This window comes from Borrelia sp. P9F1 (assembly GCF_030436115.1).
In the GTDB taxonomy this organism is placed as follows: domain Bacteria; phylum Spirochaetota; class Spirochaetia; order Borreliales; family Borreliaceae; genus Borrelia.
The window spans coordinates 341,346-399,016 of the sequence record NZ_CP129407.1 but is presented as its reverse complement, the minus strand read 5'-3'; the positions used below and the strand labels follow the sequence as shown (position 1 = coordinate 399,016).

Here is a 57,671-nt window from a genome sequence, read left to right as displayed (position 1 = left end):
AAGAGAAAATGTAAACGATGGGGTTTAGTTTGACAATAGGTTATATATTTGTTAGAATCTTGTTGGTTATAGGAAAGGGGAGTGGTGTCGGATGCCTACAATTAATCAACTAATAAGGAAGCCAAGGAAGAGTCAGGGGGATAAGACCGCGTCTCCTGCGCTCCAGAATTGTCCTCAGAGGAGGGGTATTTGTACTCGTGTGATGACGGTTACACCTAAGAAGCCTAATTCGGCTTTAAGAAAGGTGGCTCGTGTTAGACTTTCGAATGGGTTTGAGGTGACGGCTTATATCCCGGGCGTTGGGCATAATTTGCAGGAGCACTCGGTCGTCCTTATCAGGGGCGGAAGGGTTAAGGATTTGCCGGGTGTTAGATATCATATTATTAGAGGGGCCAAGGACACTTTGGGTGTTAGTAATCGTAAGAAAGGGCGCTCTAAATATGGGACTAAGAGGCCTAAGGCTTAGGGGAGTGTTTGGTTATGTCGAGAAAGAGTAGAAAAATTAAGAAAAAGGCTTTCGTGGATGCTAGATATGGTTCTAGGGTTGTTGCTAAATTTGTTAACAGGATGATGTATGACGGAAAGAAGTCAGTAAGTGAGGCTATAATTTATGGTTCTATTGACATGCTTGCAGAAAGACTTGAAGAGAGTGATAAGGTGGCTGCTTTTGTTAAGGCGTTGGATAATGTTAAGCCCTTAGTGGAAGTTAGAAGTAGGAGAGTTGGTGGGGCTACTTATCAGGTTCCTGTTGAGGTTCGGGAAGAGAGGCGTGAAGCTTTGGCGATGAAGTGGATAATTGCGTCTGCTAGGAAGTCTAGTGGTAGGTCGATGCAGGAGAAATTGGCTAGTGAGCTTGTGAATTCTCACAATTCTACGGGGTCTGCTTTTAAGAAGAAGGAAGATACTCATAGGATGGCGGAGGCAAATAGAGCTTTTACACATTATAGATGGTAAAACACCCTTTTTGGGGTGCTTTTTTTATTTTAATTGGCTGGAGGTTAATTTATGTTAAGAAAAGTTATTTTGCTTTTTTTGTGTTTAGGATGTTCAAGTCCGCAAGATGAAGCTGGGGGGGGGCCTAGTACTATTTCTGTGATAGTCGATGGTATTTTTGATGATAAAGGCTTTAATGAGAGTTCTTCTAAGGCAATGAAGCAACTTGAAAGAGAGTTTGGGGTAAATGTAATTGAAAAAGAATCTAAGGCTTCTGATTATCTGGGAGATATTGGAGGTTTGGAAGATGGTGGATCTAGTTTGATATGGGGACTTGGTTTTAAATTTACGGATGTCTTTTTACAGAAAGCTAGGGAAAATACCAATGTCAATTATGCAATCGTTGAAGGCTCGTATGCGGAAGATGTTGAGTTGCCTAAGAATTTAATGAATGTGAGTTTTAGACCAGAGGAAGGAGCCTTTTTGGTAGGCTATATTGCAGCTAAAACTACTAAGACAGGCAAGATTGGATTTTTAGGAGGAATTGAGGGAGAAGTAATTAATTCATTTAGGTTTGGGTATGATGCAGGAGCGAAATATGCAAATAATGAGATTAAGATAAATACACAATATGTTGGAACGTTCACTGATCTTTCATTAGGGCGCTCAATGGCAAGCAAAATGTATGGTGATGGGGTTGATATAGTATTTACAGCAGCAGGATTATCAGGACTAGGAGCGATTGAGGTAGCAAAGGAAATGGGAGAAGGATATTATGTAATTGGAGTTGACCAAGATCAGTCATCCCTTGCACCAGACAACATACTTCTATCGTATGTTAAAAGAGTTGATGTAGTAATATTTGATATGACAAGATCTTATTTGGATACTGGTAAGTGGAACGGAGGCGAAAGGTTAGAGTTTGGACTTAAGGATGGAGCCCTTGATTTAATCTTTAATAAATTGATAAGTCTGAATCTGGAAAAGGGATACGAGGGTTTATTGGAAGTTAAGAATAAAATAATTAATAATGAGATTAAGGTTCCCAGAAATGAGACAGAGTATGATACTTTTATATCAAAATTAGTTACATAAAAGATACTATAACCTAGATTGTAGTATCTAGATTTTGTATGGGAATAAATTCATACTTAATTCATACTTATTTATATTTGCCGGTTTGGGGTATGTGAGGTCGTTAGCCCCAAACCTGTTTAGTACACAAATTAGAAGTTTTCTTGAAGGATTGAATAATGACAAGCATTCGTCAAATCTCTAGCAGATATCAGCTTGAGATTTTTTGGCTTCCCATCGTTCAGTCTTTCCGGTAGGGCATCTTCATGAAAATGATCATTTAAATACTAAGACAGGGAAGATTGAATTTTAGGTGGAATCGAGTTGGCAGAGAAATATATTATCTATTATTTTAAAATAGATGCTACAATACCAAAGTTTTAGACATTAAAGTGGCCGGTGGTGATATTTATTCCAGTCAGTTTTGATGAATATTAAATGTTAATAGTTTTTAAGTATTTATAGTCTATAATTTATTGGATCAGATTGTTTTGGTTTTTGTTTTAGGAGAGGATTTTTTCTGTTGTTCGTATGTCTGTACGTTGTTTTGTTGGTGGTTTGTTAAAGAGTTTTGTATTAAATATTTAAAATACTAGATCTGTTTTATGAGGAGAGGTAAAGTTGTCTAAAGGTATGTGTTTTGTTTTTCTTTTGTTATTTGTGTCTTGTGTTAAATCAGAGGAATCTTCCTCTTTATCTTTTGGTGGAAAATTTACTATGGGAATTGTGGCCGATGCGGAATTTAAAGATAAGGGGTATCTACAAGGTGCTTTTGAGGGGACCATGAAGATAAGAGATGAGTTTGGAATAAATCTTATAACAAAGATTTTAACACCTTACCCTGTGAAGGGGAAGGAACTTATGACAAAAGCAGAGGCTGCGTTAGAAGATATATATTCTTTGCAAAAGGAGGGGGCTAATTTTATTTGGTTAATTGGTCCTCGTTATTCAGAGAATTTATTGAGATTGTCATATGAAAATCCTAATGTTTTTTATGGAATCGTAGATCCTATTGACTATGGTTCTCTTGGTATTAGGGTGCCTAGAAATGGTTTGGGTATTAAGTTTAGACATCAAGAGGGAGCGTTTTTAGCTGGTTATGTAGCTGCTAAGATGAGTAGGCGTGGTAAAGTTGGCTTCTTAAGTATGCCTTTTCTCGAGCATTTTGGGGATTTTTTGGTTGGATTTCAGGCAGGAGCTCTTTACGCAAACCCCAGGGTAAGGGTATTTGCAAAGAGGCTGTTCGAAACTAGCTTTTATGATAAAAGCTCCAGCAAGTTCATTGCCAAGCATATGTATGTTAATGATGGCGTTGATGTTATTTTCCCTGTGGCGGGGCTTGCTTCTCTTGGTGTTTTTGAAGCGGCAAAGGAGCTCGGACCTGGTCGCTATGCAATTGGGGTTGATAGAGATCAGTCATATCTTGCTCCTGAGAACATTATTACTTCTGTAATTAAAGACGTTGGAAAGGCGATATATGATCTTTCAGTAGATGCCATGAAGAACAAAAACTTTAGAGGAGGACGTGTTGTTGAGCAGGGATTGAAGGAAGGAGTTATTGATATTGTTAAAGATCCTAGTATCATTGGTGATAAGTTGGTTGAAGATCTTTTTAAACTTCAGAATGATATAATTGAAAGAGAACTTATTGTTCCTGCCACCAAATATGAGTTTGATTTATTTAAATCAAAATTATAGACTTTTAGTTAGATTTATTTTAGGGGGATATAATATGGGGGGGCTGTTTTTAATTTTACTTACTTTCTTTTTGTCATGCTCTGGTTCTAGGGATGCGGGAGGGACTTCTAAGGTCTCTATGTTAATTGATGGGAATTTTGATGATAAATCTTTTAATGAGAGTGCTTGGAAGGGTGCTATGAAGCTGAGTGAGGATTTTGGGATAGAGGTGGTGCCTAAGGAGTCTACTTCGAATTCTTATTTAGCTGATATTGAAGCATTAAGGGATAATGGTTCAAATTTTATATGGTTAGTTGGATATAAGCTTAGCAACGTTTCTATTAGTGTTGCTTTGGAAAATCCGGATGTAAGGTATGCGAACATTGATCCTGTTTATGAAGAAAATGTAATAGTTCCGGGGAACTTAGCAGCTATAACTTTCAGAACAGAGGAAGGAGCCTTTTTAGTGGGCTATATTGCAGCTAAAACTACTAAGACAGGCAAGATTGGGTTTTTAGGTGGAATTGAGGGTGCAATAGTTAATTCGTTTAGGTTTGGGTACGAAGCTGGTGCTAAGTATGCAAACAAAGATATTGTCATTCGTAGTGGATATGTAGGAAGTTTTGCTGATACGGAAACCGGACGTTCGATGGCAAGCAAGATGTATAGTGATGGGATTGATATTATTTATCATGCTGCGGGATTGGGTGGATTAGGAGCAATTGAGGTAGCAAGGGAGATGGGAGAAGGACATTATATCATTGGAGTTGATCAAGATCAGTCGTTCCTAGCCCCTGAGAATATTATCACTTCTTCAATCAAAGATATTGGACAAGTTGTATATATTTTGACTGCCAATTATTTAAAGACAAGTACTTTTGAGGGTGGTAAGGTGTTAAGTTATGGATTAAAGGAAGGTTTTGTAGGTTTTGTTAGAAATCCTAAGATGATTCCTTTTAAATTAGAAAAAGAATTAGATGATGTTTCTGACAAAATAATTAATGGGGAGATTACTGTTCCAAGGAGCGCTGGGGAATATAAGACTTTCCTTGATGGGATTCTTTGATATTATTCTATTGGGTATTTAACAATATGTTTGCATTGTTGAATGTTAGTTAGGCTTAGGTACTTGTTTTTCCTAAGCCTTTGCTTCTTGTTTTATGAGTAGACAAAAATGTTGAGGTTTAATCCATTTTAAGGCTTTGTGTTTATGAAGAAAGTAGCCTAAAACTAAAAATTTTATTAAGTCCCGTTTTGTCAATTTAATAATGATATAATGAGTAGGAGTCTATCTATATTTGTTTTCAGAGGTTTGAGTATTGAGTAAGAGAATATTTCCAAAAATATACTATTATGATCAGGATTTTATTGATATCTACAATAAAAGTCTGTCCTGGATACAGGACAAAATTGTTTTCCCTCAGACTTTAGAGAGAGGTAGGCGAGAAAAAAATTATTATTCTGAGAGTCTTGACTTCATAGACCAAATGCAGGCTTGTCTTTCAAGCTTTTTTCTTGTCTACAGTAATGGAGAGTATTCTCCTACATCTACCATTGATAAATTTTATCAACTTCAGGAAACATCAGGTGCGATTAGATCTCGTTATGACAAGAGCAATAAGGTTATTTATATAGAAGGAAATGATGAGAGCATTGGGATGCCGATTTTCGCCTGGGCAGAATATAACTTATACCATAAAACAGGCAATAAGAGACGCATTTCTGATGTTTTGCCAGTTCTTGACAAATATTATCGATGGATAGAGAAAAAGTTTTTAAAGAGTAATGGACTTTATTCAATTGACGTAAATAAGATCTTTTACAAGAATTCTCCTAGAGAAGATGTGTGTTATCCAATTGATTTCAACTCATTACAAGTACATAGTGCGTATTGTATTTCGAAATTGGCAGACATATTGAATGATAAAAATTTATCGCTTGAGTATAAGAAAAGGTTTTTTTCCCTTAAGGCCAAGATTAATTCGTTGATGTGGGATGAGGGTGATGGATTTTATTACGATCTTGACGCTAATGAGAACATTATTAGGTGTAAAACAATTGTGGGTTTCCTGCCCATGCTTTCTGAGATCCCAAGTGAAGATAGAATAGAGAGAATGGTTTTTTATTTAAAAAGTGATCAACACTTTGGTACTTTAAATCCCTTTCCTACTCTTTCTGTTAATGATTCTAAATTTAATTTAGATGGAAATGGGTACTATGGTTCTGTTTACACTTATATGAATTTTTTTATTATTAAAGGCCTTGAGTACTGTAGGCGTGCAAATATTGCAAGAGAGTTTACCATAAGGCATTTGTATTACGTGTTGGATACTCTGTTACCCGACGGTAAGGTTAAGGGGCATATTTGGGAGGCTTATAAGCCAATGAATGAGGGTCCAGCTTATTTTGATGTTGAGAAGAAAATTCTTCCAGAAAAGGATATTATTTGTTATCTTGCACTTTTTAGTATTAGCCTGATGATAGAAAATATTATTGGTCTTACAATTAGTTTACCGGATAAGACAGTCTATTGGAATATTCCTGCTCTTGAAGTTATGGGGATAGAACGCTTATCTCTTAGAAGAAATCAAACCACAATTATTTGCAATAAGGGCAAGAGGGGCTGGGAGATAAAGATGGAATCTGAAAAACTTTATTACTTTACAATAAATATATTAAATAAGAAAGAAAAGACCCTGCCTATACCTTCGGGTAGATGCTCTATGCTTTTAGATAAGTTATAGTTAATCGGTTTGTTTTTGTATTTATTGATAACTAAGATCTTGGGAGCATTGATATGATGGATGTTGTATTTTTAAAGACCTTACTTGAGGAGAAGAGATACTCTGAAATAAAAGAAGAGCTTTTAAAGTATGATGCTTTTGATATTAGTGAAACGATGAGGAGACTTAATGGTTCTGATTTGATTTTACTTTATAGGTTTCTGCCCAAGAAAGTTGCTGTTGAGGCTTTTTCTAATTTTGACCAAGTCACAAGAAATAAGTTAGCTAATTCTTTTACTAACAAAGAAATAAGTGAAATGATAGATGAGTTAAACCTTGACGATGTTATTGATCTTTTGGAAGAAGTGCCGGCAAATGTTGTGCAGAGATTTTTAGCAAGTTCTACTGAGGAAAATAGAGAAATTATTAATAAATTTTTGTCTTACAGCGATGATTCTGCTGGTTCAATTGTAAAGATAGAATACATTGAGCTTAAAGATTATTTTTCTGTTAGAGAAGCTCTTGACTACATTAGAAAGGTGGCAAAGACTAAGGAAGATGTCTATACTTACTATATTACAGATGAAGAGAAGAGATTAAGAGGAGTTGTCAAGATTGAAGATTTAATGTTGTCCAGGGATGATGTTGTCATTTCTTCAATAATGAGAACGAGTGGATTTTATATTGTAAAAGTTGGCGATGGAAAGGAAGATGTTGCTCTTCTTTTTCAAAATCATGATATCTTGAGTGTTCCTGTTGTTGATAATGAGGGAAGAATGATAGGAATTATTGTTATTGACGATATTCTTGAGGTTGTACAGAGTTTAAATACTGAAGATTTTCATATAATGGCCGCTGTTACTCCCTTAGGCGAATCTTACCTTGATACTTCTATTTTTGACATGACAAAAAATAGAATAGTCTGGCTCTTAATTCTTATGATATCTTCTACTTTAACAGCTACCATAATTACAAGTTATCAGAATTTGATTTTATCTTTGGTAATCTTAACTAGTTTTATTCCACTTTTGATGGATACATCAGGAAATGCTGGTTCCCAAGCTTCTGCATTAATTATTCGTGAGCTTGCTCTTGGAACTCTTAAGGTAAAGGATCTTTTTCGTGTCTTATTTAAGGAAGTGTGTGTCAGCGTATTAGTTGGCTCAATCCTTGCTGGTATTAACTTTTTAAGGGTCGTATTTTTTGTAATACCTGATAATGATGAGAGGTTTAGAATAGCCTTTGTTGTCTCTTCATGTTTGATGATAGGCCTGATGGTGGCAAAGGTATTAGGAGGTCTTTTGCCTATTTTTGCTAAGATTTTAAGAATTGATCCAGCCTTGATGGCGGGGCCTTTAATTACTACTATTGCTGATGTTATTACCTTGATTGCCTATTTTAATATAGCTAGATTGGTGCTGTATAATTATTTCTGAGGATATAATAAGTATTCAATATGGTTAAGTCGGAAGATTTGAGTGGTTGTGTTTTTTGCAAGATAATAAGGGGTGAGCTGTCTTCTTATAAGGTTTATGAGGATGATTTAGTGCTTGCCTTTCTTGACATTAATCCTTTAAATGTAGGGCATACGCTTGTTGTTCCCAAACAGCATAGCAATGATGCTTTAGTTATGGATGATACGCTTAATGGTAGGGTATTGGAAGTGTGTAAGAGAACAGCTCTTGCTTTGAAGAAGTTGAATTCAGGTATTTGTGGTGGAGTCAACATTTATACTGCAATTGGTTCTGAAGCTGGGCAAATTATTTTTCACACTCATTTTCATGTAGTTCCAAGATTCCAGGGAGATAAATTTGGGTTTATAAGAGGCTCTAATGTTAATCTAGTAGAAGATGAATTTTTGGATTTATCCAAAAGGATAGGTCGAAATATTTAATTTTTATTAGTTTAAAAGAGGTTGGTTTTATATGCGCAGATTTTTTTTGTGTTAATTTTTGTGATGAGTGTGTTTGATCTTTGTGCTTTCTCTTCGGGGGATACTAATGTTTACGCTGGAGCTGGTGTTGGTGTTGATAATTTCTCTCCGGATTTATACTTTTATGAAAGACTCAAATATCAGATCATGAGTGGTTTTGGGGTTGTTGTGTCAGATAGGCTAGCTTTTGGAGGAGAATTATCTGCGGATGCAAGATTGCTGTCAAGTTATACACCCTATACTAGGGAAGCTGTGCACATGTTAACAGGGGCGAATGATATAAAGGAGCTAATAAGATCTCCTGATAATTTCGATCTTCGTGATATTTCAGTATCAGCTAGAGTGTATCTTAATTATTTTTTTGTTCCCAACATGGCTATATTTAGTTTGACTGCTTTTTCGGGGCTTAAGGTGGGATATTTAGATTTCAGGAGTTATTCTTACGGTCATATAGATTACGTAGAAAGCATCAATCCTTTCATTGTAGGACTTGATGTTGGCACAAGAATCAATTTGGGATTTATTTTCTTAGAATACACAATTGCACCAATCTTTCATAATAAATCTTTGCTGTTTAATCAGATGCATAGAGTAACTGTAGGACTCATTTATCAAGAAAACATAGGATCCATTCGTTCTCTGGATTTTTGATCCATAGTGCTTCAGTTGTTTAAATGAGAAATATTAGGAGGGGTAGTTTAGGTTTTCATCTGTAGCATTCGTCAGTATTTTTAGATACTGACTGGACTCATATTTTGCCATGGTCAGATTGTGATCTTGGTAGTTTCCACATTCCTTTTCAGTTGTGCCCGCATCCTTGAGGTCTCCTTGGAAGTTTACTATCCCAGTGAAAAGCCAAGATATTAAATTAACAAGATCCCTGCTCTCGTGGTCTCCCAAAAGGACTAAATAAAATCCAGTTCTACAGCCCATTGGCCCGAAGTATAATGTTTTCAGACCCCAATCTTGATGATTCCTGATTAGCGAGGCACCTATGTGCTCAATTGTGTGCATTTCTGCGTTGTTTATTACAGGCTCTCTATTAGGGGCCTTCATTCTAATATCTACGGTAGTAAATGTTACATTTTCAAAAACATCTTTCCTTGAGATGTATATGCCGGGATTCAGTCTTGTGTGATCAATCGTAAAGCTTGATATTTTATTCATAATTTAAATTCCTCCTTAATTTTGTCTACAAAGTCTAACTTCTCCCATTCTAGTTCATTTTTTCCGAAGTGCCCGTATGTGGATGTTTTGGAGTAGATGGGCTCTCTTAATTTTAGCTTTTCAATTATACCATCTGGAGTTAGATTAAAATTATTTATGATAAAGTTTAATATCCTATTCTCGTATGCGTCGTCATTTATTCCTGAAGTTATCTTAATGGATACTGGGCTAGCAATGCCAATGGCATAAGCAAGTTGTATTTCAAATTCTCTAGAAATACCTGCCGCCACCATGTTCTTAGCAATATATCTCGCCATGTAAGCAGCCGAACGGTCAACTTTAGTGGCATCTTTCCCACTATAAGCGCCTCCTCCATGTCTTGCAAACCCACCGTAGCTGTCAGCGATAATCTTTCTTCCCGTAAGCCCCGTGTCTCCAGTTGGTCCTCCGATAACGAAATTCCCTGAAGGATTAATGTAGTATCTAATGTTAGGCTCAAACATTGATTTACTTTTAAGGGTGGGTTCTATGATCTCTTTGATTAGTGTCTGGCGTATGACTTCTTGAGAAACATCGGGATCGTGTTGATGAGAAACAACGATAGTGCTTATTCGAGTAGGATTTTTATCGGAATTGTATTCAATGGTGACTTGTGACTTAGCATCAGGTCGAAGCCACTTAATTGCCCCTGTTTTCCTAAGCTTACTGGCTTTTTGTAAAATTAAGTTAGATAGCTCGTATGCTATTGGCAAAAAATTTTCAGTTTCATTGCAAGCATAACCAAATATTATCCCCTGATCCCCCGCCCCAGTGGCCGTTGTGTCTTTTCTATTAACTGCATTTGCAATGTCTATTGATTGATATCCAATAGCATCGATTATTGTAACAGATTTATAGTCAAGTCCATATTCTATGTTTGTATATCCAATATTTTTTATTATGTGTCTAGCAATCTCCTTTATGTTTATGTCTTTCTTTGCTGTGCTGTTTATTTCTCCTGCTATGACCACTAAATTTTGTGAAACTAACGTTTCACATGCGACTTTAGCCATTTTGTCTTTTTTTAGCATCTCATCAAGGATTGCGTCAGAAATCTGGTCTGCAATCTTGTCGGGATGACCTTCGGATACAGCCTCAGACGTTGATATCTTATTTATCATGCTGATCCTCTTCTATGAGTCCAACAAGTTCCTTGACCATTCTAGCCGAATTTACGGATGCGATTTTTAGAAATTTATCGAAATCTATGTGGTTATCTTTAGTGTTTGGTAAGTCAGATATAGAACGCGTGATGATGAAAGGTATTCCAAATGTATGTGCAACTTGTGCAATAGCAGCCCCTTCCATTTCTACAGCTAAAGCATCTGGGAAGTTGCTCTTGATTGCCTCTAGCTGATTTTTGTCTCCAATAAATTGGTCTCCTGTAAGTATCAAACCAATATGAGCACTTACATCTTTGATTTTATCCTCTATAACCTTAACTGATTTTCTAAGCATTACTTCATCCGATTTGAATTTTTGAGGCAATCCAGGCACTTGTCCTATTTTATGCCCAAACTTAGTTAAATCAAAATCATGAAATGCTACCTCTGATGATACTACTATGTCTTTAATACTCAGATTAGAGTCTTCCCTTATCCCACCAGCGGTTCCCGAGTTGATTATGCGATTAATTTTATATTTTGATATAACATAACTAACCCAAGTAGCAGCATTTACCTTACCAATACCAGTAGTTAAAGAGATTACCTCATACCCCGAAATATTCCCCTTATGAATTTTTTTATTGCCCAGATAGCCGTCTAATGCAAGTTCCTGTCTATTCTCGATTATACTATTTACTTCTTCCGCCTCCGCATCCATTGCGGATATGATTAAAACCATACTTTCTCCTTTTATATTTCTTTTAAAGAGTATCTTTTTAAAAGAGATTCTATCTCGCTTTGTCCGAGTATTTTTTTAATTCCCGTTTTCGTTTTGGGTATTGACTTAATGTAATCTTGGCTTTCATTAGGAGGTACAACTTTGCCGTCTTTGATTATGTACTTTATGTATGGATAATTGAGGTTCTCTTCGTTGACTTTTACTATCTTAGCAACTGATTCATCGTTAAGTTCCACAATAAAACCCAGTGGGCATTGAGAGAGTACCTTAATGATTAGTTTTAAAACCCTTTTATCAAATTTTTTATCGGCGTCCTGTATTAATTCTATAAGAGATGCACCAGAGTTTAAGGATTTCTTGTATGTTTTATCCAAAATAATTGCACTATATGCACTAGCAGCTCCAATGATATTTGACTCAATGCTAATATTCTCACTTTTAAGTTTTTTGGGATAACCTGAGCCATCTAAATTTTCCTTATGATTTAGTAACGTTGTACAGATGGAATGTGAAAAATCAGTTGTAGATATAATCTTATAACTGAGTACAGGATATTTTTTAATCATGTCAAATTCTTCATCACTTAATTTCCCTTGTTTTTCGCTTATCTTTGAAGGTATAAACAGAAATCCTATTTTGTGAAGAAGAGCTACCGTGCACAATTCAACAGTCTTGTGATTATTTAAATTCATCTCGCTCCCAAGTGCTGCTGTTAGTATGGCAGTGTTTACTGAGTGTACAATATGGTAATCGGACAAAAAGTTAGGTATTTTAATATATTTAATAAATGTTTTTTGATTTTTCTTATAAAACTCTATCACCTTCTTAGCAGTTGGCAGGACGTCCTGATAATAAATCTTTTTATTTTTTTTACAAGTCTCATATACTTCTTCCAAATTGCTTACTAGTACGTGATAGCTTGAAATTGATTCCTTATCGCATTCCGCATGCATCGACATGCTTCCCTTATTCATCAGTGATTCATCAAAGAAGCAATCCTTTGTGTGAAGTTCCTCTTCCAATTTCCATTTTTCAATCAGTTCAACATTCTTTGGCTTTACAAGAGAATTCTCGGGCCAGACCAAAAAGTCTTTATCTATGACATAAGAAAAAGATTTTATGTCTTTTGCTAAATTACCAAGACCACCCATCTTTCCCCTTAAAATTTAAACTTGTTAATAAACATATATAACACATTATTTATCAATTGTCCATTATTTTTAGTATAATATTGGTTATACATTTCGATTGTGTAATTATATTAATTTTTAAAGAGACTTTGATGGTAGATAAAATACTTCTAATTTTTAATGTTATGTTTGTTGGATCTTTTGTTTGTTTGATTTTTTTTCTAGAAATTTTAAAATATTTGAGTGTGCTAGGTTTTATTCTTTTTCATTTTCATGTTATTTTAGGGTTTGTTTTGTTTGTGTTTGTTTTTAATCTTTTTTATTCCAGGTTTCTTTATTCAAGATTATATTTTGTATTCAATGGAGTAGAGAATACTTATACTTTTTTAAAGCTTAAAATAATTCGGAAGAGACTTAAGAGTGTGTTCGATATTTCTCTTTGTTTAAAGATGATTTTAATCAAACAGGACAAAAAAAGTCTCGATGAGATTTATTTTTATTTGAAGGATAGCAAGATTAGTAATAAAACAATAGTGGAACTTTATGCTGTGCTCATCAGTTTTAGAGAGAAAGAGAAGGCATCTAGTTTGATTTTAAAGTATGAAGGTAGCAGGAATAGGTGGGTAGAGTATTGCGTGGGTCTTAGCATGATTTCTTTTGAAGAATATGAAAAATTGGGTAAGGTATTAGATCTTTTAAGGAGGTATTTTTTAAGAGGACCAATTTTTACGATTTATTACTATTATGTGTTAAAGAGGGCGAATGTAGCCCCTTCCTTGATTGAAGCCAGTAAACTTGAGATTAGAAACAAATATTTTAAATACAAAGACAAATTGAATATTAAACATGCTAGACTTCTGCGCTCAAATTTATTTTTTGTAGTTTTTTATTATATTTATGATAGCTCTAAGAAGGATATTTTTTATTAAGAGAGGACAAGATTTTGAACGTAAGAGTTAGATATGCACCTTCTCCAACGGGGTTGCAGCATATTGGAGGAATTAGAACAGCTTTATTTAATTATTTCTTCGCCAAGTCATGTGGTGGGAAATTTTTACTCAGAATTGAGGATACGGATCAGACGAGATATTTCAAAGAAGCCGAAGATGACCTTTATCGAAGTTTAGAGTGGCTTGGTGTTGATTTTGATGAGGGACCCACTTGTGGTGGACCTTATGAACCTTACGTTCAGTCGAAGAGAACGGCAATATATGATGGGTATGCTAGGAGGTTAGTTGAATCGGGGGGTGCTTATTATTGTTATTGCACACCGGAGAGATTAGAAAGAATCAGAAAGATCCAGACTGTTAACAAGATGGCAACGGGGTATGATAGACATTGTAGAAATTTAAATGAGAGTGAGATTCAAGATGCTTTAAGTTTGGGAATAAAACCTGTTGTTAGGTTTAAAGTTCCCCTTGATGGAGAGACTAGTTTTAACGATATTTTGCTTGACAAAGTAACATGGTTGAATAAGGATATTAACCCTGATCCTATTATTCTTAAATCTGACGGACTTCCAACTTATCACCTTGCAAATGTTATTGATGATCATTTAATGAAAGTGACGCATGTCTTAAGGGCACAGGAGTGGGTGGCCTCAGGACCTTTGCATGTTCTTCTTTATAATGCTTTTGGATGGACTCCTCCTGTTTATTGTCACCTTCCGATGGTAATGGGTAGTGATGGACAAAAATTGAGTAAGAGGCATGGAGCTACGTCTTTAAGACAATTTATTGAGGATGGATATCTTCCAGAGGCTATTATTAATTACATTACCTTACTTGGATGGTCTTATGATGATAAGAAAGAATTTTTTACGAGTGATGAACTTCAAAAACTGTTCTGCATTAAGAAGATAAATAAATCTCCTGCTATTTTCGATTATCATAAATTAGATTTTTTTAATAGTCATTACATTAGAGAGAAGGAAGACGAAGAATTGGCTAAACTTTTACTTCCTTTGTTGCAAAAAGTATCCTATCTTAAAGAAGATATTGAGCATAAAGATAAGGAAACATTAATACTTTTAATACCTCTTATAAAGACAAGAATTAGAAAGCTTAATGAAGCTGTAAATATGCTTAAATTTTTTTACGAAGATATTAAAACGTGGAATTTAGGTGAGTTTTTGGGCAAAAAGAAGACAGTGGGTGACATTTATCTGATTTTAGACAAAATTAAGCCAATATTAGAAGGATTTCAAACAAGGACATCGGATGAGAACGAGAAAGTGTTTAATGATTTTGCTAGGGACAATAACCTAAAGATAGGGGAAGTTCTTCTTCCGGTTAGGATTGCAGTGCTTGGTAGCAAGGTATCACCTCCTCTTTTTGATTCTTTAAAACTACTTGGGAAAGATAAAGTTTTTGATAGAATAAACCTAGCACAAGAATTTTTGAAAAGACATGAATAATAAAAATAATACATTTTAAGGATATTGATATGATAAGGATGGAAGATATTATTGCACTCGCTAAGAGAAAGGGTTTTGTGTTTCAGTCTTCAGAAGTTTATGGAGGACTTTCAGGGGCATGGGATTATGGTCCTTTGGGTGTTGAGCTTAAAAATAATATACAGAGGGAATGGTGGAAGAGTATGGTTTACTTGCATGAGAATGTAGTAGGCCTAGACAGTGCTATTTTTATGAGACCTGAGGTTTGGGTGGCCTCTGGGCATGTTGATAGCTTTTCAGATTCACTGGTCGACTGTAGGAATTGCAAAAATAGATTTAGGGCTGATTTTGTTGATGTGTCTGGTAATTGTCCTAGTTGCAGTGAGGAGAGTTCCTTTACAGAACCCAAAAATTTTAATTTAATGTTTAAAACTAATATTGGAGCTACAAAAGAGGGCTCTAGTGAAATTTATTTAAGACCAGAGACGGCTCAGGGTATTTTTGTTAATTTTAGAAATGTATTGGACTCTACGAGACTTAAGGTACCTTTCGGCGTAGCCCAAGTTGGGAAAGCATTTAGGAATGAAATAATAACAAAAAATTTTATATTCAGAACTTGTGAGTTTGAACAAATGGAAATGCAATTTTTTGTACATCCTAATCAAATGGATGATTGGTATTACTATTGGAAGCAAAATAGAATGAGTTTTTTTGTGGAAACTCTTGGAATAAAATCGGGGAGTCTTAGGGTTAAAGAACATGAAGCAGACGAGCTTGCGCATTATGCTAAAGCTGCTGTTGACATTGAGTATGAATTTCCATTTGGTTTTAAGGAAATTGAGGGAATTCATAATAGGGGAAATTATGATTTGACACAGCATGCTAGGTTTTGTGAGAAGTCTAGGTTATTTGAATATCACGACTTAATAAGTGGTGAGAGATATATTCCTCATGTTATTGAGACGTCTCTTGGACTTACAAGGGGTGTTTTAATGGCTCTTTGCGATGCTTATGTAGAGGAGGAGCTTGAGGGAGGTGAAAAGCGAACAGTTTTAAGACTTCATCCTAAACTTGCTCCTTATAAGGTTGCCATACTTCCTCTTGTTAAAAAAGACGGGCTTGATGATCTTGCTAGGAGATTATTCATGGAGCTTAGCGATGATTTTTATATGTTTTATGATGACAGTGGCACAATTGGCAAGAGATACAGGCGACAAGATGAGATTGGAACTCCTTATTGTGTAACAATAGATTACGACACTATGGAGGATAGGACGGTTACCTTAAGAGAGAGGGATCGAATGACTCAGGTAAGGGTTTCGCTTGACGAGTTATACTCGTACATTAGAACTGAAATGTTAAATTATAGTGGGAGCTTCAAGTAGATGAATCTCGCCTTGGAGATTTTAAAGAGACGAGGATTCTTGAAGCAGTGCACAAAGTTAGAGGCTTTAAGTGAGTTGATGGATAGGGAGAGGATAGTTTTTTATGTGGGATTTGATGCTACCTTTAGTTCTCTTCATATTGGACATTTAGTTCCCCTTATGGCAATGATGCATCTTCAAAAGCAAGGGCATAGACCGATTGCTCTGGTTGGAGGAGGCACTACAAAGATAGGGGATCCTTCTGGCAAGAGCGAAATGAGAAGGATTTTATCAGAGGATAATATAGAAAGAAACGTTGTTGCAATAAAGAAACAGTTGTCACGAATAACAGGGCTTAGCAGTGATTGTATTTTTGACAACTCAGAATGGCTTAGTAGTCTTAATTATATTGAATTTTTAAGAGATATCGGAGTCCATTTTTCTGTTAATCGAATGTTGGGGTTTGAGACTTATAAAAGAAGACTAGACATTGGTCTTTCGTTTATTGAGTTTAATTATCAGCTTTTGCAATCTTATGATTTTTACATGCTCAATAAAATCAAAAATTGTAACCTTCAGATGGGAGGCGATGATCAGTGGGGTAATATTGTTTCTGGGGTTGAGTTAATAAGACGGAAACTGGGAGGAAAGGTTTTTGGTCTTACATGTCCTCTTATTACACGAAGCGATGGTAAGAAAATGGGAAAATCAGAAAAGGGTGCTGTTTATCTTGATTCAGATCTATACAGTGTCTATGATTTTTATCAATATTTTAGAAATGTTCCAGACTTAGATGTTAAGAAATTTTTGTATTTATTTACTTTTTTGGAAGAGGATGAGATTGGCAATGTTTCAAGTTTAGGGGGAAATTTACTAAACAAAGCAAAAGAAACTTTGGCTTTTGAAATAACAAGGATTGTGCATGGAGAGGAGGCTTCTTTAAGTGCAGCCGCAGCAGCCGCAGCAGCTTTTAAAGGGGTTGGAGATAGAGCCAGTATTCCTTTTTTTGAGTTGGGGCTAGCTGGTTTGGGAAAGGGAATTTTATTGGTTGATTTAATGATTCTTTCAAAAGTTGTATCTAGTAAATCGGAGGGTAGAAGATTAATTAACTCGGGTGGGGTTTATGTAGATAAAGTAAGGATAGGAGAACAAGGTTATTTTCTTACTAAGGATAATTTTACTAATGGTGAGCTTGAACTTAGAGTTGGTAAGAAAAAAGTTTTAAGAATTATTTTATAGTTGGTGTTTCGTGTACAACAGGAGAGCTTTAAATAATTTGTTTTTTAGGTCATTTCTGTTTTTTATGGAGCGGAAACATGGTGTCTTTACAGAAGAACATATTTTTCATAGTTTGATTAATGACAATAAGATTAAAGAGCTTCTTGAGTTATGCACTCTTGATTTTTACAGTCTTGATAAAATACTAGAGGAATTTTTTAATAAACTTCCCTCCAGGGAATCTAATATTTCAGAATATGCTTTCAAAATAGATGATTTATATCAGGAAATAATTGCCACTATTTTTTACTATAAAAAAACCTATAAGATACAAGAAAAAGATTTATTATGGGTATTAATTAGGAAGAGACAAAATACAATTTTAGATGCTCTACTAAAGTCGGGCTTTAATTTGGCTATCTTTGACAAGATGATTGAAGTTTATGAATACTTGGGTCCAGATTTGGATTTAGGATTAGTTGACAACAAAGGAACAGGCCCTACTCATGTTGTTAATAAAGAGGTAGATAAAAATGGTGGTTTTGATATTTTTGAGGAAGGGTGTTTTAAGTTGGAAAACAATAATGATCTATCGGGTGACAGTAGTTCTGTGGAGGACTTTCTAATAAATGTCATTGATAGTTTAGATCCAAATTTAGATCAAAATCCTTTAATAGGTCGAACTAAAGAATTGAACAAGTTGATTCAAGTAATGTTGCGTAAGCATAAAAGTAACCCAATTTTGCTTGGAGAACCTGGCGTTGGGAAGTCAATATTAATTCAAGGGCTTGCCTATATGATAAAAGTAGGTGAGGTGCCTCAGGGATTAATTGGGTATGAGGTATATTCGCTTGGCATTGGTAACCTTATGTCTGGTACTAGATACAGGGGAGATCTTGAAAATAGAGTAAATAAAGTGCTAGATTTTTTGTATTTTAAAAAAAAGGTAATTCTCTTCATAGATGAAGTTCATATGATCGTTGGAGCTGGTTCTACATCTTTTAGTAGCATAGATGTTTCAAATTTGTTAAAACCCATTTTGACTTTAGGGAAAGTTAAGTTTATAGGTGCTACTACGGAATATGAATACAAAAAGTTCTTCTTAAGAGATAAGGCGTTAGTAAGAAGGTTTCATAGCATAGAACTTAAGGAGCCGGGATTTGAAGATACTTATCTTATGTTAAAAGGAGCCAAGGGGCAGTATGAAAAACATCACAATGTAGAGTATACAGATGGGGCAATACGAGCCTTCATTTCCATGTCTTGTAAATATATTAAGGACAGATTTCTTCCTGACAAGGCTTTTGACTTGCTGGATGAACTTGGAGCCAAATTTAAGTTTGAGAATAACAATAGAAAAATAACAGAAGATGATGTTAAAGATTTTGTTAAATCTATGGTTGGCTCAAGTATTTTTAGTTTGGATGAACATGATGATAGTTTACTTGCAGGGCTGGAACACAAAATAAGGGAGAATATAACAATTGATGAAAATGTTTTATCTGATCTGATACTAAACATAAAGCTTTTAAAGGTTAAATTCCTCTTTGAAAGCAACACCCTTGGGATTTTTGTTTTTATGAGCCCTTCGGATCTTGATAAAGACAAACTTTTCCATATTTTATCAGAAGAACTTAAACTTGCTAAGTTTACTTTAGAGATGAGTGAGTACGGTGATTTTGATGCTATTAATAGATTAATAGGTCCCATATATGCTTCTGATTCTTATGATGAGCCTACTAAGTTTTTTAAATTTTTGAGTAAACCTTCAAGTTCGATTATTTTTCTATCAGATTTTGATAAAGCTCATAAAAGAGTCACAGATTTTTTTTTAAAAGGATTTAACACGGGTAAATTCTATGACAGTTTTGGCAGAAGTTTTAGTTTGTCGGATAGCATAATAATAATAGATATTAATGTGGAGAGCAGGGAATTTAGCAGTATTGGATTTAAAAATGAGACAACGAGTGGAAGGGGCTTGCTAGAGAAGAGATTTTCTTCTCAGTTTTTGGATTTGGTTGATCATATTTTTTTCTTCAGACCCGTAGATGAGATTGGCTTTGAAAAGGTTATTAAGGAAGAGATTAATAACTTTATTAGGATATTAAAGGATAAGGAGATTGATGTTTTTTTTGAAGAAGATATTTTCGGCTATCTTAAGAGCAAAACATATGGAAGTGGCTTTGGGATCAGAAGCGTAAGGAAGATTGTAATCAAGGAGATAGGAAGTTTTATAATTAATGAAATGGTTTTAAAAAAAATAAAGAAAAATGATAGAATTAGGATCTACTTAGAGGGTAGGGTGAGATATGAATTAATTTGATAATTTGGGGGTATATGTGTGAAAATAGCGATAATTGGGGCAGGGGCTTGGGGTACGGCTGTTGCTAAGGTGTTAGCAGATAAGGAAGAAGACAATGTCTTATTGTGGTCTTTTGAGGAATCTGTTAGGGATGATATTAATAATGAACATGAAAACATTAAATATCTGGAGGGAATTAAATTACCGGATAATTTAATTGCAACTTCTGATTTAAGTGATACTGTGGCCAGGTCTGACTATGTTTTTATTGCAACTCCTTCTCTTCATACTTTGGGAATCTTTAAAAGTTTAAGGAATATTATTACGGATAGGAAGCCTAATTTGGCAATACTTACTAAGGGGCTGATAACTGTTGATGGAAAGCCTCGTCCTATTTTAGAGGTAGCAGAGAATATTTTGGGTGAATATAGGGACAAGATTGTTTATATTGCAGGGCCAAGCCATGCCGAGGAAGTTGGGGTTGGCATAATTACTGGACTTGTGGCTACTGGAAAGAGCAGTGAGCATGTTTCTGCATTTATAAATTTATTTAATGGCACTTCCGTTTCTGTGTTTTATAGTGGTGATGTTTTAGGCGTTCAACTAGCAGCGGCTCTGAAAAATGTATTTGCGATTGCATTTGGCATTTTGGATGAGTATAAAGATAGGAATCCAAATTTGATAGGAAATAACACAGAGTCTTTTTTATTTTCGGTTTCTTTAAATGATATGAAAAACATTGCATTTAAGGTTGGTGATTGCAATAGGGATACATTTTTATTCATAGCAGGCTCTGGAGATTTGGATGTTACTTGCCGAAGCATTTTTGGGAGAAATAGGCGATTTGGACGTGAAATTGTGAGCAAAAATATTTTAAATGGTTTTGTAGGCATAGATGATTTAATAGGCAATATACATAAGATTGGCTATCTTCCAGAGGGGGTAACTGCTGCTAAGGAAGTATCTTTGCTTTTAGAGCATGACTTAGGTTCTCAAGGTTTAGCGGGCGTTGTTTATAGGATCTTAAATAAGGAAATAAGCCCTGAGGCCGTTATTGAGTATATAAAGAATTTTAAATATTGAGGAAAGGACCCAATAGGGGTCCTTTAATTTATGTGATTATTCATCATGTACAAAATATTATTATAGACATCTTCAATTATTTCAAAATTCATCACGACCTCTGTAAATTCATTTGATTTAATTGTTCCTATTATATTTTGATCCTCTGTTAAATTTTCTCTCTTAATTAGGGAGTTGCTGTCAACTAGTATTTTTATCCTAGTAACATCTTTGTCTATTTCTTTAATGTTTACAATACCTCCGAAACACTCTACGATATGTTCTGATGTTTTTATTGCATTTTCATTCATATTTCTTTATCCTTGAAAAAATGCCTTATATGCCATATAAGAGGTGTACACATCAAATTTAGAAGTTATTTCAAATGGTGAGTGCATGCTGATCACGCCAGGCCCCATATCTATTGTTCTTATGCCATAATGAGACAGGAACTTTGCAACAGTACCACCTCCCCCTTCATCTACTTTACCCAGAGTAGCCACCTGCCAAGCTATGTTATTTTTGTTTAGTAAATTTCTGATATAAAAGACAAGCTCAGCATCGGCGTCGCTTGCCATGTACTTCCCCCCATGTCCCGTATATTTCATGATAGGTATTCCATATCCTATCTTGGGTGCGTTTTGTTCATCATGTACAGAATGAAATAGGGGATTAATTGCACCACAAACGTCAGCGGATATGCTTTTTGAGTTCCACAAGGCCTTCTGAACCAAGAGATCGCCATACCTGGCACTTTCAAGTTTGAATAAGATGTCTGAGACAAAGAATTCAAGGTACCTTGAATTTAAGCCAGTGGATCCGGTTGACCCAATTTCTTCCTTGTCAACCAAGAAGCATACAGCAGTTTTGTTTGGAGTCTCTTCTAGGTTTAAAATAGCTTCTAGTGAGGTGTAGACACAAACCCTGTCGTCTTGACCATATCCACCAATCAATGCCCTGTCAAACCCCACATCTCTAGCAGGACCTGCTGGCACTATTTCTATTTCTGCTGAGACAAAATCTTCTTCTTCGATTTTATATTTTTTATTTATTAAATCAAGAATAGCAAGCTTTACTTTTTCTTTCTCTTTAGTTTCAATAGGTAGGCTTCCAATTATTATTTTTAAATTTTCACCTTCAATAATTTCTTCAGATTTTTTGTCTCTTTGTATTTTTTTGTCAAGATGTGGCAATATATCAGGAATTACAAATACGGGATCATTCTTGTCGTCCCCTATGTTAATCTCTATTTTGTCTTCGTTTTTCAAAAAGACTACTCCCCGTATTGATAGAGGGATAGATAACCATTGATACTTTTTAATTCCTCCGTAGTAATTTGTTTTAATTAATGCGAACTCATTCTCTTCTTTAATTGGTGATGGCTTTGCATCAAGTCTTGGTGAGTCTGTATGAGATACAATGAAATGCATTCCATTTTCAATGGGTTCTTTACCAACGAAAACAATTGCAATATTTTTTCCTCGGCATGTGTAATAAATTTTGTCTCCGGCTTTCAATTCTTTAGTTTCACATGAACAGGTGAAACCCTTCTCCTCAGCCTTTTGTGCAGCATAACGGACAGCCTCTCTTTCAGTTTTGATGGTGCTTAAAAAATTTTTATATTGTTCTGAAAATTCTAAAATTCTACTTTTTTCTTCTTCGTTTAAAGAAAGCCAAGGGTTTTGTTTTCTCATTAAAGTTCCTCCTTATTTGTTCATTATAACAGTTTAATGATTCATAAAATTTATATAAAGCAATTGATTTATCATTACCTTTTAAAGATAATGGTATAGCATAGGAGAGTATTTATGTACAGAGGTAATTTTTTAAAAGCTGTTTTATCGATGGCTGTGTTTGTCTTGCTTTTGGTGGGTTGTGAGTCTAGGGATACAACGGAAAGAAGTGAGGAGGGGGGTCATGTTCATATTGAGCCTTTAGGATCTATAGATGATCATACTTTAGGTCATGTATTGCATGCAATGGGAGTATCTGCTACTGGTGGGGAACGATTAAGTATAGGACAGGCGGTTAAAGTTATGTATTTTGCAGGGGATGGTAATGAGCTCAGAGAGGTAGGCTCAAGTTCTGACGCTAATGTAACTGTTTATTCTTACGAGAATGCATATGTGGCGGAGACAAATATTGATATTGTTGGGAGTGATCAAAGTTCTCATATTTTTGTGGGAGTAAGTTCAGATCTTAAGAAAATTATAGACATGAATTTGCATGGGGTTAAGAATGATCCTGCTAGGGATTTTGTAAAGACTTTTAAAGGACTTGATATTACAGACGGTAGAGTTGATATTTCCATTGATGAGAATGACGCAGATACCAGGAATATACTATCTACTGTGAATTTCATAATCAGTAGTCTTGGAAAGACTGTAGTATCGATGAATTAGATATTCAAACTATTTTGATTGGGTTTTAAGTTTAGGCCTTAGGTTGGTGGGGTCTAGACTTGGCTTTCATGCTACATTGGCTCTGGTATGTGCCATAGGAACCCCTGTCCGTAGTCTATTCCAATTTCATTGATTTTTTTAAGTATTTCTTCGTTTGACACAAACTCAGCTATTATTTTTATCCTTTTTGTATCAGCAATTTCCTTGATTGATTTTATTATCACAAGATCTGTTTGGCTGGAGTTTATTACTTTAATAAAAGAACCATCTATTTTTATTATATCTATGGGTAATATTTTAATGTATGAAAGCGAAGTGTGGCCGCTTCCAAAGTCATCAAGTGCTAGTTTAATACCAAAGCTTTTAAGTTCTTTAAAATAATTATTGACTAATTCAAAATTCTCTAAAATACCGGTTTCTGTTATCTCTAAGCATATGTTTTGAAGTGGAACGTGACTCGTAAGAAGTGTTTCTCTTAAAAACATTCTAAAATTTTTGGATTTAAGTGATTGTGGTGAAATGTTAATTGAGAAAATATGTATGCCATTTTTTGCCACAAAATTTGTATATTCTCTTAGTGCTTTATTAACGACTAGTTGATCCACTTCAACAGTTAGATTGTACTTTTCTATTAAATTAAATACTGTGGCATTCGGAATAGGGGTGCCCGTGTGGTTAAAAAGTCTTGTTAGTATTTCGATTTTGGGTTTTAAGTTCTTTTTAAGTGGAGTTATTTTCTGATAGTAGAGAGTAAAAAAATCATTTTTTATTGCTTTTACTATATATTCAAAGATTTTATTTTGGTTTTTAATAAGTATTGTTTCTGGGAGATCATCTTTGTACAAAATAGGGATAGAATCTTTATATTCGGCAGATATTTTAGTTGCTATTTTTAATTTCGAAATTGTTGTCTTTATGTCTTCTTGCAAATTAGTCTTTATTATCCCCATATTAAATTTAAACAGTATAAATCCTTGCTTTTTAAGTTCATTGGAGATCGTCTTTTTGATTTCTTCTGCAATTGCAATTATTCTTCTCTCTCCACCACTTGTGGAAACAATGACTATTAAATTATTATCCTTCACTTGAAATATGTATTCTGAGTAGAATGACATTATTCTAGAGGTGATTTTTTTAAGTATCTTTAAGTCCATACTTGACCTGTTTTCTTTATATTCATATTCTGTGTTTATGTGTAGGTCTAGGTCAAACAAATACGTATTCTTGTGGGAGGATTCAATTTGATTTATTAAAAGATGTTCAAGCTCTTTGATGTTATATAAATCTGTTTGGGTTGTTTGGGTGTCAATAATTTCAAGATTCCTAGCATAATTTTTGGGTTTTAGATTAGATATATCTTTTATTGTTATTAATTTATCAATGTTATTTTGACCAATTGTGCTAATAAATAGATCTACAATTAACCTTCTATTGTGTTTTGCAATTAAAAGGCAGTCAGTTATTAATATATTTTTGAGCTCAGGGATATCGTCTACACTATACCTTAAGTCTATTTTGTTTTCTTTTTCTAAATCTATTATGTTTATATCATTTATTTTATTTGTTTTGCCTCCAATCTTTATTGGAAGTTCAAGTTCTTTGCTACCTTTTTCATTGATGTAGATAATATCATTTTCAATGTTTGTAATTATTACGATTTCTTTAATAAGTTCAGATAAGTTTAAGAAAAAATCAAGGTTTGCATTTTCATTGTCATGAAAAAGCTTTTTTTGATATATGAGATTTTGATTAAGACTTAGTTCGTTTATATCGTTTAATATTTCTATATGGTTGAATTTATAATTTGTTTTTTCTACAGATCCACCATTTATTATAATGGAATAGACTTTGTTAATACTTTGTAAGTCATTCGCTATGTTGATTGAAAATTCTATTGGAGCTTTATTGTTGTAGATAATAGCGAACTTAATATCATTTTGTTTAATAAATTCCCTGGAAATGTCCTTCCTGGACAGTGATACGCGCAATAAGTTGAAAATAGCCTTAAGACTTGCAATCTCCTCGTCACTAATTTCTTCCCCAGATATCGCGATTGCATTCGGATACTCACTCTTCATCTTTAAATAAACTTATAGTGATTTTGTGATAAATCTATGTTTTTGTGATTTATTTATTTAATTTTTCTGCCCGTTTCCTAGCCCATGAGAGCCAAATCAATCCTGATAAAATTAAGATTAGTGAGAATACCTGTCCCATTGATATGTTTAAAAATGAGAAATCTAGCAGGCTTTCAGGTGTTCTATAGGTGAAGACAAACCCTATTTCCCTATCTGGTTCCCTTAAGTATTCAATTAAGAATCTAAAGAAACCATAAAGGATGATGTATATTCCAAAAATAAATCCATCATACTTTTTTATTTTCCTGAAAACAAACCACAATAATAAGAATGCCACAGGTCCTTCAAAAAACCCCTCTATGAGTTGTGATGGAATCCTTGGTAGATTAACAAACAAATCATGAGGTGACAGCTCAAGTCCAACTGATTCTGCAAATTCTTTGACCCCCTTGTAACTTGTGCTGAAGGGTTCTGCGTTTGGGAATATTACTCCTCCTCTCGTTGGCCTTCCATAAAGCTCTGCATTGGCAAAATTAGCAAGCCGTCCTAGTATGTATCCCGAGGAGAAAGCTATTGCCCCGTAGTCCGTTATCTTTATAAAGTATTTTCTCACATTTGTGTTCTTAAGCTTGGTATTAATCGTTATCAACAGTGCAATGATCACTCCAAAAAATCCTCCGTGTATCGCCATACCTCTAAAGCCTGTGAAGTTCCAGTGCTTGTCAAATGGCAAAAAAATTAACCAAGGGTGTGTGTAGTAGATTCCACTTTTATCATAAATTAAGGTAGAAGCCAGCCTACCGCCGATTATTGCTCCCATGACGAGCGAGAACATCACTGTTTCATAATCACTTCTCTTAATATCAATTCCGTCAGATTTTATTTGGTACCAAATGAATTTATAGCAAATCATAATTATTACTATGTAGGAAAGACTATACCATGTGATTGGAATGCCTTTAATTACTTCGGGATGCAACCAACTGGGATAATTTATGTAATTGGGCATTTTTTCTCCTTAATCTTCTCTTAATTGCCTAAATAACTTCTTCTTAAGCATCATGTTTTGTTTCCTCAATGTCGCAATCTCTCTTTGCTGGGATTTTATTATATCAATAATTTCATTATTGTCTACTGTTTTATCTAATAGCAATGATTCAAGATATTCAGATTTTTCCAAGTATTCATCTTGTGCTTCCTTTAATACAAAGTCATGACTTTCATACATGTCTTCCTCACTTAAGAGTTCCGCATCGTTTACTAGGGTCTCAAGCTCAATCAATTTGCTTGCTATTTTTTTAATACTCTTAGAAGTTAAACTGGTGGGTTTGTAGATCGTTATGGGTATTTTATGGTTTAGTGCTTTATCAATAATCTCATCCTTATAAATCGAGCCTATGCTTTGTAAATTTATGTTCAGATAATTTTTTGCGGATTTTAATATTTTTTCTGTTTTTTTGATGTCATCAGGTGTATTTAGCATATTAAAAACGATAAAAGGACTAAATCTTGAAAAGATTGACATAAGCTTCTCATAATTTTCAGGATCACAATTTTCTATTTTAAGTAGCAAGTTTGGAATATATATCTTTTGTAAGTCATTAGAATCCTTTTTTACTTCAGAGATTATTTTGTACCCTTCTGTTTCCTTTGTGAATACTTTTGATATAAGCCTAAAGATTGTATTTTTTAAGAATAAATAGGCATTCATTGTTGCTGTTACTGTTGGTATTGTCACTATGACACCACGATTTGACATTAAAAAGAAGTCTATTGTATTAAATGTTGTACCAGCCCCAAGATCAATGATTAAATAGTCATAAGCGAGAGATTTCAAGTTGTTAATTATTCTTCTCTTCTGAAAGGTAGCTATATTTGCAAGCTCCGGAATGTCAGAATCCCCTGCAATAAAACTTAGATTTTTAACTCCGGATTCGGTTATTATATCCTTGAAGGGAATCCTTGTCTTGAGGAAAGTGCCAATACCTCTCCTGGGGATGATATTTAACATAGAGTGCAGATTGGAACCCCCAAGGTCAAGATCAACAAGCAGTACCTTTTTTGACTCATTAGCAAGACAAATCGCTACGTTAGTCGAAAAAAGAGATTTCCCCACACCCCCCTTTCCACTTGCTACAGGAATAACAAACAAGCTCTCACCCCGCCATCCTATCCCTTATTTTTATTAAAACTAGAATCACTGAGTTAAATGTAGCGTAAATTATTATTATTCCTAATAGGTGGAAAAGTGATATTTGATATACGTATAAACGAAAGCTGTAGCCTAATACAAACAACACAGCTCCCATTACTATTTGAAAAATTTTTGTTGTGATAATCAAGTGGTGAATGATTCTGAATTTTTCGTATAACAGATAGTTTATTGTCAGCAAAGCCAGGCATAATTCTGGAGAGAATATGATGAAGGACAGCATGAATTTAATAGAGGAGTTGTTTACAAATACTATTTTGTTAATAACCCCATAAAGCTCTGCTAGTACTAGTAAGCTTTCAAAAGCTTGCAGAGCAACAACGAAGCCTGTAATTTTTATTTTCAATGTATTTGTCTTTAACATAATCTTAAAGTATTATATCATGAAGGTAAAATCAAGTTTTATTTGTGTAGGAATTAATTGGATGAAAAATAAATTTTTGGTGTTTGTATACTTTTTGTTAGCTCTCAGTATCAGCTCTTTAGTCATTGTAGAATCTATCTTCGCACAAGCAGATTCTTCTAGAGGGAAATTATCTGCGTCAAATTATGGTCATATGATGACAGAAGCTTTTGATTTTATTAAAAGAAATTATGTTGAACCTGTTGATGATGAGGCTGTTTTTGAAGGGGCTTTAAAGGGTATGTTTCAGGCTTTGGGTGATCCTTATTCTCAATACTTAACTAGGAAGGATTTAGAAGAAATATCAAAGACTACAGAGGGCAATTATGTTGGTATTGGGGTTACTATTACCAAAAAGGATGCTTCCAAGGGCGGGGATAATCTTGATCCTGGTCTTTCTTATGTCAAGATTCTTACTCCTTTTGAGGAGGGACCTGCGTATAGGGCTGGAATAAGGTCGGGTGATTACATCACTGCGGTTGATGATAAGAGTGCTTCTTTAATGACGGTGGAACAAGTTGTTGAGCTTTTAAGGGGGCAAGAGGGCACAAAGGTTAAGGTTTCTATCCTGAGAGGTAAAGATTTAAAACTAGAATTTGAACTTGTAAGGGAAAAGTTGGATATACAGACTGTCAAGAGTGATATTATTGGTAAGGATGTTGGGTATATTAGGATAGTAAGTTTTAATCCAAATACTGGCAATTACTTCAGGAAAGCTTTAGAAAAACTTAAATCTCACGACATAAAGTCTTTGATACTAGACTTAAGGCTTAATACGGGGGGCTTTCTTAAGGACGCTATAAAGATAGCCGATGATATTTTGGTTGAGGGAACCATTGTATCAACAAAAGCAAGAGATGCTAAAACTCCCTTCGAATATAAGGCTAGCCCTGAATATTTAGTGCCTTTGGACATGAAGATTGTTGCTTTGATAGATAAGCATTCAGCATCGGCGTCCGAAGTTTTAGTAGGGGCCTTAAAAGATCATCAAAGAGCTTATGTTGTGGGTGAGAAGTCTTATGGTAAAGGAGTAATACAGAATGTGATTCCTTTCCATACTGGAGGATTTAAGATTACTAACTCGAAGTATTATACTCCGTCTGGACAAAGTATTCATAATATTGGCATTAAACCTGATTTGGAGATCGTTTCGAAGGATTTTTCTGGGGAAGAAGTTGCGTTGTATAAGGAGATTTTTGATAAGGATTTAATAGGTCACTTTTTGAAGGATAGGAAGGCTATTACCGAAGCTGAAATAGATGATTTTATTGATAATCTTGTTAAACAACACGAGAATTATAATGTGGACAAGGATTTCTTGGGTCAATATGTGCTTAACAAGTTTTATCAAGATACAAATCGGGAAGCTCTAGTTTATAATCTGCATTATGATAAGGTTCTAAGAGCCTCTTATGAATATCTTATTAAGGAAACTAACAATTAATCTGTGAAGCAAATAGTCTTAGGGAATGACTGTTTATTTGGAAATGATATCGTTATTAACGATATTAAGATTTATCATCATCTTGTTGATGTGAGACGGGTTAGGGTAGGGGATACATTGAATGTTTTGCTGAAGGGAGAAGGTGTAAGATTTGCTAGGATTTTAAGCATAGATGATAAGCTTATCAGGCTTTCTACTATTGGTGCAGAGAAGATAAAGAAGAGAGATTTCCAAATAAGCATGTTTATATCTAATCTTAAGAGTAGAAAATTGGATTTTTGTTTAAGGCAGATTGTTGAGATTGGAGTAGATCAGATAAACATTGTTAATGCCGATAATTCTGTTTCTAGAATAGATGTTAATAATTTGAAGTTTAAAAGTTCAAGGTTTTCAAGAATAGTTGACGAGGCTTTAAAACAGAGTGGTAATGCAAATGCTCCTAGTATTAACTTTTATAAAAATTTTTTTAGTGTTCCTTATTCATCTGCTGTTGATTATTACGTTGCTCACCAAGAAGGTATTGTATTAAGTTGTGGGGATGGTTTAGGTATTTCGAATAAAATTGGGATTTTGGTGGGGCCAGAGGGTTGTTTTTCAATGTCGGAAATTAACCTGTTTAAGAATTTGGATTTTAAATTTGTAAGGTTTAATACTCCAACTTTAAGAGCAGATACGGCTGTTGTTTATTCACTTATTTGTTTTAAATTGTTATTAGAGGGAAATGGTGGCTAATCTAAAAGATATATATTCAAAACCGGACAGGGTTTATTTTTGTGGAGTTCCAATAGATGTATTCAGGAATTGGGATAAGTTATCGAGTCGATTTGAGTACCTTTTATCTCATCCATACCATTCAATGGTGATTTTTGTTGATTTTAAGGCCTTGTTGAAATTTTTGATCTTTAAAGAATTTAGAAATCTTGTTAAGGCTTCTTCACTTGTTTTTTCAAATTCCAGGTTACTGAGAATTCTTTGCAGGGTTTTTAAAAAGGTTGATATTGGTTGTTATGATTCAAATTCAATTTTGCTTGTCCTGATGAATATACTAGAAAATACATATAAAACATGCTATATTATCGACGAGGACAAAGTAGTTTCTAAGAGGAATTTTTTAAGGCTGAAAGAGTCGCATAAAGAGATTAGTTTTATAGGTTACTATGATTTGAGGGCTGTCAAGAGGAATAAGGAGATGTTTTTTGCAAATATCAATAAGCTTACTCCTAGTGTGATAATAAGCTTTTGCGGTGGTGACTATCTTGAGGGTTTGTTTCATGCCAATAAATTTGGTATTAGGACCAATTTAAGTGTATTCTTATAGTCATAGTTTCTTTTGATTTAAACATTAGTAAAATTTTATTATACGAGGGAAAAAGTGTCGTTTGTATTAGATCAGGCTATCGTTTATCCGATGCAGGGGGTGGGTAAGATAAAGAATATTCAAAATAAGGAGTTTAATGGTGAGCTCATTGATTACTACGAGATATACTTCCCATTCAATGAGATGACTTTCATGGTTCCGGTCGATAGGGCTAGTGATCTTGGGATTAGAGCTTTAGTTAGTAGGGAAAAGATAGAGGAAGTCTTTGATGTTATAAAGGATTTTGAAGGACAGATAGATCAGAAGAAGATAAAAGATGGTAGTCATGATTTTTATAAGCAAAGTGACATATTAAACACTGCTAGATTGTACAAATTTTTGTACACAAAGTCTGTTCAGAAAGAGTTGCCTTTCTATGAGAAGAGAATTTTAAATGATTTTGAGCTGATTTTGGAGCATGAAATTAGTTTGGCCTTACAAATTAGTTTTGAAGAAGCTAAACAGAAAATTAAAGATGTTTTGTCTATTGAAAAGTCTTAAAACATTTGTTTTCGACTAGGGATTATGTTATGTTCGATGTTTTAAGATTCGTTTTTTTGTTGTCTTGTAGATTTGTTTTTGTGTTTTTTGTCTTGTCATTTGTCTTTCTTTGTACGTTTTATTTGAGGTATAAATTTCTATATGTAAATTTTTCTATTTTTGATTACGAACTTTATCATGATGCTTACCTTTATGCCTTTCCTTTGGCTTTAGTTTGTACCTTTATAAGAATTTCTTATCCCTTCAGTGTAGATGTTTTAAGGATATCTAGGAATTTGCGTTTCTTCACTTTTGTTTTCATATTGGCGTTGTCTTATTTTGGATTTCAGGCGTCTTATAACTTTCATACTGTATTCGTAGGTCTTAGTCAAAAGAGTGACAGGGTTATTAGGGATGGGATAGTGCATTTCTTCGATGATAAATTAGTTTTATACAGTAATGATGTCAAATCGTTTGGCTTTAAGGGGTTTTTAAAGGTAGAGCATAAAGATGATAGTGGGGGGGGTAGTGGATTTTCATATAGTCCAGACTTTCCTAGAGCCAATATTATTTATTCTGAAAAAGGTAAATTTTGGGTACAGAGAACATATAGTGATCTGATTAGCTATGTTTTTAATGATTTGGAGACCTTAAATAATTTTTTTCTATCTTTGGGGCATGTTGCTTTGGTATTGAACATCTTTGGGTTTGGTTTGCTTTTATTTTCATTTTCTTATATTTTCAGCCTTATATTTTCAAGTGGTTTTTCTCTTTTTCTTTATCCTGTCTTTGTCATGTTATTTTTTAAAGTTTATAATCTTTATGCGGTTGAGTTTCCCAATGATTTTGACTCAATTTTGGGAAGGAGTTTAGTATCTGATTATGTTCCTTTTGTTTTTTGTATCCTGACCTTCTTTTCTGTTTATCTATTCGGGTTTATTTCCGATTGTATTAAGGTTAGTGAGGGTGATAGTAATTTGTAGAGTTTATGAAAAGAGAGTTGTATGCTTTTGTAAGCAATTTTGTTATTTATTTATTCTTGTTTATTTGTTTAATTTTTTGTTACACCTATTTTTGGGGATCAGATTATTTAGAGAAGTATAAATTAGCAGCCACATTCTTCGACACTGTTTTGAGTGTTCATCGTTATTTTAATGGGTTTTTTATTTTTTTTGTTTGTGCTTACTTTATTTTTTTAAGTAGTTATGAAATAAGGCGTTATTTGAAAGAGTATAGAGGGTATTTGCTTAAAAGATTTTACCCATTTGTACTTTTGTTTTTCATAATAGGAATTGTTGCTTCTCTTATTTTTAATTTTATTCTGCCTTATGCCCTTATTCAAATGAGTGAATATAGATATAGTTATGAGAGATATAATCTTTTGGAAAACCAGGCAAATGAGATCGCAAACAAAGTGAAGAGTATAGACATGAATTTGTCGTCAAGCAGGTTTGTGGGTGCGAATGATTTAATAGAGGCTATGAAGAGGAAAAAAAAATATCTTGAGGATTTAATTAGGATTTATAACAAAATGAGGCTTATTGATTTTGATAATGATGAACTTTCTACTAATTATTACTTAGTGAAATCAGAGTATGATAGAATGCCTACTTACGATATTGATCTGGAAAAAGTTAAAAACACTATTAAGACATATTTGATTAAGAGACTTGCTAAAAAAGATTTTCAGGATATTGTTAGTGAGCTTATTAGTAGGGGTGATTATCCTACGGCTAATTATTTTGCTTATATAGGATTTGCCTCTACTGGGGATGATGATCTTTCCGCTCTTCTAGATTTAACTTTTAAGGCTATTAATGAGAGTAAGAACATTGAGAGTGAAAAAGGACATTTGGTTTTAGAAGAGAAACAGAGAAATTTTTTGTATTTTAACACAGAAAAATTTAAAGCTGCCTATTATGGATTCTTGCGGCTACATAGATTATTCCCAAACGATAATGAAATTTTAGGATATAAGAATAAATCTTTAGAAAAACTTAGAAATGAGTACCTTTTCTTCGATGAGATTGAAAAATATTATGAACATCATGGGATAAATGATGTGTTGCTGTTTCAGTCTAACTTTGGGAGTCAAACTTATGATTATATTTATATGCAAAAGATTGTGAATGAAATCTCTTATGTAAAAATGGTTAAGAATTTTGAACTGATTAGGTTTAACAGATCGGGTAATGTTGTATTGCACATTAAAGTTCCATTTGCCACTCTTCGAGGTAATGAGATTTATCAAAACGTATTGGACAAAGATAATGAGCACAGCAGTGTTACTGCTACTAAAATTATTGTATCATCTGGGGACTTTGATTTAAGCGGTCTTGGTATTATTAGCATTACTAAAGATGTTAATAATTTACATTTATTTTCGAATTCTAGTAGTAACATGTTTTTGACTGTCCAGGGGCTTTTAAGTGCTTTTAGTCAAGTTGAGGCGCTAAACTTAAGATTAGTAAGTGTTTTTTCTTTCAGTCTTTTATTGTTAGCAAACCCTGTTTTACTGGTTTTATGGGGGATATTATTTATTGCTGTGTCTTCTAGGGTAAGTTTTAAGTTAGGCTCTAAACTTGTAACATCTCTAGTATGCTTAATGATAGCTATGTTTTCAGTTATTATTTCAATTTTTGCGAATTATTTATTGTTTGTTCTAATGGCTGTCTTTATTCAAATATTTGCTAACATTTACGTGCCCTTTATTCTTGTTATTTTTCTTTTACTAATTGTTATATCCTATTTAATACGATTTAACTATAGGGAATCTTAATTTCAATTTAGGTTTTAATTATTGATGATAAGAACAATTCATTAACTATTTTGTTTTCCTTTTCTGTCTGTTTTTTGTTGGGTATATATGAAGTTTGATCTATGTAATTTTCATCGAAGATAAAAGGAGGAATTTCTTTTTTGAAATTTAATTGTAAATTTAAGCTTTTATAGGGTGTAAAACCATCTACAAAGCCGAAATGTTCATTGAATTTATTCCTGTTTTTAAGCTCAATTAGTTTTTTTTGTCTTTCTTTATCTAGTATCCAGATGATAAATCTTTCTATGGATTGTGATAGTTCCCTAACTCCCATAAAGCTTACGTTGGATATTGTTGATTTTTTGTTTTGGTTTGTTAAGTACGAAAAATTAATTTTGTTTCTGATATCTTTATTTAACCCTTTGTAATATTCTAAATCAGTTAGGCTTGCTATTAAAAGTGTATTCTTTTCAAGTAGTATATTTTCTAATTTCAGATATTGGTATTTCTCTGCAAATTCTTTCTGTAGTTTAAGTTCATTTACATCCAGAAATGATTTAAAGTAGTCCGTTATGTTTAGCACCTTTTTTTCATCATATTCCAGATTATTACTTAGGAAATGAAAGTTTACTTCGTTTATTTTAGATATCATATAGAAAAGATTTTCAGAAATGTAAGGAGAAACGAAGAATTTTTTTTCCCTTTGAAAGAGTTTGTACATTGTTTTAATATCCTGCATATCAATGTACTGTTTTATGTTGTATTCGTTTTTATGTATTAGGATTGGAATGTTAAAACCCAATGGAATAATTCTGTGGGTGAACTCTTCAGATATCTTATTTAATACTGGATAATCTGGATAATAATATTTTTGAATGTTTTTAAAATTTTTAATTATATCGACATTGTCTATGGTTTTTGATATTACTACTTGAGCATTTTCTTTGTTAATTATTTGCTTATTAATGTGTTCCTTGTATTTAACTATAAAATTCGCTTTGTTTTCTATATTGAATTGGGATACATAAAACGGAACAATTTTGCTATCGGTTAGCAGGACCACATTATCGTATTTCGAACAGCCAAGTATTAAAGTAAAAGCTGTGATTAAAAACGGGGTCTTCACGTACATAAAAATTATTTACTATATCTCCTTTTATTTTACAATAAATTATGTATAATTTTGGTAGCACTAGTGATTAAAAAGATATTTGGTTCTGTGTCCGGTTTTAGCGGGGAGATTGGTAAGTTTGGGTTTATTTGATTTTTTATTTTCTATTTTTAATAAAGAGCTCACTCCTGAACAGTTGAGGCATAGAAGGATTAGAGAGCTGAAGAATAATCTGGATAAGGTAGGCAACTTTTTTAATGCTTCAAAAATACAAGCTTTGCCTCAGTTTGCTAAATTTGTCTATAATCTTTACAGAACTTTTGCTCCTTTAAGGCTTTTTGTACAAAGGTATAGAAATTCAAACAAAATAATTCATTTCGTTGTTGAGCATTATCTGGTTGAAAACCAGAGGAAGGCTTTGGATTATATTTGCTCTTTTTCAGCAAGTGATATTACTAATTTTACGGCTGATGTACCCAAAAATTTGAATAATAATTTAGAATACCTATTTAAGAACGTAACTCAGGAGCAAATTAGGTTAATAGATGAGACTTGTGGGGCTTTGTATGTCTTTTTTGATTTAGTTTTATACCCGTACCATTCACTTATTAAAAATTTTGATAGTTTGTTTCCGGAGGATGATTTTGTCTATAGGCCTAGATTTAGTGCGGTTGGCTGTGGTTCGATTCTTGATGAGATTAAGGATTTCTTGGAGAGTATATACTCCATTGTAGATTCCTCCGTTTGGAAAAATCTATATGATATTCTTTCAGGGGTATATGGAGATAAGGAAAGTTTTCCTCTCAAACCGAGCGTTTGGCTTAAGACAATGTCTTCAATTATTGAAATAAATAAAAGTAAGGAAATTTTGTATCTTGTAAGGTATGTTAGTGGGGATCCCGATTATTTTCCTATATCTAATGGAAAGAAGCCAAGGCCTATGGCTAAAGCATTTTTCAATGATCTTTCAAAGCACGTTTCAAATGAAATAGAAAAGATTAAGGTTTTACAAAAAAATAGTAAATCTAGGATTTTGGCTGAAAAGTTGTTTCCTGCGGGTACGATTTTGCATTTGGATAATTACAATGAAAAGATGAACGCTAAGATTGCATCTAAAATTGTTAGCACTCCCGGATATGTTTATTATGAATTGTTGGGCTATTTGAAAACTTATGTGATCAATTTTGTTAAAAAAGAACTTAATGATATCGTCAATATTCTCATCATTAAGGGGCAGTGGAAAGATATTGAAATTTCAAGGAATATGTCTAATGACATGCACTCTTTAGTTAATACTTACTCAAGTCTTGTTGATTTTGATAACAACCTTGGTGAGCATGGAAACTATGGTAACAGAATTAAGGCTCTCTTGCACAGAGCTTCTGTTGGAGATAAGTCGTCGGAGAAGTTGTTAATAAGTATAGTTGCAGATATTAATAAAAAGGCTTTTGTATTATTAAGTGAGTATTATTCAATAATTTATTCTATGGAGCAGAGGTTGAGGGATTGTTTAGAAGATTATGTTAAGCCTTCTTCGGAAAGGGAATTGATTTATAACTGGAAGGAGCTTGATGTTGATCTTGTAAAAACATATGGAAATAATTTAAACTTTGGTAGTATAATTAAGGGCGTGACGGATAGTTTGGGTTTATTTTTAAAATTGATGAATTTATATCTAGAAAAGAAACAGGTGGTTTAGGAGTTTTGGATGGGTAGAGAGTGTGAGATAACAGGAAAGGGTACATTGTTTGGGAATAACGTGCCGAGGAAGGGTCTTGCTAAAAGAAAGGGAGGAGCGGGCCAGCATATTGGTGTTAAAACTAGGAGAACTTTTAAGGTGAATTTAGTTAACAAGAAATTTTTTATCCCTGAGCTGGGGAGAAGGGTTGGTATTAGGGTTTCTGCTGATGCTTTAAGGAGTATTTCAAAGGTTGGCCTTGATGTTTTTTTGAAGAAAAATTGCAAAAGGTTGAAAGATTTTGTTTAGAACTTCTATTTTATTAGTATATTTCCTATTATTAAATGTTCGTTGTTGTTGCTTACGGCTTCGCTTTGTGTGAATTCAAATTTTTGGAAGAGTTTGTGAGCTATTACTATTGCAATTATGTTTTCAGGCAGTATCTTGTGTGCGTTATAGTGTTCTAGAATAAGGGAGGAATTTATATTGTCGTCAAGTAAGAGCTCTTTTAAGGTTGATTCCAGCTTGATGGCCTTGTTTTGGTTTGTAGAGCGTGAAGTAAAGTGAGAAAGGAAAAGGAAAGAGTTTTCCTTCTTTTTTGTAAATGCATTTAAAAATTCGCAGAATGCTTTAAGGGTTTTGTAGTTAAGCATACCCAATATGATGGGTATGATCTTTATCTCTTTTGTCATGTCTTTGATGAAATTTAGCACTATCTCAATTTTGTGGTCGTTTTCTATTATTTTGTCTTCCGTGTTTGTAAATTCAAGATTTTGCAGCGATTTTATTATGTTCAAATTCACGTCGATTTTTGATTTGAATATATTCCAAGCCTTGTGAGTTGAAATGTTAACCTGCGAGTTTTCCTTTGTTTGTGAGAATATAAAAACATTTCTTGTATCCTTGGTTATTACTTTCAGAAACAAGTGAGAATTTTTTAGGAAAAACTCATAACCCCCATAACTGACCAGAAGTGCTTTATGAGTTTTTCTTTCATGCAAGTTTAGTAAATCCGGGTCGAGCCTGATGTCTGAGTAAAAAATGTTATTAACTAAACTGTTTCTTATTTTGTTTATATGTTTCGTCCCTTAATTGCGTCTTCTACTGTATTTATCTCCATAAATTCCGTACCCTTGCTTGCATCTCTGTTTGGGTTTCCCGATATAATGACCACAGTGTCTGAATCTTCAACTATTCCTTGTGTCTTTAGTAGTTCAAGAGAAGTCACTACAAACTCAGTTGTTCTTTTGAAGCTATTATCAACAAGATTGGAATAAACGCCGTAAGAAAGGGATAGTTCTCTTGCAATCCTTTCATTGCTTGTTGTAATAAACAAAGGAACACTTGCCCTATATGTGGCCATTACTCTTGCAGTCCTTCCCTTCAACGAGTCAACAATAATAGCTTTTACGGGCATTATCTTTGTTGAGTCAATTGCACATTTGATAATATAATTCCTGATTATTCTTTTGCTACAGAAAATTTCGTCCCTAAATAATGTTTTTTCCCTATGTTTTTCAACCTCTCTAGCGACCCTAGTCATCATCTTAACAGCTTCAACTGGATATTTACCGTAAGCTGTTTCACCAGACAGCATAATAGCATCTGTACCATTTAGGATAGCATTAGCAACATCAGAAACCTCCGCTCTTGTGGGTCTTGGATTTTCAATCATTGAGTGAAGCATTTGTGTTGCAGTAATCACTGGAACTCCATACTTGATGCAAGCTTGAGTTATTTTAATTTGTGCCAAGGGAACATCTTCAGCAGGTATTTCAACTCCCATGTCTCCTCTTGCTACCATGATTCCATAGGAAGCCTTTACAATCTCTTCAATATTGTCAATTCCTTCTTGATTTTCAACCTTGGAAATGATTTTTACATCAGGATTCCCAGCTGTATTTAATATATCTTTAACGTCTTGAATATCCTTTTCATGTCTTACAAATGAATGAGCAATAAAATCAATATTTTGTTTTGCCGCAAGCTCAATAAAACCTTTATCCTTTTCAGTTACAGATTTTAACTTAAGCGGAACTCCTGGCGTATTTATTGATTTTTTATTTTTAATTTGTCCGTCGTTTTTAATCTCACAAATCAATCTGTCTGCTAGTTTTTCAATGACAATCATTTCAAGCTCGCCGTCGTCGATAAGAATCCTAGAGCCATTTGGAACCTCATTAACAAAGTTGTCGTAATTAGTTTGAAATGAGTTAGGGTTGTTAACAGGCGATGCTGAGACTATTATCCTGTCTCCCATTTTAACGGAAATAGGGGTGTCAATATTTGCCGTTCTAACTTCTGGTCCTTTTGTGTCAATCATTAGTGCTATTTTATTTGAAACTTGTCTAACATTGTTAATTACTTTCAGAGCATCTTCATGAGATTGATGAGCAGTATTAAGCCTTATTACGTTAACTCCTGCTTCATATAAATCTTTTATGTGTTCCGGGTCGCATCTAAGGTCAGATATTGTTGCTACTATTTTTGTTAATTTTTTTATCATTTGGTTGTCCCTCCACTATTTAAATTCTATGCTTTTTAGGCTCCAATAACAAGATTTTTAATCACTTGCTGTTTTATTTTGAATTTGAGTTGAAATAAAGTACAGTTTAATTTTTATTTTTAAATTTATTGAGTATTCCAAGATCTAGCTTAATACTTAAATTTTTTTCTTTATTGGGTATTACAAGTCCCTTTTTTCCTCCCTTGACCCTTCTTAAATTCTTAACATTGGTGTAATAAAGATCAGCTTGCCCCGATTTTCTTGCAGCTTTTGTGTAAAAAACGCATAAATTACCAGCATCGAGCAAAACTTCAAGAGGAGGAGTTTTGTCTTTTTTATTTCTAATGAAAACATAGGCACCAGGATAACCTCTTGTGTGCAACCAATAGTCGTTACCCTTTGCCCAATCCCTTAAGAGATCGTCATTTTCTTTTGCATTTCTTCCTACAACGATTTCAAATCCGAAAGAGATGAAATGAACACCAATAGGAGGCCTTTTTGATGGGGTTTGCTTCTTAATCCCTCCTTCTGAGCAAATCAAGCCTTTTTCATCTAAGCAGGTTTTCCTTGATATTAATTCATCATATTGTTCTCTTGCACTTTTTAATTGTTCTCCCACGAGATTTAAAGAATTTTTACTTCTTTTGTATTCTTTAAAGTATTTAAGAGCATTATCTTTAGGTAGTAATCTTTTGTCTAATTCTATTGTAATTTCTTTTCCATTGTTGTTTTTGACAATAATTTTATCCATTCCTTTCTTGATTTTGTTAATGTTCGCTAGGATCGCCTCACCTTTTTCTTTTCTAGATTCAATTACTTTAATAGAGTTTATTTGTGTTTCCAAAGATTGTATTCTTTTTTCTAAATTTATTTTTTCTTTCTCATATTTTTTTCTGAGTAGTGCTGCATTGAATTTTTCAGTCTCTTTTGTTTCTAATTCATCATAATAATTTTCGATAAATTCAGAGTAAGAAGATTGATTGTGATAGCCATCCTTTAGTTTGACCTCTCCTTTTTGAGTGGTGCCATTGTTTCCAATAATCTCTTTTATTTTTGCAAAAGTTTCTCCTGTAGTCTCTCTTGATTTTGGTCTTCTGTAAAATGTATCAAGAATTTTAAAGTTTGTGTCTGTTACGATTATGTTAGGAGAGGCTGGCCATAATTTTATGAAGATAAATGTCATTATTTCGCCTTTTACCACCTTAATAGAGATTATTCTTTCATTGTTTATTTGACAAGCTTCAAATAATTTGCCATTTTGAATTTTTGATTTTAAAAATTCAAAAAATCTTAAAGGAGGTTTAATATTGTCAAATTTTTTACTTGTTCTGTGTATTCTGGTGGTTTTTGGATTCAATGAGATTAATATATTGAAGTTTTTTTCATTTATCTCCTTATTATAAAACTCTAAAACTAGAGTTTTATAATTGGGTTGTTTTATTTTCCTTAAAAATGAATTTTTTAGAGGAAGTTCCTTAAGTAGTACATCAATTTCATTGTAATTTAATGACATTCTGTTCCTTTAATCTTTTACTAAATTTTGTTTATTATTAGCATACAAAATGTTATATTTGTGAATAATAACTTATTGTTTTAATAAATTATAGTTAGGGTGTTATGCATGGATTGTGTAATATACTTTTCTATTAAATTAGTCTTAATATGAATAAGGGTTTTGTGATGAAAAAAATAGTGCTGTTGCTGGTTGTGTGCCCTTGTGTTGTTTTCGCACAGGTGTCTGCCAACCAATATTTTGAGAATATTTATTCAAAGTATCAAAATGTAGAAGATATGCAGGGCAAGATTAGTCTTAATATAAAGGGCTTAAAGCAAACGGGTACTCTGCTATATAAGTTCCCAGACAAGTTTATTGTTAATCTAGATTCGAATAATCAAGTTTTTGTAAGTGACGGGGAGCTTTTGACAGTTTATGTACCCTCTCTTGGAACTTCTTTTAGGCAACAACTATCAATAGGGAAGTCGGGGGGGGGCGTTATGAGTGTTTTGGGGGCTGAATACAGTGTATCTTACACTAATTCTCCTAATTTAGAACCTCTTGATGAGTCTGGTGGAAGTGCGGAAAGTTTTATAAAATTAACCTTTTCAAGACGCCTTTATAAGGGTGCTGCTACGATTGATTCTTTTATGATTGCCTTTACAGAAAGCGGTGCAATTAGGAGGATTATTGCTTATCCCACGGGTGGTGGCCGGGAAATTGTTATTGATCTTTTGTCTGTGAAGTTTAATGTTGGAATTCCCGATAGTAAATTTAAGTATGATCCGCCAAAAACTTCAAACAAAGTAGATAATTTTTTATATGATGTTAAGAAAGCTTGAGGTGGTAAACTATGGAAGAAAATGATTTCGTTAAGTTTGGGGATTTTTTAAAAAAAGCTAGGGTTGATAGGGGGTTAGCGCTTGATGTCATATCTGATGAAATTAAAATTTCTGTTAAGTATCTTAAAGCTCTTGAAGAATCTAATATTGAATTATTTCCGAATGAAGTCTTGGCTGTAGGGTTTTTAAGGACGTATAGTGAGTACTTAGATATTGACGTTTGGTATATTTCATCTCTTTTTAAGGAGTATAAAAAAAGGGTTAATGACAGCTATATTGGCATTAAAGCTGAAAATAAAAATGTTGGTTCAAAGTTTTCTGGCGAGGGTAATTTTCCTAGTAAAGGTGTGGATGTTTCTAATATAGATTCTTCTGTGGTGATTAAAATATTAGTGGGATTATTTGGACTTGTGATTCTCATATTTTTTATTTTCAATTTTAGTGAGATTGGTGCTTATTTGAAAAAAATATTTAGGACGAACAGTATTGCAAGGAAGTCTCCGGTAATTCATGAGATTCCTTTTGATAAAGAAAATTTTTGGAATGCTTCGCTTGCAGATGGTGATTTTTTATCTTTGGTGTACGGAGATACTGTTTCAAAGTATAGGGTCTCTTTTAATAACGATGATTTAGTTATTACAGGTGAAGTTGATAATAGTCGCAATGTTTTCAAGCTGGGTAAATCTCTGGAAGTAGATTTTAATGATGATATAAAAGTGAAGATGATTTATGAAAATTATTCTCGTGACAGGATTAGGAAGGCATATGTAAGCTTAGAGGCCTTCGTTTTGAATGTTAAATATGTGTCTGAAACCAGTCTTTCTAGCCGATTTGAAATTCTAGACTGGGGTTTTGAGGTTAATGGACCGAAGAGCAGGATGGTTAGTGAGTATCCTACTCTGTATTCTTCTCGAAATATTGTTAATGTTGATTTGGTTATCCGTTTCTTAAATGATACATTTCTCAGGTACGCTGATGAGGGTAATCTTTCAGGGGAATCTTTACTTGTTGCTAAAGATGATTCGCTTAATTTAAGCTTTAAGAAATCATTGATATTGTTTTTGTCAAGAATTTCTGATACTAACATTTCTCTTCAGGGTAAAGATATTACTTCTGTTTTAAAAGGGTATGAAAAAGAATTAATGGCAGTTCAATTTTTTTGGTTAAAAACTCCTATGGGATTTGATCTTAAGGTTTCTGAAGTTTATTAATGGTAGATAGGGTAGAAGAGTTTCTTATTAGTTTAAATTCTTATCAGAGGGAAATCGTTCTAGATAATAATAGAAATCCTATTCTTGTTTTAGCAGGACCGGGTAGCGGAAAAACAAGGGTTATAACGGCTAAAATAGCTTATTTGATAAAAAAGATGGATTTGCGGCCAGATGAAATACTTGCTTTGACGTTTACGAATAAAGTTGCAAAGGAGATGAATGCAAGAATAAACCAACTTTTTGATTTTAATAAGTCTTTACATATTCAAACTTTCCACTCTTTTGGTGCTTGGCTTTTAAGAATTTACTTTAAAGAATTTGACGGAAATTATGATTCGAATTTTACAATTTGGGACACTAGTGATGTTGTTCGGTTTGTTAAACAAATTGGACTTGCTCCTACCATTGATCTTGCCAAGCAAGTCTCGTCTTTAATACTTAGGGCAAAAGAAAATGGGGTGTTGCATAATTGTTTTGGTGTTGAGGAAAAAATTTACAAAGATATTAATACTTATGAGCAGGAAAAAGCTAGGAATAATGCCTTTGATTTTTCTGATCTTGTTCTCAAGTCTGCTTTAATGCTAAGAGATTCTGAAGATATAAAGAAGCGAGTACAGAGAAGATTTAGGGCTATCCTTGTAGATGAGTATCAGGATACGAATTACGCACAGTTTTTATTTTTAAAAGAGCTTTATGATCAAGGTATGCACTTCATGGTAGTGGGGGATGAAGACCAGTCCATATACTCTTTTAGGGGGGCTAGAGTTGAGAATATTCTTGAGTTTGAAAAGACATTTAGGGGAGTATCTAGGTATTATTTGGTTCAGAATTATCGTTCTACCTTAAGTATTGTTAATGTTGCTAATGAGGTTATTTCAAAGAATAAGAATCGATATGAAAAAGTTATAACTACGGAAAACGATGTAGGCAGGAAAATGAAATTTTTCGTATTTCAAAATCCTACAGAAGAGGCTGAGTATTTTTCCGATTTTCTTGTTAAAGAAAGACTTGATACGGCAATACTTTATAGATTTAATTATCAGTCTTTTCAGTTTGAGAAATCTTTCTTAAAGAGAGATATTCCATATAAGGTGTTAGGATCAATTAGATTTTATGAGAGGGAAGAAGTTAAAGATGTAATTTCTCTGCTTAGGCTTTTTGTGAATAGAAAGGATAAGGTATCTTTCTTAAGAGTAATCAATAAGCCTGCTAGGGGAATTGGAAAGACTACTACGGATAAAATAATAGGGGTGCTAAATGACAGTGGTATTAATCTTGATTTAATTCTTGCAAGTAGAAGAGTTGCTGGAGCTCTTAGGGGGAAGGTGAGTGATACTCTTATTTCTTTTTTAAGCATTTATGATGCATTAGGTAAAGGAATTGAGAGTAATGTTTATGTGAACTTATCTGCTTTTATTAAGGATGTTGTAGTTAAGTTTGGGCTTTGGGATTATTATCAAAAATTTGATAAAGATGAGAAGTCTAGAAACATTGACGAGCTTATTGGGAGCGGAGTTGAATATTCGGGTAGTTTCGAGGGGCTTGTAACGTTTTTAGAAAACTCATCCCTTTCGCCTTTGATGCATGGGGATTCCAATTCTGGTGTACTTTTATCTTCGATTCATGGAGTTAAGGGGCTTGAATTTGATAGAGTGATAATATCTGGACTCGAGAAGGGGTTATTGCCTGCTGAGATTGAGGAATTGACGGAAGAAAGATTAGAGGAAGAGAGAAGGCTTTTCTATGTTGCTCTCACTAGGGCCAGATTTGAGCTTATTATTACGCTTAGTTTGCAGAGATTCTTTGGGGGCATGACAAGAAACACTGCTATTTCAGCCTTTTTTCAAGATATTAGTAAGGAAGGCTACGATATTATTTTTGTTCCAGAATATTTAAGGGATAATTTTAAGTATTTTTTTTCAAAGGGTGGGGACAGGAACTTTAATATTGGAGATTATATAACTTATAATGGAGAAAACGGAGTGATTGTGGATAGGTGGTACCAGGGTGGTGAGCAATTTATGAAGATTAATCTTAGGAGTGGAAAAAAGGCGATTTTGAATTCAGCCTATATTAAAGGACTTTCTAAAGTTTAGAGGTGGCATTTGAAAGACATTCATTTAGAGAACAGCTTGAAGTTGAGTCTTTTGATCTTGAGTGAAGATGAAGAGCAAAAGTTTGTTGAGAAGTTTGAAAAGGTAGTTGGTATGCTAAATAAAATTTCTGAGTTTGATGTGGAAGATGATTTTGAACAGAAGGTATGTGAGTTGTCGGATTTAAGGGAAGATGAGATTTTACCCTCCTTAAGGATTGAGTCTATTAAAAATTTTAGTAATTCATTTCTAGATGGATACTTCCCATCTCCTAGGGTACTTGAATAGGGGTATTGTTTTGAATTTAAGAGATATGAGCTTAGTAAAGATTAAAGAGTTAGTATTAAGTCGTAAGCTTAGTATCTGTGATGTTGTTCTTTCTTATAAGGAGCAATATGATGCAAATAAAGATATTAATGGGTATATTGAATTTTTCGATGATTCTTTGGAGTTGGCAAAAAAGTATGATGTTTCCTTAAGGAAAGGAGAGGTGCAAAGTTTACCTTTAATTGGAATGCCTATTGCTGTTAAGGATAATATTGCAATTAAAGATAAGGGATTGACTTGTGCTTCCGAGATTTTACAGGGTTATGTATCTCCTTATGAGGCTACGGTTATTAAAAGGTTAAGAGATAATGGTGCAATTTTGCTTGGTAGAACTAATATGGATGAGTTTGCTATGGGTTCTTCTTGTGAATTTTCTTACTATGGAGCTACTCTTAATCCTTTAAATAAGGAGTATGTTGTTGGGGGTAGTTCTGGTGGTTCTGGTGCGGTTGTTGCGGATAAGCAGGCGCCTTTTGCACTTGGTAGCGATACTGGAGGGTCTGTTAGACTGCCTGCTTCTTTTGTGGGTACCATTGGCTTTAAACCTTCTTATGGAGGTTTGTCTCGGTATGGGCTTGTGTCCTACGCATCGTCTCTTGATCAGATAGGTTTTTTTTCTCATTTCATTGATGACATAGCTTTAATATTAAGACATACCTGTGGGGTTGATAAAATGGATTCTACTAGTGTAAATATTTTTACAAATCCATATCCATTGTTAAATAGGGCTTTGAAGGGAATCAAGGTAGCTACAATTAAGGAATTTAGTGAAGATTTAATGGACAGGGATGTTGCTTGTGAGTTTTCTAGATTCAAGTCTGAACTTTTAAGTAAAGGAGTTGAAATACACGAGGTTTCAATAGAAGAGATTGCTTATGTACTTTCTCTTTATTATTCAATATCGCCAGTTGAGGCAGCTTCTAATCTTGCTCGTTATACTGGACTTCGTTATGGAAAAATAATAAAGGATAATTTAACTTTGGGTGATTTTTATTTCAAACACAGAAGTTCCTTCTTTAATGAAGAGGTAAAAAGACGTATTGTTCTTGGTAATTATTTATTGTCAGAGGGTTACGATTTGAAGTATTATACAAAGGCTTGTCGAGTTATTGAAAATGTGTTAATTCCCAAGTTTAATGAGATTTTTAGTAAGCTTGACTACATTGTTACGCCTACCAGCTTTGTGAAGCCCTTTAAGATTGGTGAGGCCTGTGATGATCCTATAAAAATGTATTATTCTGACATGTGTACCGTGATTGCTAATCTTATTGGTTCTCCTGCAATTTCCCTTCCCTTTGCGAAAGATGAAAAAGGGTTACCCATTGGTATGCAGATAATTGGGCAATCTAGAAGAGATTTTGAGCTTTTGAATTTTTCAAAAAATGTAATGGAGGGATTGGGGTTGGATGACATATAGATTGCTTATTGGGTTAGAAGTTCATGTGCAGTTGGGGCTTAAAACTAAAGCTTTTTGCGGGTGTAAGAATGATTTTGGTGGAATTCCGAATTCACGGACTTGTCCGACATGTCTTGGACTGCCTGGGGCGTTACCTACTGTGAATAAAGAGATGGTTAATAATGCAATTTTGGCCGGGCATGCTACAAATTCTAGAATCAAGAATGTTGTTAAGTTTGATAGGAAGCATTATTCTTACCCTGATTTACCCAAGGGATATCAAATATCTCAAAATGACGAGCCGATTTGTGAGGATGGATTTATTTTTATTGAAGGATCTTCGGGTTTGAGAAAAATTAATATTGATAGAATACACATGGAAGAAGATTCTGGGAAGAGCTTACATTTGCTTGAAAATGATAATAGAAGTTATATTGATTTTAATCGTTCAGGTGCTCCTTTGTTAGAAATTGTCTCAGCTCCAGACATTAACAGCGGAGATGAGGCTGTATCTTATTTAAATTCTTTAAGGGAGATTTTTAGATATCTTGGTTTATCCGATTGTAGTATGGAGAATGGTTCTTTTCGTTGTGATGTTAATATTAATTTGCTTATTAATGAAGGTGGAATTGAATATAGGACTCCAATTGCTGAGATAAAAAATTTAAATTCTTTTAAGTCGGTAAAATCGGCAATTGATTATGAAGAGAAAAGGCAGAAAGAGGAATGGAATTTAAATAGGAGGACTTTTAAGGACGAAGGTAAGCACACAAGAGGGTTTGATGATAAGAGAGGTGTTACAGTACTTCAGAGAAGCAAAGAAACAATGGCGGATTATAGATATATTAGAGAGCCGGATTTGCCTTTAATTAGGCTAGGTGATGATTATATTGAAAGCATAAAGATTAGTAGAATGGTTGAGTTACCCTTTGATGCAAGAATTAGATTGAGGAAGGAGTATGGCCTTAGTGATTTTGATGTTATCACCTTAGCTTCTGATAAAAATTTACTTAAATATTTTGAAGATGCGGCTTTGTGTTCAAGTGATCCTAAGAGGGTGGCCAATTGGATATTGTCTGAAGTATTAGGTGTGCTTAATGAGAGAGAAGTAGATATACTTGAATTCGGTATACCTCCGTCATATATTGGGGAACTTGTTGAACTTATCGTTAGTAAGAGGGTAAGCGGAAGGATTGCTAAGGAGATTTTTGTGGAAATGCTTCATACTAACGCTTCTCCTTCTTTAATTGTTAGTGAAAAAAATTTAGAACAGATAAGCGATAAGTTTTTGATTGAATCGGTTGTGATTGAAGTTTTAAATGAAAATCTTAAGTCGATTGAGCTCTACAGAAAGGGTAAAAGCAATGCTTTGAAATTTATGATGGGGCAAGTTATGAAGAAAACTACTGGAAAGGTTGATCCGGTGCTTGCAAATGAAATTTTGATGGATAAATTAAAGGATGTGTAGCGAGTCTTTAATGAGTTGCCTTCCAATTATTAAAAGAGCAAGGTTTTTTTACCTTTATGATATTAAGGGTAATAGGTATTTGGATTTATATTTAAATGGGGGCAATAATTTTCTGGGGCATAGGATTCAGGGGTTAAATCTTGTTCTTAAGCAAACCTTTTCAAGGGGGCTTACGGCTTCTTATCCTTCCATATTTAGAAAACAATTTGAGAATGTTTTTTTTTCTTTTTTTAAAAAGGCGGGTTGTGTGCATGTTTTTAAATTTGAAAGGGATGCTAGGGATTTTTTATTATCTTTAACGGGGCAGCATTATTTTAGTAAGCCTTGGGAGGAGGATCAGGGAATATATGAATTTAGGGTCGGATTTAATAATTTTAGGTATCCTATGCTTGTAAATATTCCAATGCCAGGGTGTATGTCTATTAGCATTGTTATTGTAGATAATTTGTCTAGAAAAATAGAGTTCAGGGACAGCCTTGATGCTTTAACTTTAGCAGCTGCTAGGCATGTGCTTGCTAAGATTATTTCTTATGAAGGAAGCGAGAAAGTTGATTTTGGTATTTTTTCTACTCCTATGTTTAGGATAATAAACAGATATATGTTCCCTCTTTATAAATCTGAGCATCATTTTGAAGTTTTTAATGAATATTTAAATAATGGATATTTAATTAATCCTATCTTTAACAATCCTTCGTTTGTTCCTTTAAAATTTTCTAAAGGGGATTTGGATAGGTTTAGAAAGGTTTCTTTTAGTCTACAGGGTAGATTAAGCTGCCAATATTGACAGGTTATCTTACAAATAGTAGACTTGAGAGGCGTGATTTTGTAGAATATCTAGTAGGGGACTGTGGTTGCTATGAATAGAATAACTGAGAACAAGACAATATGGGTTAGGCCTAGGTTTGTGGAGAAGAGGTGGTGCGTTATTGATGCTGCTGGTAAGGTGCTTGGTAGAGTTGCTACGGAAGCGGTTAAGATTTTGAGAGGGAAACATAAGGCTTATTATACTCCTCATCAGGATTTGGGTGATAATGTTATAATTGTCAACGCTTCAAAGATTAGGCTTACGGGTAAGAAGCATAATCAAAAGATTTATTACAGGCATTCAAGGTATCCGGGGGGTCTTTATTCTGATACTTTTAGAACATTGGTTGAGAGGAAACCAACGGCTCCTCTTGAAATAGCTATTAAGGGCATGTTACCGAAGGGTCCTCTGGGGCGTGAGCTCTTTAGGAGTCTTAGAGTTTTCGCTGGGTCTGAGCATAATCTTAGGGCGCAGAACCCTTATAAATTAGAATTGGATTAAGAGAGGAAAAATGACGAAGGTGGGTGTTAAGGGTATTAATTTGTCGATGGGTACGGGAAGACGGAAGACTTCCGTTGCTAGGGTTTATATTAGAGAGGGTAAGGGCGAGGTTAGAATTAATGGTAGGAGTTTGGATGCTTATGTTCAACTTGAAAATCTGAGAACTCTTGCTTTAGCGCCTTTGGTTTTAACGAATACTCTTGGGAAATATGATGTTTATGTGAATGTTTGTGGTGGGGGCATCACAGGGCAGGCAGGCGCTATTAGGCATGGGATTGCAAGGGCTCTTTTTGCACTAGATGATGAGCATAGAATGGTTCTTAAATCTAATGGGTTTTTAACTAGGGATTCAAGAAAAGTTGAACGTAAGAAATTTGGTCGAAGGAAGGCTAGGAAGAGCTTCCAGTTCTCAAAAAGATAGAGAATTATTTTTGCATCTTTTTGAAGAAAGCCCCCTTTGGGGCCTTTCTTACTTTTTCTTAATAGAATAAAAAACGTCTTTGCCATGATATTCAGCAGTGCTTCCTAGTTCTTCTTCTATTCTTAGAAGTTGGTTATATTTAGCTATTCTGTCTGTTCTTGACAGTGAGCCTGTTTTGATTTGCCCTGTTCCGAGTGCTACAACAAGGTCAGCTATTGTTGTGTCTTCGGTTTCGCCTGAACGGTGTGAAACTATTGCAGTATATCCTGCTTTTTTGGCCATTTCCACAGCTTCAAAAGTCTCAGTCAGTGTTCCAATTTGATTTACTTTAATAAGAATTGAGTTTGCAACTTTCATCTCAATTCCCTTTTTAAGAAATGATGTGTTTGTCACGAATAAATCATCTCCAACAAGTTGAACTTTATCTCCTATCTTATCTGTGAGTTTTTTCCATCCATCCCAATCTTCTTCAGCCATTCCATCTTCAATTGATATAATAGGATATTTTTCTACCCATTTTGCCCAATATTCAACCATTTCCTCAGAAGAAAGCTCTTCTTTGGTTGACCATTTGAGTACGTACTTTTTTGTTTTTGGATCATAAAGTTCAGATGTTGCGGGATCAAGCGCAATTGAGATCTCTTTGCCAGGTTCATATCCTGCTCCCTTGATAGCTTCCATGATAACTTCGCAAGCTTCTTCGTTTGATTTTAAATTTGGAGCAAAGCCACCTTCATCTCCAACGGAAGTCGCATAGCCTTTTTTGCTTAAAATTCCTTTAAGTGTGTGAAAGACCTCAGCTGCCATTCTTATTGCGTCACTAAAGGTTTTTGCTCCAACAGGCATTATCATAAATTCCTGAAAATCAACAGAATTGTCAGAATGAGCCCCACCGTTTATAATGTTACACATGGGAGTGGGTAAAACGTTGGCCTTATAGGCACCAAGATATTGATAAACTTTAAGTCCAACATAAGCAGCTGCTGCTCTAGCCGTAGCCATTGAAACCGCAAGGATAGCATTAGCGCCAAGTTTTGATTTAGTCGGTGTACCGTCAAGCTCAAGCATTTTTCTATCAATTTCAACTTGATTTAAAGCACTCATCCCTTCAAGTTCTGGAGAGATGATATTTGTTATGTTTTCAACTGCCTTTAGTACTCCTTTCCCCATGTAAACAGATTTATTGCCGTCCCTTATTTCAACAGCTTCATTTATACCTGTTGAGGCACCTGATGGAACAGCTGCTCTACCAAAAGAACCATCCTCAAGTATCACATCTGCTTCAACTGTTGGATTCCCTCTAGAGTCAATTATTTGCCTAGCTTTTATTTCATAAATATGAAAACCCATTTTGTAACTCCTTGTCATTAATATTTGTATTTACTTTACTATATGTTTTCAGTATAATAAGAAACAGAGTAAATGTGTAGTATTTATCGAGAGGGTTGGGCTGTGGGAAGAGTTTCAAAGTTTTTTTTGTGTTTTGTATTATCTCTCTTCGGTGTTGGTAGTGGTCCCCTGGGGGGGCATGTTGTCACGAACTTTGATCTATCTTTAATTGAGTTTTTGGAAATTTCAACAAGGGAGGATGATTTAACGCCGATTGTTGATTCTAAGAAGGTTATCATGTTTTATCCTCCAGACAGGAGTACTAGGAAAATCTTTGCAGTTTTTGATTTTGATGGTTACTCGAGGAAGTATTTGTTTCAGAGAAATAAGCATGGTCTTTTTTTTGTGAAGGTAAACTTACCCCATGGGCTTGGTAGGATAAAATATAAACTTGTTGTGGACGGAATTTGGACAAATGATGAATATAATACTAATGTAGTTTATAACAAAGACTTGATGCCATTTTCGGTAATAGATGTTTCGGGGACAGGTGATAGTTATGTCTCACTACGGAATCCAATTGATTCTTCTAATAGCGGAGAGGTTGAAATTTTCTACATAGGGCGTCCTGGTCAGGTTGTTACAATAGCCGGTAATTTTAATAATTTTAATCCGTTTTTAAACAGATTAGTTGAGAAGAGACACAACAAGGGGGTATATACTATTAAACTTAAAGACCTTCCTAAGGGTAGGATTTATTATTATTTTGTTGATTCTGGTAATAAAGTCATAGACAAGAATAACGTCAACAGAACTAGCCTGTATTTCGTTAAGGGAAACTACAATAAGACAGACCTTGAGGTTTCTTATTTTGATAACTAGTTCTCTGTTTGGCGATGGCCAATCAGCTTGTTTAGGTGCAGCAAGGGATGCAGGGGCACTTTCGCCCAAAACAGATCTCTGTAGGTTCTTCATTTATTTAATAGGCTATTCATTTCATCAAAAAGATATCTAGACACGAAATGATCCTCTTCCACTTCTTCAAGAACTAAGTTTTCTGCTGTAGGACTAGTGTTTCTTATGCTTGTCAGCGATGGCTCATCGAGTTTTATAGTTTTGTTTTTTCTTTTTTCAGTATCAATTTCAGGAATAGACGCTATTAACGTTTTGGTATACGGGTGCACAGGATTTGAAAATAAAATATCTCTAGGTGCGACTTCCAAAATGACCCCCAAGTACATTACAGCAATTTTGTCACTCATATATTTGACCACCGCCAAGTCATGGGAGATAAAGAGATAAGATAGATTTAACTCCTTTTGTAAAGTTTTGAGTAAATTTAAAATCTGAGCCCTTATTGATACGTCCAAAGCCGACACAGCTTCATCTAGAAGTAAAAGCTTAGGCTGTAAAGCAAGTGCTCTTGCTATCCCTATTCTCTGTCTTTGTCCTCCTGAAAACTCGTGTGGGTATCTAGATAGCATACTCTTTTCAAGCTCAGTAATATCCATTAATTCATCCACTCTTTTGTCTATTTCTTGCCTTGTTTTTGGAAGAATCTTATTTTCATTATAAATAACCAATGGTTCTGCTATTATTTCTTTTATTGTCATTCTTGGGTTAAGGGATGTGTGTGGGTCTTGAAAAACCATTTGCATGTCTTTTTTAGTTTTCAAGAGTTCTCTTTTTGGAAGTTTTGTAATATCCCTTCCATTAAAATATATGCTTCCAGACGTCGGCGTGTAGAGCTGCATTATTGATCTCAGAGTTGTTGATTTGCCACACCCAGATTCCCCAACAAGTCCTAATGTTTTATTGCGTTCAACCTCAAAACTAATCCCATTCACAGCGTTTATCTTGCGTTTGTTTTTCCAAAACAGAAAGTCTTCCCCAATCGTAAATGTTTGTACTAGATTTTCTACTCTAAGAATTACGTCTTTTTCGTCGCTCATTCAAAGCTCCTCGATATTACTTATAGTTTTTGCAATAGAGTTTTCCTTAATTGAGTAAAGTTTTTCATTCGGGTCTTGATCTAGAGTGAGTATTGATTTTAAAAGACCGACTGTATAAGGATGTTTAGGGGTTTTAAATATCTTTTCTACTGTTCCTTCTTCCACAAATTCACCTTGGTACATGACAGATACTGTATCGCAAATCTCCGCAACTACGGCTAAATCATGAGTTATTAGTATTGTTGAAGTATTGAACTTTTTAGATAAACTTTTAATAAGCAATAGTATTTGTTCTTGAATTGTAACATCAAGAGCTGTAGTGGGTTCATCTGCTATTAATAAAGATGGATGACAACTTAAAGCCATCGCAATCATAACTCTCTGTCTCATTCCTCCTGAGAATTGATGCGGATAATGCTCTATCCTCTCTTCCGCATTCACAACACCAACAGTCCTTAGCATTTCTATTGCCTTTTTCTTTGCTGTATGTTTGTCTAGTTTTTGGTGCAAAATTATTGTTTCTTCAATTTGCGTAGATATTCTTAAATATGGATTTAAAGAAGTCATTGGATCCTGAAAGATCATGGCTACTTTATTCCCTCTAATACCTTGAAGTTCTGTTTCACTAAGCTTAAGCAAATCCTGCCCCTCAAATAGTATTTCTCCTTCTTTGTATACTGTTGTCATTTCAGGTAGCAGCTTTAAAATAGCCATGCTTGTAACAGATTTTCCGCTACCAGATTCTCCAACTATAGCCCTAATTTCTCCTCTTTTAACCTTTAAGTTAATTCTGTTGACAGGATATATTGTTGTGTGCTTTAGCTTAAATTCAATTGCTAAATTTTTGATGTCCAGTATATAGTCTTCTTTCATTTAGTTATTCTCCTAGAGGTTATCCTTCGGATCGAATGCATCTCTTAATCCATCTCCCAAAAAATTCATAAACAGTAAGAATATTGTCATGACTGCTGCTGGAATGAAAATTTTCCACGGATATTCAATAAACGTAGGAATTCCATTTTTTACCAACTCTCCCCAACTAGTCATCGGTGCTGATATTCCAAGGCCTAAAAACGACAAAAACGATTCAATCATAATAAAAGACGGAACATTCATTGTTGTAATTATTGCTATCATGCCAAGACTATTGGGAATTAAATGGTTAAATATCATTCTCTTATTTGTTGCACCCAGTGTTCTAGCTACTTGTATAAATTCAGACTTTGAAAGTGATTGTATTTGTCCTCTAACTATCCTAGCTAGCGACAACCATGAGATAATGCTAATTGCAACAAATAATCCCATTATATTCCTCTCCATAACCGTCATCAGTGTTATTATGACAAGTAAGGAAGGCAAGATGTAAAGTACTTCTATAGTTTTAGTTATTATTCTGTCTAGGATTCCACCAAAGAACCCCGCTATTGCCCCCACCACAGTTCCTATTATCATCGATATGAACGCTCCAATAAACCCTACGGATATTGATATTTGGCTTCCCTGTATTATTCTTGCAAGCAAATCTCTTCCAAGACTATCTGTTCCCAATAAGTATACTCTTTCATGTACCCTACTTTCCCTACCATCAATTTTTTGGACTTCTGTTTTTATTCTTCTCTTTATTTCTTCTAATTTTGCTTTTTCTTCTTCATTAAGGTCTCGTTTTTCTTTTCCGGATAATCTTTTTATGAAATTAAGCTCCTTCTCATACCAAAGCTCCCCGGCGTGCCTAAAAGACGGAGGTAGGTCAGCATGTTCAACTACTTGAGTATAGTATTTATATATTGGCAAGACCGGTTGAAGTATTGCAATTATTATATAAAACCCAATTATAAATATACTTATAAAAGCCAGTCTATTTTCTTTAAACCTTAACCAAGCTCTCCTAGTAGATGTGTGAGATTCAAGTGAGTTGTTCTGTCGTTCATAATTACTCATTGCGTTTTATCCTCCTAAACTCTCGGATCAAGTTTTTTATAAGCAATGTCCGATACTAGAATGGAGATAAGTAATATAGTTGAATAAACCAGAACTGAACCCATCAGTAACGGGTAGTCCCTATTCAGAGACGATTCTACTGTAATTACTCCCATCCCAGCAACTCTGAATATTTGTTCAACAACCATGCCTCCAGAAATTATCCCAGCAAATATAGGTCCTATGTAACTTACTAGAGGAAGTATGGCTCCTATCAACACATGTTTTCTGATTATCACATTAAAACTTAACCCCTTAGCCCTTGCTGTCCTTACAAAATCGCTCTTTAGTATTTCTAACATAGAACCTCTAAGTATTCTTGTAAAAATAGCTGTATAAGGCAAAGCAAGTGCTAATATAGGCATAACCAAATTTGCAAGACCACCCCGTTCTGTAATCCAACCAGAAGTGTAAAATAGCCCCAATTTTACTGACAAAAAATATTGTAAAATGGGACCAACTACAAAAGTAGGTACAGAAATTCCAAATATTGCTATTACCCTTATTGCGTAATCGACACGAGTATTTTTTTTAATAGCTGCTATTGTCCCCAACAAAATGCCAAGCACGAGAGATAATATTAGGGTTATTATTCCAATCGTAAATGATTTAGGCATTCCTAATTTTATATACTGATTTACGGTTAAGTCTTTCTTTTTCAATGATGGCCCAAAGTCACCTTTTAAAACATTTGTGATGTATCGGTAGGCTTGAACATAAAAAGGTTTGTCAAGGTGATATTTCTGCATTAGCTTTTCTTTTACCTGAGGATCAATAGGTTTTTCAGAATCAAATGGATTCCCAGGAGCAAGTCTCATTATTAGGAAGCACAAAAAAGTTATCGCTATCAAAGTTGGAACCGTTTCCAATAATTTCTGTATGGTAAACTTCAGCATGACTGCTCCTTGTTTCAACAATAGGATTTTAGTCTATATAGTTAAGTATTTTAACACACAATGTTAAATATTTATTAATACCATTGAGATTTGTTCTATTGCTTTTAAAATGCTACGACTTATCTGTGTATTGGGACGGCTGCATTTTTTAATTTACATGCTTTTTGGTTACGGCATTTGAGTTTGATATTCCTGTAACCTTTTTGTTTAATTCATAGTCCGACCTTTGCCATTCAAGAAGCCCAACCAACCCGTTTTTCATTTTTCTTACGGATACTCCATCTTTTGATTGAGACGGATAAGGTGGGTCATTATTAGAAATCAAGTCCTCCATGAGCCAGCTACGAAATCCTTTCAATTTCAACGTGATTCAAAAAGGGACGAACAAAGGGATCTAATATTTCAGAAATGGATATATATCTGTGAATTTGGATCGTATTGCCTGCCTTGTCAACAAAGGGATGTCTATTTAAAAAATACCTTCAATAGACATCCCTTTGTTTTATTTTATTCTTCTAAGTTCAGAGAAATCAAATCTTTCAAGAATGTTAGGAGACCAACCAGTCCATTTATCATTGTTGAAGAGATAATTACCCGCATATATGTATATTGGAGCGACAGGGAAGTCAATCTCTATTATTATTTCCTCAGCTTTTCTTAAGATATCTTGACGCTTAACAGGATCTTGTTCGAAGTCAGATTTCTTAATAAGTGAGTCATATTCTTTGTTTGAGTATCCGTAAGCACCGAAAGTATGATATTCGGTTGTAAACAAACTTTCAAGGAATGTTAGCGGATCTGAATAATCACCTGCCCATCCCATATGTGACATTTGATAGTTACCCAGTTTTCTGCTTGTAAGGAATGTGGTCCATTCTTCAGTTTCAATATCAATATCAATATTTAATATTTTCTTAAATTGTTCTTGCAAGAATTCTGCAGTTATTCCCGGACCATCACGTTTTGAAGTTTTGTATTTAAGAACTGGGAAGTCCTTTCCATCAGGGAAACCAGCCTCAGCTAGGAGTTGCTTAGCTCTTTGTGGGTTAAATAGTGTAAGTTCCTTGCCGTAAGAATAGTTTTTAAAATTAGGACTAATTCTTCTTGTGGGAATAGAACCATTTTCTATCACTTTTTCTGTTAATGTTTCCCTGTCAATAGCAAGAGTTAGAGCTTCTCTAACCTTTGGATTATCAAGAGGTTTAACAGTAGTATTAAAAGAAAAATAATAAAGCCCATTTACAGCTGAAGTATAATAGTCATTTCTGAGTCTTATTTCCTTTATTAAGTTAGGCGGAATGGTTGGAGTTGTGAGTGCGTCAAGTTCGTCATTCTCATACATTCTGTATGAAGTTATACTGTTGCTTATTGTATAAAATACGACTTCATCTATCTCGACATTTCCAGCATTGTAATATTTATCATTTTTTTCAATAACAATCTTGTCATTGACATATCTTTCCTTTAGTTTAAAAGGCCCGCTTACAACCATGTTTACAGGGTCAGTCCATCTCTCCCCATGTTTTTCAATAGCATGAACTGGGACTGGCATGTATGTGTGATGTGCCAGCATATCAAGGAAGTAAGGCTTGGGATTAGCGAGTGTTATCTTGAGGGTTGTGTCGTTTACAGCCTGGACCCCTACCTCAGAGTCAAGTACATGACCA

At 34.2% G+C, this 57,671-nt stretch carries 55 protein-coding genes (1 of these 55 only partly in view); 35 read left to right on the top strand and 20 right to left on the bottom strand.

Features of this window, described 5'->3' with window-relative positions; genetic code table 11:
• From rpoC to QYZ68_RS01895, 10 genes are all read left to right on the top strand, one after another.
• A protein-coding gene (rpoC, locus tag QYZ68_RS01940; RefSeq protein ID WP_301383905.1) for a DNA-directed RNA polymerase subunit beta' crosses the window boundary here: on the top strand, window positions 1-28 show its 3' end. Its footprint begins 4,106 nt before the window's first position; only the last 28 of its 4,134 coding nucleotides appear in the window; its start codon lies off the left edge, out of view; the stop codon is at window positions 26-28.
• A gap of 63 nt (window positions 29-91) precedes the next feature.
• The gene (gene rpsL / locus QYZ68_RS01935) at window positions 92-466 is read left to right on the top strand and encodes a 30S ribosomal protein S12 (protein ID WP_301383904.1); all 375 of its coding nucleotides are present in this window, start codon (window positions 92-94) and stop codon (window positions 464-466) included.
• 14 nt (window positions 467-480) lie between these two features.
• Window positions 481-954, top strand: coding sequence for a 30S ribosomal protein S7 (gene rpsG / locus QYZ68_RS01930; protein ID WP_301383903.1), 474 nt, complete (start codon window positions 481-483; stop codon window positions 952-954).
• 51 nt (window positions 955-1,005) lie between these two features.
• On the top strand, window positions 1,006-2,028 hold the full coding sequence (locus QYZ68_RS01925; RefSeq protein WP_301383902.1) for a BMP family lipoprotein: 1,023 nt from the start codon (window positions 1,006-1,008) through the stop codon (window positions 2,026-2,028).
• 600 nt (window positions 2,029-2,628) lie between these two features.
• The gene (locus QYZ68_RS01920) at window positions 2,629-3,705 is read left to right on the top strand and encodes a BMP family ABC transporter substrate-binding protein (protein ID WP_301383901.1); all 1,077 of its coding nucleotides are present in this window, start codon (window positions 2,629-2,631) and stop codon (window positions 3,703-3,705) included.
• Window positions 3,706-3,739: 34 nt separating this feature from the next.
• Window positions 3,740-4,750, top strand: coding sequence for a BMP family ABC transporter substrate-binding protein (locus QYZ68_RS01915; RefSeq protein ID WP_301383900.1), 1,011 nt, complete (start codon window positions 3,740-3,742; stop codon window positions 4,748-4,750).
• A 253-nt stretch (window positions 4,751-5,003) separates the two neighbouring features.
• On the top strand, window positions 5,004-6,428 hold the full coding sequence (locus QYZ68_RS01910) for an MGH1-like glycoside hydrolase domain-containing protein (RefSeq protein WP_301383899.1): 1,425 nt from the start codon (window positions 5,004-5,006) through the stop codon (window positions 6,426-6,428).
• Window positions 6,429-6,481: 53 nt separating this feature from the next.
• Entirely contained in the window at window positions 6,482-7,843 is a 1,362-nt protein-coding gene (gene mgtE, locus QYZ68_RS01905; RefSeq protein WP_301383898.1) for a magnesium transporter, read from the top strand.
• 38 nt (window positions 7,844-7,881) lie between these two features.
• A complete protein-coding gene (locus tag QYZ68_RS01900; protein WP_301384420.1) occupies window positions 7,882-8,301 on the top strand; it encodes an HIT family protein in 420 nt (139 codons plus the stop codon).
• Between the two features lie 63 nt (window positions 8,302-8,364).
• The gene (locus tag QYZ68_RS01895) at window positions 8,365-8,991 is read left to right on the top strand and encodes a hypothetical protein (protein ID WP_301383897.1); all 627 of its coding nucleotides are present in this window, start codon (window positions 8,365-8,367) and stop codon (window positions 8,989-8,991) included.
• A 33-nt stretch (window positions 8,992-9,024) separates the two neighbouring features.
• Here the strand turns inward: QYZ68_RS01895 and QYZ68_RS01890 are convergent, their stop codons facing one another.
• The 4 genes from QYZ68_RS01890 to QYZ68_RS01875 are packed head-to-tail and all read right to left on the bottom strand — an operon-like array spanning window position 9,025 to window position 12,542.
• The gene (locus QYZ68_RS01890; RefSeq protein ID WP_301383896.1) at window positions 9,025-9,507 is read right to left on the bottom strand and encodes an S-ribosylhomocysteine lyase; all 483 of its coding nucleotides are present in this window, start codon (window positions 9,505-9,507) and stop codon (window positions 9,025-9,027) included.
• Window positions 9,504-10,667 carry a methionine adenosyltransferase gene (gene metK, locus QYZ68_RS01885; protein WP_301383895.1) on the bottom strand — a complete coding sequence of 388 codons (1,164 nt, stop codon included), beginning with the start codon at window positions 10,665-10,667 and terminating at the stop codon, window positions 9,504-9,506. The genes QYZ68_RS01890 and metK overlap by 4 nt, the downstream gene beginning before the upstream one ends.
• On the bottom strand, window positions 10,657-11,391 hold the full coding sequence (locus QYZ68_RS01880; protein WP_301383894.1) for a 5'-methylthioadenosine/adenosylhomocysteine nucleosidase: 735 nt from the start codon (window positions 11,389-11,391) through the stop codon (window positions 10,657-10,659). Before QYZ68_RS01880 ends, metK begins: the two co-directional genes overlap by 11 nt.
• 11 nt (window positions 11,392-11,402) lie before the next feature.
• The gene (locus QYZ68_RS01875; RefSeq protein ID WP_301383893.1) at window positions 11,403-12,542 is read right to left on the bottom strand and encodes an HD-GYP domain-containing protein; all 1,140 of its coding nucleotides are present in this window, start codon (window positions 12,540-12,542) and stop codon (window positions 11,403-11,405) included.
• Between the two features lie 131 nt (window positions 12,543-12,673).
• Here QYZ68_RS01875 and QYZ68_RS01870 point away from each other — a divergent pair, with 131 nt between their 5' ends.
• From QYZ68_RS01870 to QYZ68_RS01845, 6 genes are read left to right on the top strand one after another with little or no spacing between them, the layout of a single operon-like run.
• Window positions 12,674-13,450, top strand: coding sequence for a hypothetical protein (locus tag QYZ68_RS01870; protein ID WP_301383892.1), 777 nt, complete (start codon window positions 12,674-12,676; stop codon window positions 13,448-13,450).
• A gap of 14 nt (window positions 13,451-13,464) precedes the next feature.
• Window positions 13,465-14,937 carry a glutamate--tRNA ligase gene (gene gltX / locus QYZ68_RS01865; RefSeq protein ID WP_301383891.1) on the top strand — a complete coding sequence of 491 codons (1,473 nt, stop codon included), beginning with the start codon at window positions 13,465-13,467 and terminating at the stop codon, window positions 14,935-14,937.
• A gap of 29 nt (window positions 14,938-14,966) precedes the next feature.
• Window positions 14,967-16,301 (top strand): glycine--tRNA ligase, encoded by a 1,335-nt coding sequence (locus QYZ68_RS01860; RefSeq protein WP_301383890.1) that lies wholly within the window; start codon window positions 14,967-14,969, stop codon window positions 16,299-16,301.
• Window positions 16,302-17,519: a tyrosine--tRNA ligase gene (gene tyrS / locus QYZ68_RS01855; protein ID WP_301383889.1), complete on the top strand. Its 1,218-nt coding sequence runs from the start codon at window positions 16,302-16,304 to the stop codon at window positions 17,517-17,519.
• A 10-nt stretch (window positions 17,520-17,529) separates the two neighbouring features.
• On the top strand, window positions 17,530-19,821 hold the full coding sequence (locus tag QYZ68_RS01850) for an AAA family ATPase (protein WP_301383888.1): 2,292 nt from the start codon (window positions 17,530-17,532) through the stop codon (window positions 19,819-19,821).
• An 18-nt stretch (window positions 19,822-19,839) separates the two neighbouring features.
• A complete protein-coding gene (locus tag QYZ68_RS01845; protein ID WP_301383887.1) occupies window positions 19,840-20,883 on the top strand; it encodes an NAD(P)H-dependent glycerol-3-phosphate dehydrogenase in 1,044 nt (347 codons plus the stop codon).
• A 23-nt stretch (window positions 20,884-20,906) separates the two neighbouring features.
• Here QYZ68_RS01845 and QYZ68_RS01840 read toward each other — a convergent pair whose 3' ends face one another.
• Both QYZ68_RS01840 and QYZ68_RS01835 read right to left on the bottom strand, forming a co-directional pair.
• The gene (locus QYZ68_RS01840) at window positions 20,907-21,173 is read right to left on the bottom strand and encodes a PTS transporter subunit EIIB (RefSeq protein ID WP_301383886.1); all 267 of its coding nucleotides are present in this window, start codon (window positions 21,171-21,173) and stop codon (window positions 20,907-20,909) included.
• Window positions 21,174-21,179: 6 nt separating this feature from the next.
• Window positions 21,180-22,556: an aminopeptidase gene (locus QYZ68_RS01835; RefSeq protein ID WP_301383885.1), complete on the bottom strand. Its 1,377-nt coding sequence runs from the start codon at window positions 22,554-22,556 to the stop codon at window positions 21,180-21,182.
• A gap of 114 nt (window positions 22,557-22,670) precedes the next feature.
• Between QYZ68_RS01835 and QYZ68_RS01830 the strand changes: the two genes are divergently transcribed.
• Window positions 22,671-23,264, top strand: a complete 594-nt coding sequence (locus QYZ68_RS01830) for an LA7/P22 family lipoprotein (protein ID WP_301383884.1) — start codon at window positions 22,671-22,673, stop codon at window positions 23,262-23,264.
• A gap of 71 nt (window positions 23,265-23,335) precedes the next feature.
• On the opposite strand, the gene QYZ68_RS01825 is transcribed toward QYZ68_RS01830, so the two are convergent.
• From QYZ68_RS01825 to QYZ68_RS01810, 4 genes are read right to left on the bottom strand one after another with little or no spacing between them, the layout of a single operon-like run.
• A complete protein-coding gene (locus QYZ68_RS01825) occupies window positions 23,336-25,342 on the bottom strand; it encodes an EAL domain-containing protein (protein ID WP_301383883.1) in 2,007 nt (668 codons plus the stop codon).
• A 49-nt stretch (window positions 25,343-25,391) separates the two neighbouring features.
• Window positions 25,392-26,351: a prolipoprotein diacylglyceryl transferase gene (gene lgt / locus QYZ68_RS01820; protein ID WP_301383882.1), complete on the bottom strand. Its 960-nt coding sequence runs from the start codon at window positions 26,349-26,351 to the stop codon at window positions 25,392-25,394.
• A gap of 9 nt (window positions 26,352-26,360) precedes the next feature.
• Window positions 26,361-27,494 carry a P-loop NTPase gene (locus tag QYZ68_RS01815; RefSeq protein WP_301383881.1) on the bottom strand — a complete coding sequence of 378 codons (1,134 nt, stop codon included), beginning with the start codon at window positions 27,492-27,494 and terminating at the stop codon, window positions 26,361-26,363.
• Window positions 27,495-27,498: 4 nt separating this feature from the next.
• Entirely contained in the window at window positions 27,499-27,918 is a 420-nt protein-coding gene (locus QYZ68_RS01810; protein WP_301383880.1) for a hypothetical protein, read from the bottom strand.
• A gap of 61 nt (window positions 27,919-27,979) precedes the next feature.
• On the opposite strand from QYZ68_RS01810, the gene QYZ68_RS01805 reads away from it, so the two are divergent.
• The 6 genes from QYZ68_RS01805 to QYZ68_RS01780 are packed head-to-tail and all read left to right on the top strand — an operon-like array spanning window position 27,980 to window position 34,017.
• Complete coding sequence (locus QYZ68_RS01805; protein ID WP_301383879.1) at window positions 27,980-29,401, top strand: S41 family peptidase; 1,422 nt, start codon at window positions 27,980-27,982, stop codon at window positions 29,399-29,401.
• Between the two features lie 3 nt (window positions 29,402-29,404).
• Window positions 29,405-30,133, top strand: a complete 729-nt coding sequence (locus QYZ68_RS01800; protein ID WP_301383878.1) for a 16S rRNA (uracil(1498)-N(3))-methyltransferase — start codon at window positions 29,405-29,407, stop codon at window positions 30,131-30,133.
• A complete protein-coding gene (locus tag QYZ68_RS01795; protein ID WP_301384418.1) occupies window positions 30,126-30,719 on the top strand; it encodes a hypothetical protein in 594 nt (197 codons plus the stop codon). The genes QYZ68_RS01800 and QYZ68_RS01795 overlap by 8 nt, the downstream gene beginning before the upstream one ends.
• 54 nt (window positions 30,720-30,773) lie before the next feature.
• Complete coding sequence (locus tag QYZ68_RS01790; protein ID WP_301383877.1) at window positions 30,774-31,259, top strand: CarD family transcriptional regulator; 486 nt, start codon at window positions 30,774-30,776, stop codon at window positions 31,257-31,259.
• Window positions 31,260-31,288: 29 nt separating this feature from the next.
• Window positions 31,289-32,221, top strand: a complete 933-nt coding sequence (locus QYZ68_RS01785; RefSeq protein WP_301383876.1) for a hypothetical protein — start codon at window positions 31,289-31,291, stop codon at window positions 32,219-32,221.
• 5 nt (window positions 32,222-32,226) lie between these two features.
• A complete protein-coding gene (locus tag QYZ68_RS01780) occupies window positions 32,227-34,017 on the top strand; it encodes a hypothetical protein (RefSeq protein WP_301383875.1) in 1,791 nt (596 codons plus the stop codon).
• Between the two features lie 7 nt (window positions 34,018-34,024).
• On the opposite strand, the gene QYZ68_RS01775 is transcribed toward QYZ68_RS01780, so the two are convergent.
• A complete protein-coding gene (locus QYZ68_RS01775; protein WP_301383874.1) occupies window positions 34,025-35,128 on the bottom strand; it encodes a hypothetical protein in 1,104 nt (367 codons plus the stop codon).
• A 109-nt stretch (window positions 35,129-35,237) separates the two neighbouring features.
• Here QYZ68_RS01775 and QYZ68_RS01770 point away from each other — a divergent pair, with 109 nt between their 5' ends.
• Window positions 35,238-36,806, top strand: coding sequence for a hypothetical protein (locus QYZ68_RS01770; protein WP_301384416.1), 1,569 nt, complete (start codon window positions 35,238-35,240; stop codon window positions 36,804-36,806).
• Window positions 36,807-36,815: 9 nt separating this feature from the next.
• Window positions 36,816-37,094 carry a 50S ribosomal protein L28 gene (gene rpmB, locus QYZ68_RS01765; RefSeq protein ID WP_301383873.1) on the top strand — a complete coding sequence of 93 codons (279 nt, stop codon included), beginning with the start codon at window positions 36,816-36,818 and terminating at the stop codon, window positions 37,092-37,094.
• Between the two features lie 5 nt (window positions 37,095-37,099).
• Here rpmB and amrB read toward each other — a convergent pair whose 3' ends face one another.
• The 3 genes from amrB to QYZ68_RS01750 all read right to left on the bottom strand — a co-directional run bounded on the left by amrB (window position 37,100) and on the right by QYZ68_RS01750 (window position 40,804).
• A complete protein-coding gene (amrB, locus tag QYZ68_RS01760; RefSeq protein WP_301383872.1) occupies window positions 37,100-37,786 on the bottom strand; it encodes an AmmeMemoRadiSam system protein B in 687 nt (228 codons plus the stop codon).
• 71 nt (window positions 37,787-37,857) lie between these two features.
• On the bottom strand, window positions 37,858-39,291 hold the full coding sequence (gene pyk, locus QYZ68_RS01755; protein ID WP_301383871.1) for a pyruvate kinase: 1,434 nt from the start codon (window positions 39,289-39,291) through the stop codon (window positions 37,858-37,860).
• Window positions 39,292-39,397: 106 nt separating this feature from the next.
• The gene (locus QYZ68_RS01750) at window positions 39,398-40,804 is read right to left on the bottom strand and encodes an NFACT RNA binding domain-containing protein (protein ID WP_301383870.1); all 1,407 of its coding nucleotides are present in this window, start codon (window positions 40,802-40,804) and stop codon (window positions 39,398-39,400) included.
• A gap of 167 nt (window positions 40,805-40,971) precedes the next feature.
• Between QYZ68_RS01750 and QYZ68_RS01745 the strand changes: the two genes are divergently transcribed.
• The 9 genes from QYZ68_RS01745 (at window position 40,972) to rpsI (ending at window position 49,850) form a co-directional block, all read left to right on the top strand.
• Window positions 40,972-41,628: a LolA family protein gene (locus tag QYZ68_RS01745; protein WP_301384415.1), complete on the top strand. Its 657-nt coding sequence runs from the start codon at window positions 40,972-40,974 to the stop codon at window positions 41,626-41,628.
• A gap of 11 nt (window positions 41,629-41,639) precedes the next feature.
• Window positions 41,640-42,839 carry a helix-turn-helix domain-containing protein gene (locus QYZ68_RS01740; RefSeq protein ID WP_301383869.1) on the top strand — a complete coding sequence of 400 codons (1,200 nt, stop codon included), beginning with the start codon at window positions 41,640-41,642 and terminating at the stop codon, window positions 42,837-42,839.
• Window positions 42,839-44,935: an ATP-dependent helicase gene (locus tag QYZ68_RS01735; protein ID WP_301383868.1), complete on the top strand. Its 2,097-nt coding sequence runs from the start codon at window positions 42,839-42,841 to the stop codon at window positions 44,933-44,935. Before QYZ68_RS01740 ends, QYZ68_RS01735 begins: the two co-directional genes overlap by 1 nt.
• A gap of 9 nt (window positions 44,936-44,944) precedes the next feature.
• Window positions 44,945-45,220: an Asp-tRNA(Asn)/Glu-tRNA(Gln) amidotransferase subunit GatC gene (gene gatC / locus QYZ68_RS01730; RefSeq protein ID WP_301383867.1), complete on the top strand. Its 276-nt coding sequence runs from the start codon at window positions 44,945-44,947 to the stop codon at window positions 45,218-45,220.
• A gap of 25 nt (window positions 45,221-45,245) precedes the next feature.
• Window positions 45,246-46,676 (top strand): Asp-tRNA(Asn)/Glu-tRNA(Gln) amidotransferase subunit GatA, encoded by a 1,431-nt coding sequence (gene gatA, locus QYZ68_RS01725; protein WP_476390636.1) that lies wholly within the window; start codon window positions 45,246-45,248, stop codon window positions 46,674-46,676.
• Complete coding sequence (gene gatB, locus QYZ68_RS01720) at window positions 46,666-48,123, top strand: Asp-tRNA(Asn)/Glu-tRNA(Gln) amidotransferase subunit GatB (protein ID WP_301383865.1); 1,458 nt, start codon at window positions 46,666-46,668, stop codon at window positions 48,121-48,123. Before gatA ends, gatB begins: the two co-directional genes overlap by 11 nt.
• Window positions 48,116-48,907 carry a hypothetical protein gene (locus tag QYZ68_RS01715; RefSeq protein WP_301383864.1) on the top strand — a complete coding sequence of 264 codons (792 nt, stop codon included), beginning with the start codon at window positions 48,116-48,118 and terminating at the stop codon, window positions 48,905-48,907. Before gatB ends, QYZ68_RS01715 begins: the two co-directional genes overlap by 8 nt.
• A 72-nt stretch (window positions 48,908-48,979) precedes the next feature.
• A complete protein-coding gene (rplM, locus tag QYZ68_RS01710; RefSeq protein WP_301383863.1) occupies window positions 48,980-49,429 on the top strand; it encodes a 50S ribosomal protein L13 in 450 nt (149 codons plus the stop codon).
• Between the two features lie 10 nt (window positions 49,430-49,439).
• The gene (gene rpsI / locus QYZ68_RS01705; protein WP_301383862.1) at window positions 49,440-49,850 is read left to right on the top strand and encodes a 30S ribosomal protein S9; all 411 of its coding nucleotides are present in this window, start codon (window positions 49,440-49,442) and stop codon (window positions 49,848-49,850) included.
• A gap of 48 nt (window positions 49,851-49,898) precedes the next feature.
• Here rpsI and eno read toward each other — a convergent pair whose 3' ends face one another.
• Window positions 49,899-51,200 carry a phosphopyruvate hydratase gene (eno, locus tag QYZ68_RS01700; RefSeq protein WP_301383861.1) on the bottom strand — a complete coding sequence of 434 codons (1,302 nt, stop codon included), beginning with the start codon at window positions 51,198-51,200 and terminating at the stop codon, window positions 49,899-49,901.
• A 168-nt stretch (window positions 51,201-51,368) separates the two neighbouring features.
• Here eno and QYZ68_RS01695 point away from each other — a divergent pair, with 168 nt between their 5' ends.
• Complete coding sequence (locus tag QYZ68_RS01695) at window positions 51,369-52,061, top strand: early set domain-containing protein (protein WP_476390635.1); 693 nt, start codon at window positions 51,369-51,371, stop codon at window positions 52,059-52,061.
• An 89-nt stretch (window positions 52,062-52,150) separates the two neighbouring features.
• Here QYZ68_RS01695 and QYZ68_RS01690 read toward each other — a convergent pair whose 3' ends face one another.
• From QYZ68_RS01690 to QYZ68_RS01670, 5 genes are all read right to left on the bottom strand, one after another.
• Window positions 52,151-53,131 (bottom strand): ATP-binding cassette domain-containing protein, encoded by a 981-nt coding sequence (locus QYZ68_RS01690; protein WP_301383860.1) that lies wholly within the window; start codon window positions 53,129-53,131, stop codon window positions 52,151-52,153.
• Window positions 53,132-54,004, bottom strand: coding sequence for an ABC transporter ATP-binding protein (locus QYZ68_RS01685; RefSeq protein WP_301383859.1), 873 nt, complete (start codon window positions 54,002-54,004; stop codon window positions 53,132-53,134). It abuts the gene before it with no gap.
• Between the two features lie 12 nt (window positions 54,005-54,016).
• Window positions 54,017-55,069, bottom strand: a complete 1,053-nt coding sequence (locus QYZ68_RS01680) for an ABC transporter permease (RefSeq protein ID WP_301383858.1) — start codon at window positions 55,067-55,069, stop codon at window positions 54,017-54,019.
• A gap of 14 nt (window positions 55,070-55,083) precedes the next feature.
• Entirely contained in the window at window positions 55,084-56,004 is a 921-nt protein-coding gene (locus QYZ68_RS01675) for an ABC transporter permease (RefSeq protein WP_301383857.1), read from the bottom strand.
• Between the two features lie 502 nt (window positions 56,005-56,506).
• On the bottom strand, window positions 56,507-57,671 hold a 1,165-nt coding region (locus QYZ68_RS01670; protein ID WP_301383856.1), incomplete at its 5' end, for a peptide ABC transporter substrate-binding protein.

Excerpts from the sequence above, each read along its gene's own strand:
- QYZ68_RS01745 (WP_301384415.1), top strand. The coding sequence starts at position 40,972 with ATGAAAAAAATAGTGCTGTTGCTGGTTGTGTGCCCTTGTGTTGTTTTC.
- gatB (WP_301383865.1), top strand. The coding sequence starts at position 46,666 with ATGACATATAGATTGCTTATTGGGTTAGAAGTTCATGTGCAGTTGGGG.
- QYZ68_RS01830 (WP_301383884.1), top strand. The coding sequence starts at position 22,671 with ATGTACAGAGGTAATTTTTTAAAAGCTGTTTTATCGATGGCTGTGTTT.
- QYZ68_RS01825 (WP_301383883.1), bottom strand. The coding sequence starts at position 25,342 with ATGAAGAGTGAGTATCCGAATGCAATCGCGATATCTGGGGAAGAAATT.
- rpmB (WP_301383873.1), top strand. The coding sequence starts at position 36,816 with ATGGGTAGAGAGTGTGAGATAACAGGAAAGGGTACATTGTTTGGGAAT.
- QYZ68_RS01870 (WP_301383892.1), top strand. The coding sequence starts at position 12,674 with ATGGTAGATAAAATACTTCTAATTTTTAATGTTATGTTTGTTGGATCT.
- QYZ68_RS01810 (WP_301383880.1), bottom strand. The coding sequence starts at position 27,918 with ATGTTAAAGACAAATACATTGAAAATAAAAATTACAGGCTTCGTTGTT.
- QYZ68_RS01805 (WP_301383879.1), top strand. The coding sequence starts at position 27,980 with ATGAAAAATAAATTTTTGGTGTTTGTATACTTTTTGTTAGCTCTCAGT.
- lgt (WP_301383882.1), bottom strand. The coding sequence starts at position 26,351 with ATGCCCAATTACATAAATTATCCCAGTTGGTTGCATCCCGAAGTAATT.
- QYZ68_RS01875 (WP_301383893.1), bottom strand. The coding sequence starts at position 12,542 with ATGGGTGGTCTTGGTAATTTAGCAAAAGACATAAAATCTTTTTCTTAT.
- pyk (WP_301383871.1), bottom strand. The coding sequence starts at position 39,291 with ATGATAAAAAAATTAACAAAAATAGTAGCAACAATATCTGACCTTAGA.
- rpsL (WP_301383904.1), top strand. The coding sequence starts at position 92 with ATGCCTACAATTAATCAACTAATAAGGAAGCCAAGGAAGAGTCAGGGG.
- QYZ68_RS01715 (WP_301383864.1), top strand. The coding sequence starts at position 48,116 with ATGTGTAGCGAGTCTTTAATGAGTTGCCTTCCAATTATTAAAAGAGCA.
- rpsI (WP_301383862.1), top strand. The coding sequence starts at position 49,440 with ATGACGAAGGTGGGTGTTAAGGGTATTAATTTGTCGATGGGTACGGGA.
- rpsG (WP_301383903.1), top strand. The coding sequence starts at position 481 with ATGTCGAGAAAGAGTAGAAAAATTAAGAAAAAGGCTTTCGTGGATGCT.
- QYZ68_RS01675 (WP_301383857.1), bottom strand. The coding sequence starts at position 56,004 with ATGCTGAAGTTTACCATACAGAAATTATTGGAAACGGTTCCAACTTTG.
- QYZ68_RS01925 (WP_301383902.1), top strand. The coding sequence starts at position 1,006 with ATGTTAAGAAAAGTTATTTTGCTTTTTTTGTGTTTAGGATGTTCAAGT.
- QYZ68_RS01880 (WP_301383894.1), bottom strand. The coding sequence starts at position 11,391 with ATGGTTTTAATCATATCCGCAATGGATGCGGAGGCGGAAGAAGTAAAT.
- QYZ68_RS01860 (WP_301383890.1), top strand. The coding sequence starts at position 14,967 with ATGATAAGGATGGAAGATATTATTGCACTCGCTAAGAGAAAGGGTTTT.
- mgtE (WP_301383898.1), top strand. The coding sequence starts at position 6,482 with ATGATGGATGTTGTATTTTTAAAGACCTTACTTGAGGAGAAGAGATAC.
- QYZ68_RS01895 (WP_301383897.1), top strand. The coding sequence starts at position 8,365 with ATGAGTGTGTTTGATCTTTGTGCTTTCTCTTCGGGGGATACTAATGTT.
- rplM (WP_301383863.1), top strand. The coding sequence starts at position 48,980 with ATGAATAGAATAACTGAGAACAAGACAATATGGGTTAGGCCTAGGTTT.
- QYZ68_RS01785 (WP_301383876.1), top strand. The coding sequence starts at position 31,289 with ATGTTCGATGTTTTAAGATTCGTTTTTTTGTTGTCTTGTAGATTTGTT.
- QYZ68_RS01740 (WP_301383869.1), top strand. The coding sequence starts at position 41,640 with ATGGAAGAAAATGATTTCGTTAAGTTTGGGGATTTTTTAAAAAAAGCT.
- eno (WP_301383861.1), bottom strand. The coding sequence starts at position 51,200 with ATGGGTTTTCATATTTATGAAATAAAAGCTAGGCAAATAATTGACTCT.
- tyrS (WP_301383889.1), top strand. The coding sequence starts at position 16,302 with ATGAATCTCGCCTTGGAGATTTTAAAGAGACGAGGATTCTTGAAGCAG.
- QYZ68_RS01840 (WP_301383886.1), bottom strand. The coding sequence starts at position 21,173 with ATGAATGAAAATGCAATAAAAACATCAGAACATATCGTAGAGTGTTTC.
- QYZ68_RS01680 (WP_301383858.1), bottom strand. The coding sequence starts at position 55,069 with ATGAGTAATTATGAACGACAGAACAACTCACTTGAATCTCACACATCT.
- QYZ68_RS01775 (WP_301383874.1), bottom strand. The coding sequence starts at position 35,128 with ATGTACGTGAAGACCCCGTTTTTAATCACAGCTTTTACTTTAATACTT.
- metK (WP_301383895.1), bottom strand. The coding sequence starts at position 10,667 with ATGATAAATAAGATATCAACGTCTGAGGCTGTATCCGAAGGTCATCCC.
- QYZ68_RS01685 (WP_301383859.1), bottom strand. The coding sequence starts at position 54,004 with ATGAAAGAAGACTATATACTGGACATCAAAAATTTAGCAATTGAATTT.
- QYZ68_RS01750 (WP_301383870.1), bottom strand. The coding sequence starts at position 40,804 with ATGTCATTAAATTACAATGAAATTGATGTACTACTTAAGGAACTTCCT.
- QYZ68_RS01735 (WP_301383868.1), top strand. The coding sequence starts at position 42,839 with ATGGTAGATAGGGTAGAAGAGTTTCTTATTAGTTTAAATTCTTATCAG.
- QYZ68_RS01890 (WP_301383896.1), bottom strand. The coding sequence starts at position 9,507 with ATGAATAAAATATCAAGCTTTACGATTGATCACACAAGACTGAATCCC.
- gatA (WP_476390636.1), top strand. The coding sequence starts at position 45,246 with ATGAGCTTAGTAAAGATTAAAGAGTTAGTATTAAGTCGTAAGCTTAGT.
- QYZ68_RS01690 (WP_301383860.1), bottom strand. The coding sequence starts at position 53,131 with ATGAGCGACGAAAAAGACGTAATTCTTAGAGTAGAAAATCTAGTACAA.
- QYZ68_RS01780 (WP_301383875.1), top strand. The coding sequence starts at position 32,227 with ATGAAAAGAGAGTTGTATGCTTTTGTAAGCAATTTTGTTATTTATTTA.
- QYZ68_RS01835 (WP_301383885.1), bottom strand. The coding sequence starts at position 22,556 with ATGAGAAAACAAAACCCTTGGCTTTCTTTAAACGAAGAAGAAAAAAGT.
- QYZ68_RS01915 (WP_301383900.1), top strand. The coding sequence starts at position 3,740 with ATGGGGGGGCTGTTTTTAATTTTACTTACTTTCTTTTTGTCATGCTCT.